This is a genomic window from Nitrospirillum iridis (genome assembly GCF_014205765.1).
Lineage (GTDB): Bacteria > Pseudomonadota > Alphaproteobacteria > Azospirillales > Azospirillaceae > Nitrospirillum > Nitrospirillum iridis.
In genome coordinates this window covers 1-57,671 of record NZ_JACIIZ010000016.1, presented here as the reverse complement: position 1 = coordinate 57,671, position 57,671 = coordinate 1, and the positions used below count along the sequence as shown (strand labels likewise).

44 protein-coding genes, 1 tRNA gene and 2 rRNA genes (1 of these 47 running past the window's edge) are annotated in these 57,671 nt (G+C 69.7%); 21 read left to right on the top strand and 26 right to left on the bottom strand.

What is annotated here, in order from left to right:
- Nucleotides 1-1,242, bottom strand: partial view of a S10 family peptidase gene (locus FHS74_RS23905; RefSeq protein WP_184806379.1) — the 5' portion only. It extends 264 nt beyond the left edge of the window; only the first 1,242 of its 1,506 coding nucleotides appear in the window; it begins with the start codon at nt 1,240-1,242; its stop codon lies off the left edge, out of view.
- Nucleotides 1,243-1,603: 361 nt separating this feature from the next.
- On the opposite strand from FHS74_RS23905, the gene FHS74_RS23900 reads away from it, so the two are divergent.
- Both FHS74_RS23900 and FHS74_RS23895 read left to right on the top strand, forming a co-directional pair.
- Nucleotides 1,604-3,235 (top strand): tyrosinase family protein, encoded by a 1,632-nt coding sequence (locus tag FHS74_RS23900; RefSeq protein ID WP_211106519.1) that lies wholly within the window; start codon nt 1,604-1,606, stop codon nt 3,233-3,235.
- An 11-nt stretch (nt 3,236-3,246) separates the two neighbouring features.
- Entirely contained in the window at nt 3,247-3,663 is a 417-nt protein-coding gene (locus FHS74_RS23895) for a hypothetical protein (protein WP_184806377.1), read from the top strand.
- Nucleotides 3,664-3,679: 16 nt separating this feature from the next.
- Here the strand turns inward: FHS74_RS23895 and FHS74_RS23890 are convergent, their stop codons facing one another.
- On the bottom strand, nt 3,680-4,939 hold the full coding sequence (locus FHS74_RS23890) for a hypothetical protein (RefSeq protein WP_184806374.1): 1,260 nt from the start codon (nt 4,937-4,939) through the stop codon (nt 3,680-3,682).
- Nucleotides 4,940-5,232: 293 nt separating this feature from the next.
- On the opposite strand from FHS74_RS23890, the gene FHS74_RS23885 reads away from it, so the two are divergent.
- The gene (locus FHS74_RS23885) at nt 5,233-6,351 is read left to right on the top strand and encodes a carbohydrate kinase (protein WP_184806371.1); all 1,119 of its coding nucleotides are present in this window, start codon (nt 5,233-5,235) and stop codon (nt 6,349-6,351) included.
- Between the two features lie 14 nt (nt 6,352-6,365).
- On the top strand, nt 6,366-7,295 hold the full coding sequence (locus FHS74_RS23880; protein WP_184806369.1) for a pseudouridine-5'-phosphate glycosidase: 930 nt from the start codon (nt 6,366-6,368) through the stop codon (nt 7,293-7,295).
- A 48-nt stretch (nt 7,296-7,343) separates the two neighbouring features.
- Here FHS74_RS23880 and FHS74_RS23875 read toward each other — a convergent pair whose 3' ends face one another.
- Nucleotides 7,344-8,216 carry an SDR family oxidoreductase gene (locus FHS74_RS23875; protein WP_184806367.1) on the bottom strand — a complete coding sequence of 291 codons (873 nt, stop codon included), beginning with the start codon at nt 8,214-8,216 and terminating at the stop codon, nt 7,344-7,346.
- Between the two features lie 83 nt (nt 8,217-8,299).
- On the opposite strand from FHS74_RS23875, the gene FHS74_RS23870 reads away from it, so the two are divergent.
- From FHS74_RS23870 to FHS74_RS23860, 3 genes are all read left to right on the top strand, one after another.
- Nucleotides 8,300-8,749 (top strand): winged helix-turn-helix transcriptional regulator, encoded by a 450-nt coding sequence (locus FHS74_RS23870; protein ID WP_184806365.1) that lies wholly within the window; start codon nt 8,300-8,302, stop codon nt 8,747-8,749.
- A gap of 230 nt (nt 8,750-8,979) precedes the next feature.
- Nucleotides 8,980-9,465 (top strand): helix-turn-helix transcriptional regulator, encoded by a 486-nt coding sequence (locus FHS74_RS23865; RefSeq protein ID WP_184806363.1) that lies wholly within the window; start codon nt 8,980-8,982, stop codon nt 9,463-9,465.
- A 135-nt stretch (nt 9,466-9,600) separates the two neighbouring features.
- Nucleotides 9,601-10,149 (top strand): DUF4199 domain-containing protein, encoded by a 549-nt coding sequence (locus tag FHS74_RS23860; protein ID WP_184806361.1) that lies wholly within the window; start codon nt 9,601-9,603, stop codon nt 10,147-10,149.
- Here FHS74_RS23860 and FHS74_RS23855 read toward each other — a convergent pair whose 3' ends face one another.
- On the bottom strand, nt 10,150-10,830 hold the full coding sequence (locus tag FHS74_RS23855; protein ID WP_211106518.1) for a cupin domain-containing protein: 681 nt from the start codon (nt 10,828-10,830) through the stop codon (nt 10,150-10,152).
- A 33-nt stretch (nt 10,831-10,863) separates the two neighbouring features.
- On the bottom strand, nt 10,864-13,356 hold the full coding sequence (locus FHS74_RS23850) for a zinc-dependent metalloprotease (protein WP_211106517.1): 2,493 nt from the start codon (nt 13,354-13,356) through the stop codon (nt 10,864-10,866).
- A 249-nt stretch (nt 13,357-13,605) separates the two neighbouring features.
- Between FHS74_RS23850 and FHS74_RS23845 the strand changes: the two genes are divergently transcribed.
- From FHS74_RS23845 to FHS74_RS23825, 5 genes are all read left to right on the top strand, one after another.
- Nucleotides 13,606-16,710: a ligand-binding sensor domain-containing protein gene (locus tag FHS74_RS23845; RefSeq protein WP_211106516.1), complete on the top strand. Its 3,105-nt coding sequence runs from the start codon at nt 13,606-13,608 to the stop codon at nt 16,708-16,710.
- Nucleotides 16,711-16,891: 181 nt separating this feature from the next.
- Nucleotides 16,892-18,586 (top strand): carboxylesterase/lipase family protein, encoded by a 1,695-nt coding sequence (locus FHS74_RS23840; protein WP_184806359.1) that lies wholly within the window; start codon nt 16,892-16,894, stop codon nt 18,584-18,586.
- Nucleotides 18,587-18,723: 137 nt separating this feature from the next.
- Nucleotides 18,724-19,143 (top strand): c-type cytochrome, encoded by a 420-nt coding sequence (locus tag FHS74_RS23835; protein WP_211106515.1) that lies wholly within the window; start codon nt 18,724-18,726, stop codon nt 19,141-19,143.
- Nucleotides 19,140-20,357 carry a DmsE family decaheme c-type cytochrome gene (locus tag FHS74_RS23830; protein ID WP_211106514.1) on the top strand — a complete coding sequence of 406 codons (1,218 nt, stop codon included), beginning with the start codon at nt 19,140-19,142 and terminating at the stop codon, nt 20,355-20,357. Before FHS74_RS23835 ends, FHS74_RS23830 begins: the two co-directional genes overlap by 4 nt.
- Nucleotides 20,354-22,894 (top strand): MtrB/PioB family outer membrane beta-barrel protein, encoded by a 2,541-nt coding sequence (locus tag FHS74_RS23825; RefSeq protein ID WP_184806356.1) that lies wholly within the window; start codon nt 20,354-20,356, stop codon nt 22,892-22,894. Before FHS74_RS23830 ends, FHS74_RS23825 begins: the two co-directional genes overlap by 4 nt.
- A 1-nt stretch (nt 22,895) precedes the next feature.
- On the opposite strand, the gene FHS74_RS23820 is transcribed toward FHS74_RS23825, so the two are convergent.
- Entirely contained in the window at nt 22,896-23,579 is a 684-nt protein-coding gene (locus FHS74_RS23820) for a class I SAM-dependent methyltransferase (protein ID WP_184806353.1), read from the bottom strand.
- Between the two features lie 77 nt (nt 23,580-23,656).
- Here FHS74_RS23820 and FHS74_RS23815 point away from each other — a divergent pair, with 77 nt between their 5' ends.
- Nucleotides 23,657-24,439 carry a YdcF family protein gene (locus FHS74_RS23815; protein ID WP_184806350.1) on the top strand — a complete coding sequence of 261 codons (783 nt, stop codon included), beginning with the start codon at nt 23,657-23,659 and terminating at the stop codon, nt 24,437-24,439.
- Entirely contained in the window at nt 24,439-25,482 is a 1,044-nt protein-coding gene (locus tag FHS74_RS23810; RefSeq protein WP_184806347.1) for an amidohydrolase family protein, read from the top strand. The genes FHS74_RS23815 and FHS74_RS23810 overlap by 1 nt, the downstream gene beginning before the upstream one ends.
- Here FHS74_RS23810 and FHS74_RS23805 read toward each other — a convergent pair.
- The 9 genes from FHS74_RS23805 to FHS74_RS23765 all read right to left on the bottom strand — a co-directional run bounded on the left by FHS74_RS23805 (nt 25,431) and on the right by FHS74_RS23765 (nt 37,415).
- Nucleotides 25,431-26,174, bottom strand: coding sequence for a methyltransferase (locus FHS74_RS23805; protein WP_184806344.1), 744 nt, complete (start codon nt 26,172-26,174; stop codon nt 25,431-25,433). The two genes, FHS74_RS23810 and FHS74_RS23805, sit on opposite strands and share 52 nt — an antisense overlap.
- Nucleotides 26,175-26,182: 8 nt before the next feature.
- Nucleotides 26,183-27,193: a radical SAM protein gene (locus tag FHS74_RS23800; protein WP_184806341.1), complete on the bottom strand. Its 1,011-nt coding sequence runs from the start codon at nt 27,191-27,193 to the stop codon at nt 26,183-26,185.
- Between the two features lie 4 nt (nt 27,194-27,197).
- Complete coding sequence (locus FHS74_RS23795; protein WP_184806339.1) at nt 27,198-28,670, bottom strand: B12-binding domain-containing radical SAM protein; 1,473 nt, start codon at nt 28,668-28,670, stop codon at nt 27,198-27,200.
- Between the two features lie 15 nt (nt 28,671-28,685).
- On the bottom strand, nt 28,686-29,489 hold the full coding sequence (locus tag FHS74_RS23790; protein ID WP_184806335.1) for a class I SAM-dependent methyltransferase: 804 nt from the start codon (nt 29,487-29,489) through the stop codon (nt 28,686-28,688).
- Nucleotides 29,482-30,882, bottom strand: coding sequence for a B12-binding domain-containing radical SAM protein (locus tag FHS74_RS23785; RefSeq protein WP_184806332.1), 1,401 nt, complete (start codon nt 30,880-30,882; stop codon nt 29,482-29,484). Before FHS74_RS23785 ends, FHS74_RS23790 begins: the two co-directional genes overlap by 8 nt.
- Nucleotides 30,879-32,369, bottom strand: a complete 1,491-nt coding sequence (locus FHS74_RS23780; protein ID WP_184806330.1) for a B12-binding domain-containing radical SAM protein — start codon at nt 32,367-32,369, stop codon at nt 30,879-30,881. The genes FHS74_RS23785 and FHS74_RS23780 overlap by 4 nt, the downstream gene beginning before the upstream one ends.
- 99 nt (nt 32,370-32,468) lie before the next feature.
- Nucleotides 32,469-35,456, bottom strand: coding sequence for an SLBB domain-containing protein (locus FHS74_RS23775; RefSeq protein ID WP_211106513.1), 2,988 nt, complete (start codon nt 35,454-35,456; stop codon nt 32,469-32,471).
- A gap of 28 nt (nt 35,457-35,484) precedes the next feature.
- Nucleotides 35,485-36,426: a glycosyltransferase family 2 protein gene (locus FHS74_RS23770; RefSeq protein WP_184806324.1), complete on the bottom strand. Its 942-nt coding sequence runs from the start codon at nt 36,424-36,426 to the stop codon at nt 35,485-35,487.
- A 5-nt stretch (nt 36,427-36,431) separates the two neighbouring features.
- On the bottom strand, nt 36,432-37,415 hold the full coding sequence (locus FHS74_RS23765; RefSeq protein ID WP_184806321.1) for a GumC domain-containing protein: 984 nt from the start codon (nt 37,413-37,415) through the stop codon (nt 36,432-36,434).
- 172 nt (nt 37,416-37,587) lie between these two features.
- On the opposite strand from FHS74_RS23765, the gene FHS74_RS23760 reads away from it, so the two are divergent.
- From FHS74_RS23760 to FHS74_RS23750, 3 genes are all read left to right on the top strand, one after another.
- Nucleotides 37,588-38,820, top strand: coding sequence for an MATE family efflux transporter (locus FHS74_RS23760; protein WP_184806318.1), 1,233 nt, complete (start codon nt 37,588-37,590; stop codon nt 38,818-38,820).
- Nucleotides 38,817-40,262 (top strand): hypothetical protein, encoded by a 1,446-nt coding sequence (locus tag FHS74_RS23755; RefSeq protein ID WP_184806315.1) that lies wholly within the window; start codon nt 38,817-38,819, stop codon nt 40,260-40,262. The genes FHS74_RS23760 and FHS74_RS23755 overlap by 4 nt, the downstream gene beginning before the upstream one ends.
- A 61-nt stretch (nt 40,263-40,323) precedes the next feature.
- Nucleotides 40,324-41,628 carry a glycosyltransferase gene (locus tag FHS74_RS23750; RefSeq protein WP_184806312.1) on the top strand — a complete coding sequence of 435 codons (1,305 nt, stop codon included), beginning with the start codon at nt 40,324-40,326 and terminating at the stop codon, nt 41,626-41,628.
- Here FHS74_RS23750 and FHS74_RS23745 read toward each other — a convergent pair.
- A complete protein-coding gene (locus FHS74_RS23745) occupies nt 41,620-43,056 on the bottom strand; it encodes a B12-binding domain-containing radical SAM protein (RefSeq protein ID WP_184806308.1) in 1,437 nt (478 codons plus the stop codon). The two genes, FHS74_RS23750 and FHS74_RS23745, sit on opposite strands and share 9 nt — an antisense overlap.
- A gap of 125 nt (nt 43,057-43,181) precedes the next feature.
- On the opposite strand from FHS74_RS23745, the gene FHS74_RS23740 reads away from it, so the two are divergent.
- Both FHS74_RS23740 and FHS74_RS23735 read left to right on the top strand, forming a co-directional pair.
- Nucleotides 43,182-44,081: a nucleotidyltransferase domain-containing protein gene (locus FHS74_RS23740; RefSeq protein WP_184806305.1), complete on the top strand. Its 900-nt coding sequence runs from the start codon at nt 43,182-43,184 to the stop codon at nt 44,079-44,081.
- 6 nt (nt 44,082-44,087) lie between these two features.
- Nucleotides 44,088-45,569 carry a hypothetical protein gene (locus FHS74_RS23735; protein WP_184806302.1) on the top strand — a complete coding sequence of 494 codons (1,482 nt, stop codon included), beginning with the start codon at nt 44,088-44,090 and terminating at the stop codon, nt 45,567-45,569.
- On the opposite strand, the gene FHS74_RS23730 is transcribed toward FHS74_RS23735, so the two are convergent.
- Entirely contained in the window at nt 45,542-47,329 is a 1,788-nt protein-coding gene (locus FHS74_RS23730) for an ATP-binding cassette domain-containing protein (RefSeq protein ID WP_184806299.1), read from the bottom strand. The genes FHS74_RS23735 and FHS74_RS23730 overlap by 28 nt on opposite strands.
- A gap of 118 nt (nt 47,330-47,447) precedes the next feature.
- On the opposite strand from FHS74_RS23730, the gene FHS74_RS23725 reads away from it, so the two are divergent.
- Complete coding sequence (locus FHS74_RS23725) at nt 47,448-49,496, top strand: NAD(P)-dependent oxidoreductase (RefSeq protein WP_184806296.1); 2,049 nt, start codon at nt 47,448-47,450, stop codon at nt 49,494-49,496.
- A gap of 2 nt (nt 49,497-49,498) precedes the next feature.
- Here the strand turns inward: FHS74_RS23725 and FHS74_RS23720 are convergent, their stop codons facing one another.
- Nucleotides 49,499-51,136 (bottom strand): DUF1302 domain-containing protein, encoded by a 1,638-nt coding sequence (locus FHS74_RS23720; protein ID WP_343067026.1) that lies wholly within the window; start codon nt 51,134-51,136, stop codon nt 49,499-49,501.
- Between the two features lie 165 nt (nt 51,137-51,301).
- Here FHS74_RS23720 and FHS74_RS23715 point away from each other — a divergent pair, with 165 nt between their 5' ends.
- Complete coding sequence (locus FHS74_RS23715; protein WP_184806289.1) at nt 51,302-52,672, top strand: DUF1329 domain-containing protein; 1,371 nt, start codon at nt 51,302-51,304, stop codon at nt 52,670-52,672.
- A gap of 3 nt (nt 52,673-52,675) precedes the next feature.
- On the opposite strand, the gene FHS74_RS23710 is transcribed toward FHS74_RS23715, so the two are convergent.
- The 8 genes from FHS74_RS23710 to FHS74_RS23675 form a co-directional block, all read right to left on the bottom strand.
- A complete protein-coding gene (locus tag FHS74_RS23710; protein WP_184806286.1) occupies nt 52,676-53,410 on the bottom strand; it encodes an anti-sigma factor family protein in 735 nt (244 codons plus the stop codon).
- Entirely contained in the window at nt 53,407-53,943 is a 537-nt protein-coding gene (locus tag FHS74_RS23705; protein WP_343067019.1) for an RNA polymerase sigma factor, read from the bottom strand. Before FHS74_RS23705 ends, FHS74_RS23710 begins: the two co-directional genes overlap by 4 nt.
- Before the next feature lie 203 nt (nt 53,944-54,146).
- Nucleotides 54,147-54,818 (bottom strand): exopolysaccharide biosynthesis polyprenyl glycosylphosphotransferase, encoded by a 672-nt coding sequence (locus tag FHS74_RS23700; RefSeq protein ID WP_184806638.1) that lies wholly within the window; start codon nt 54,816-54,818, stop codon nt 54,147-54,149.
- Nucleotides 54,819-54,820: 2 nt separating this feature from the next.
- Nucleotides 54,821-55,432, bottom strand: a complete 612-nt coding sequence (locus FHS74_RS23695) for a TetR/AcrR family transcriptional regulator (RefSeq protein ID WP_184806283.1) — start codon at nt 55,430-55,432, stop codon at nt 54,821-54,823.
- Between the two features lie 110 nt (nt 55,433-55,542).
- Nucleotides 55,543-57,009: a capsule assembly Wzi family protein gene (locus tag FHS74_RS23690; RefSeq protein ID WP_211106512.1), complete on the bottom strand. Its 1,467-nt coding sequence runs from the start codon at nt 57,007-57,009 to the stop codon at nt 55,543-55,545.
- Nucleotides 57,010-57,192: 183 nt separating this feature from the next.
- Nucleotides 57,193-57,269, bottom strand: a tRNA-Met gene (locus tag FHS74_RS23685).
- A gap of 80 nt (nt 57,270-57,349) precedes the next feature.
- A 5S ribosomal RNA gene (gene rrf, locus FHS74_RS23680) occupies nt 57,350-57,465 on the bottom strand.
- A 107-nt stretch (nt 57,466-57,572) separates the two neighbouring features.
- Nucleotides 57,573-57,671 (bottom strand): 23S ribosomal RNA (locus tag FHS74_RS23675); the annotation flags it as partial.

The following is a 57,671-nucleotide window of genomic DNA, read 5'->3' as shown; positions in this document are numbered from 1 at the left end:
GTCCCACAGCTTGTTGACCTCATAGGACAGGGCGTTGTAGCGAGCCTCCACCTTCCAGCCCACCTGGTTGGTGACGAAGTCGGCCATGGCCGAGGTGGTCGGGGCGATCAGGCCGTCCAGCAACGGGTCGTTGTAGCGGGCTTCGGCGCTGGACGGGAACGGGTCGTAGGCGGTGACGTTGCTGTCGTAGACGCTGCCCACCTTGCCATCGGCGCGGTGGATTTCCCGCAGATAGGTGCCGATGTCGACGCGGCCGTTCATGCGGCGCACCAGCTTGGGGTCCAGGCCGGTCAGCTCCGCCACCTTGGCGGACAGGCGGTCGGTGGCGGCCTTGTCGCGCGGGCCCGCCATCAAGTCCTGCATGAATTCGGTGCGGTCATACTTCTCGACCGCGCCCATGGTGGTCTCGTTCAGGGGCTTGCCCTGGCGTTCAAAGTTGCCGGCGGCCATGGCCGTCAGGTTGATCATCCACGGCAGGGGCGACAGGGCGTCCGCCTCGCCGATGGCCGGCGGGTCCAGGTAGGGCGACACCAGGGTCATGCCCGACACGCCCACGCCGATACGGCTTTGCAGGTAGTAGGCCAGGCGCGGCAAGCGGTAGCCGCCATAGCTTTCACCCACCAGGTACTTCTTGCTGGTCAGGCGGTTGTTGGTCAGCAGCCAGTCATAGATGATGCGGCTGAGGTAATGGATGTCGGAATCGGCGGTGTAGAAGGTCTTCTTGGCCTGGTCCTCATCCACCCTGGCGCGGGAGAAGCCGGTGCCGATGGGGTCGATGAACACCAGGTCGGTGAAGTCCAGCCAGCTGTTGGCGTTGTCCTTCAGCACCGCCAGGTCGGACGGGCTGTCGCCGGCCTTGCCGAAGGCCACCTGCTTCGGCCCGATGGCGCCCAGGTTCAGATAGACGGAGGACGCGCCAGGGCCGCCATTGAAGGCGAAGGTCACGGGGCGCGGGCTGCCGCCGGAATTGGCGACGGTGTAGGCGGTGTACACCACCTCGCCGATGGTCTTGCCCTTCTCATCCTTCACCGGCAGGGCGCCGACGGTCGCCGTGTATTCCACCCGCTTGCCGGCGATGGTGGCGGTCTGCTTGACCGACTTCGGCGCCGGGAACGGCGCCAGCTCGCCGTCATCCTTAGGCGCCTCCTTGGCCGGCTTGTCGGTGGGCTTGTCGGCGGCGTAGGTGGGCGCGCCCATGGCCATCAGCAGGGCGAAACAGGAAACGAAGGTGGTGATGCGCATGAAGGATGGTCCCCCTGATCGGTCGGCATCTCTGTGCCTCATGGGCTCAACTTAGACCATGGGCCCCGCGAGCCCCGCAAGCCCGGGGCGCCGGCCGCGGCATCAGGGAGCCACTTGGGCCGGACCCCCGGTTGATGAATGGCCCTAAAGGCGGCCCGGCCACAACCCAGGGGGCCGACGGCGCACCGCCTGGCGGATATAATATGCGATCTTGCGCGGAGACTCGCGGGCGCCATCGCCTCACCACCCGCGGGACGGGAGGAATGCGCTTTAATGAGTTAATAAATACCCATTTTGAATACTTGTGGTTGTATTTCAGAGGCCGCATTGTGCGCCCGAAATCAATCGAAGGGGGCCCCCCGTGCGCTCAACCAACCCTGCCCATTTCTCCCGCCGCACCTTCCTGGCGACCACCGCCGCCGCCGCCGGCCTATCGGCGCTGCCCACGGCACCCGCCCACGCGGCCGCCAAGTACCGGCGCTACAATGTCACCAGCGCGGAGGGGCAGAAGGCCTTGGCAAGCTACGCCAAGGCCGTGGAGATCATGATCAAGCTGCCGCCGAGCGATCCGCGCAACTGGTTCCGCAACGCCTTCATCCACATGATGGACTGCCCGCACGGCAACTGGTGGTTCTTCATCTGGCACCGGGGCTACCTGGGTTATTTCGAACAGACCATCCGCGCGTTGAGCGGCGACGACACCTTCGCCATCCCCTATTGGGATTGGACGGAACTGCCCCGAATCCCCAAGGAGATGTTCGACGGTCCGCTGGATCCCACCCACCACATGTATGAGCCGTATACCCACAATCTTGCCGTCTTCACCGCTTATATCCAGCCGACGCTGAAGTCCTACTGGGCGACGCTGACGCCGGCGCAGCAGGCGCAGTTGAACGCGCGGGGCTACCAGACCTTCGGCGACATGTGGAACGACGTCACCGCCTACGTCCCCTCCATGCAGACGGGCGTCACTGGCAACGTCGCCTTCGCCCCCACCTGCGGCGCGCGCTACCTGTCGCCCGACAACCCCAAGCTGGACGCCCGCACCACCAAGGCCGTGTCGGCGCCCACGGTTGGCGCCGGCCTGAAGCCGACGCTGTTCTACGACGCAGACATCACCAAGAGCTTCACCAGCAGCAAGACGCCATCGCACAACACCGCCCCCAGCGGGTCCACCAAGTTCAGCATCCTGGAGGGCCAGCCCCATAACCTGACCCACAACTGCATCGGCGGCGTCGGCGCGCTGGACCCCGGCCCCTATGGCAACATGACCAACAACCTGTCGCCGGTGGACCCCATCTTCTTCCTGCACCATTCCAACATGGATCGGCTGTGGGAAGTTTGGACCAACAAGCAGAAGCGCCTGAAGCTGCCCTATCTGCCCACCGGCCCGGACCTGGTGACCTTGGGCCAGGAGCCCTTCCTGTTCTACGTCAACGCCGAGGGGCAGTATGTGGGCACCACCACGGCCAAGGACTTCTTCAGCACCGACCGCTTCGACTATGACTACCAGCCGGGCTTCGGCGACCAGTTGGACCTGCCCGCCCCCCGCACCGCCGTCGCGGCGGCGGCCGCGTCCAGCTTCAAGGGCACGCTGAAGGGCAAGGCGGCCACCATGACCGTGTCACGCACGGCGGCGGCCAGCCACCAGGCTGCCGCCGTGCCGGAACTGGCGCTGGAGATCACCCTGCCGCATCCCAGCGGCGGCACCGGCGGACGGGCCTTCGACGTGTTGGTCAACGCCCCGCCCGGCACGACGGAGGTGACACCCGACAGCCCTTATTACGCCGGCACCATTTCCTTCTTCGGCTCCCTGATGCCGGGGATGAAGATGTCCGCCGATGCCACCTTCGTCATCCCCCTGCCCACCACGCTGACGGCGCTGCAGTCACCCGGGGCCAACGGCGCGGCGCTGACCGTGCAACTGGTGCCGGTGGACGGCCATGCGGAGGAAACACCCGCCATCAAGGAGGCGTCGGTCAAGACGCTGTAACGAGGTGATGCATGCGGGCCGCCGCCCTGCCCCTTCTGTTCCTGTTTCCGTTCCTGGTCCTGGCCTGCCCCGCAGGCGCGTTAACGGAACAGATTCAGGGCCAGCCGGCGGCCCGCGTCATCACCCTGGACCTGCCGCACCCGCTGATGGCCGGGGAGTCGGCCTGGATCATCGTCCGTGTCGGGCCCATAGGCCATGCCCAGGTGGACGTCAGCGACGCCGCCGGCCATCTGCTGGGCAGTGTCTCCCTCTTCGCCCCGCACTACGGCGAGGAGGGGGGCAGCCATGTCATACCCCTGCCGGCCAAGGCCACGCAGGGCAAGCGCGTCACCCTGCGCCTGACCATCACCCACCCCAGCGCCCCGTCCCGCGCGCCCACGGACGGGGAGGTGCGGGACGTGGCGGTGACGGTTGAGCCGACGCGCTGACCGCCCGGCGACGGCCTCACATCATCACCGTGCCGGGAACCCCCAGCGGCAGTTCCAGCGCATTCGCGCACAGCCAGAAGGCGGTGGGATAGGCCAGGAACGGATCCAAGGCGGAATTCACATAGCCGTCCGGGGCGCTGGGACTGACGGTGCTGTCCCATTTCCCGCCGCCGTTCGAATACAGCGTCAGAGTCCGGCCGGCCTTGTCGGTCGCCGTCAGCGTCACCGTCCCCGGCGTGAATTCGCTGGCCACCAGTTGGCTGCCGGCATGCAGCGTCACCTGCGGACAGCCGGTGTCCATGGTGAAGGTGGTCGCCAGCGGAGGGGGCTTGCTGCTGTTGTCGACGATCAGCGTGCCGGCTATCTGCTGTTCGGTGGCCACGACGAAATCGGTCTGCGACGCCGTCGTCCCGTCCGGGGAATAGAAGCTGCCGCCGGCGTTCGGGAGCAGCGGGAAGATGTGCTGGAACCCCTCCACCAGGGCGGCCGAGCCACCGATGATCAGGCGCCCCACGGCCGTGACGCTGGTGGCGGCGTCGCCGGCGGGCTTGGGCGGGTTGCCATCCCAGACGGCGCTGGCGTCGGTATTGGCCAAGTCGATGATGAAATAAGGATTGGCGATGGCGGGCTGGAACTGCGACAGCGCGCCCAGGATCGCCCACTCATTGTAGCCGTCGAGGGAAGGGGCGCCATCGGGAAGCGGGTGGTTCAGCGCCACCGGCTGCTGGCTTGCCGGGACGATGGATGTCGCCGCCAGCGCCACGCCGAAGTCACCATAGAAATAGTCGTAGATGGGGAAGCTGGCCGGCTGCTCCTGCTCATCATTACCCCCACCTTTTTCCGCCACCCGGCCGCCATCGGCGACCGACGATTGCAGCTCATACAACTGCGACACTACGCCGACATAGAGGTCGGCGCTCATGGATGTCGGCGCCGTGTCGATCTGGACGCCGGCCAGCGTCACCTGCAAGCGGGTCGCCGTGCCCAGATAGGTGATGCCGCTGGTGTACTGGGTGACGATGGGGCCTGCGGTCTGCGCGCCGGTCAGGTCCAGGCCGGCGGCCGATGCCCAGAAGCCCTTGCCCCCTGTATCGAACTCATAGAGGCGGGTCACGCTGCCGGCGCCACCCGGGACGCTGAGCGCCACCTCGATGCCGACCTTCCGCGTGCCGCCGCAGTTCATCAGGTACAGCGGCACGATCAACGCGCCGCCGGCCGCGGCTGTGGCGTTGCTGACGTAGTTTCCCTTGGGCATGAAGGCGCCATCTGCGGACATTGGGGCACTCTCCGATCGTGGATTGGGACAGACCCGCAGGGGAACCGCGGGCATGATTCAGGCGCACCCGACCTCGACGGCATGGCCGCGCCGGACTGGTTCTTGGGGTGTAAGGAAGCGTCGCGGGCGGTGGCGCATTCGGATGATATACACTTTATGAGGCATTTTCCCTTCATTCTATTCAATTCAGACAGGAATCTCAGGTGCCTCCATCCTGTTTTTCACCAACATGTGTTGATTAAATGAACAAACGTTGAGAAGGTCAGCGTCCTTTCCCGCCGCCGAGCCGCCCCATGACCACCCGCGTGACCGACCCCAGCGACCAGGAACGCGCCGTCCTCGACTGCGTCACCGCCAATCCCTTCGTCAGCCAACAGGACATGGCGGACAGCCTGGGGCTGGCCCGCTCCACCGTGGCGGCCCATGTCGCCAGCCTGACGCGGAAGGGCCTGCTGCTGGGCCGGGGCTATATCCTGCCGGCGGCCCGCCGGGTGGTGTGTCTGGGCGGCGCCGTGCTGGACCGCAAATACCAGGCGCTGGCTCCCCTGGTGCCCGCCACCTCCAACCCCGTGAGCGGGGTGCGCAGCCCCGGCGGCGTGGCCCGGAACGTGGCGGAGAATCTGGCGCGCCTGGCGGTCCCCACCGCCCTGATCTCCATCGTCGGGGAGGATGAGACGGGCCGCGAGATCCTGAACCACTTGCGCACCCTGGGCGTGGACGTCAGCCAGGTCGCGGTCACGGTCGACGCCCCCACGGCGGAATACGCGGCCATCCTGGGGCCGGACGGCGACCTGGCCGTGGCCGCCGCCGACATGCGCATCTTCGACCTGTACACCCCCGCCTTGCTGGACCGCGCCTGGCCTCACCTGGCGGCGGCCTGCTGGGTCTTCGCCGACTGCAACCTGCCGGCCGACACCCTGGCGGCGCTGGTGGCACGGCGGCGGGACGCCCGGTTCCAGCTAGCGCTCGACGCCGTCTCCATCCCCAAACTGGCGCGCCTGCCGGCGGACCTGAGCGGCATCGACCTGCTGTTCATGAATCTGGAGGAGGCCAACGCCCTATTGGGTACCAGTGGCGCGACGCTCGCCGACGCCCTGGTGGCGGCGCGGGGTCTGCGGTCCCGGGGCGTGGCGGGCGCGGTCGTCACCCTGGGCGCCCGGGGCACGGCCGTCGCCGGCGGCGACACGGCCGCGACCTTCGCCGCCGTGCCCGCCCTGCCCCTGGACACCACCGGCGCCGGCGACGCCATGATCGCCGGTGCCCTGTACCGACTGGTGGCCGGCGACGACCTGCCGACCGCCGCCAGGATGGGCGCCCTGGTGGGCGCGCTGACCACCGAAAGCAAAGCCAGCGTCCATCCCGGCCTGTCGCCCCAGTTGCTGGACGCCAACCTGCACCGCCTGACGATCTGAGGAAGCCTCCCCCCATGTCCCATCTGCAGCCAACGCTTCTGCAGCCCATCCTGAGCCCCGAGGTCGCCGACGCCCTGGCCACCGGCCGGCCCGTGGTGGCCCTGGAATCCACCATCATCACCCACGGCATGCCCTATCCCGCCAACCTGGAAACGGCGCTGGCGGTGGAGGATGTGGTGCGGGCCAATGGCGCGGTGCCCGCCACCATCGCCGTGGTGGCGGGCGCGGTGCGGGCCGGCCTGACGCGGGGTGAGCTGGACCGGCTGGCCCAGGCCCAGGGCGTGGTGAAAGCCTCCAGCCGCGACCTGGCGGCCGTCATGGTGCGCCGGGGTACGGCCGGCACCACCGTGTCGGCCACCATGCGCATCGCCGACTTGGCCGGCATCCCGATCTTCGCCACCGGCGGCGTCGGCGGGGTGCACCGGGGGGCGGAGACCACCTTCGACATCTCCGCCGACCTGACCGAACTGGGCCGCACGCCCACGGCCGTGGTCTGCGCCGGGGTGAAGTCCATCCTGGACATCGCCAAGACGCTGGAGTTCCTGGAGACCCAGCGCGTGCCCGTCATCGCCCACGGCACCGACGACTTCCCCGCCTTCTTCACCCGGTCCAGCGGTCACAAGGCGGATCACCGCCTGGACACGGCGGAAGAGATCGCGGCGGCCCTGCGCCTGCACCATGGGTTGGGCTGCGGCACCGGCCTGCTGATCGCCAACCCCATCCCGGAAGCCGACGCGCTGGCCCCCGCCTTCATCGACGGCACCATCGCGGACGCGGTGGCGGAGGCCGACGCCAAGGACATCAGCCGCAAGGACCTGACGCCCTTCCTGCTGGCGCGCATCAATGAGCTGTCGGGTGGCCGCAGCCTGACGGCCAACATCGCCCTGGTGCAGAACAACGCGGCCTTGGCCGCCCGCATCGCGGTGGCGTACGCGGCGGCGTGAGGCCCGATCCGGCCCCCTTGTCCGGATCGGGCATCCCCAAAAAAAGCCTCAGCCCTTCAGGGCGGCGGCCAGCGCGGTCTTCAACGGCGTCGTCGGCCGGCCGATGAGACGGCTTAGCGTGCGGCTGGCGTCGTACAGGCCGCCCTGGGCCGCGCCCACGTCGGATGACGACAGCAGGTCGGCCACCGGCGCCGGCAGCCCAATGTTGATCAACAGGGCCTTGTAGTCGGCCTCCGGCAGGTTGTTGTAAGCCACCACCTTGCCGGCCACCTCGGACAGGGCGGCAGCCCAGTCAGCCATGGTGAACCCGTCATCCCCGGCCAGTTCATAAATCTTGCCCGCATGTTCGGCACCCGCGGCCAGCACGGCCGCCGCCGCGTCGGCATAGTCGGCCCGGGCGGCGGCGGCGATGCGTCCCTCCCCCGCGCTGCCGAAGACGGCGCCATGTTCCAGCCCCGGCGCGATGAAGCCGTTGTAGTTTTCCAGGTACCAGCCATTGCGCAGAATGACGAAGGGTGCCCCGGAAGCGCGCAGGGCGGCCTCCGTCGCCACATGCTCCGCCTTCAACGGCAGGGGCGAGGCATCGCCGTGCAGCAGGCTGGTGTAGCCGATCAGCCCAACCCCGGCCCGGACGGCGGCGTCAATGGCGTTCCGGTGCTGCGGCACCCGGCGGCCGATCTCACTGGAAGAGATCAGCAAGAGACGGTCGATGCCCTGGAAGGCGGCGTCCAGCACCGCCGGCTGGTCATAATCCGCCTCGCGCACCTCCACCCCCAAGGCCTGCAGGTCGGTGGCCTTGGCCAGGGTGCGGACGGTGGCGACAATGCGCGCCGCCGGGACGGTCTTCAGCAAGGACTGGATGACCAGCCGACCCAGTTGGCCGCTGGCGCCGGTGACGAGAAGGCGGGGGGACGTGCTCATGTGCGTGTTCCTTTATGGTCTCAAATTGAGGACTGGTATATAAATGAGACCATTGAGCGCCGCTGTGAAGGAGGCAGTTTTTTATGTCCAGGTTACTTTCAGGGAACCCCCTTCCCCGGCCGGAGGCGGCGCCGGCCTCGGAAGAGCGGTCGGCGGAAAGCGCGTTGCAGAGGTGGCAAAAGTTGGGCTTCGATCCAAGCCGCTGTCCCGTGCGCGATGTCTTCGATCATGTCGGCAATAAATGGACCGCCTTGATCCTGATGACCCTGGCGGCCGGGCCCCAGCGCTTCAGCGCGCTGCACCGCGCCATTCCCGATATCTCGAAGCGCATGCTGACCCAGTCGCTGCGCGATCTGGAGCGTGACGGCCTGATCCACCGCCACGTCCACCCGACGAAACCGCCCAGCGTGGATTACCGCCTGGCGCCCCTGGGCCTATCCATCATAGGGCCCCTCGACACATTGGCCCGGTGGGCGGAGGTCAACCACCCTGAAATCCGCGATGCCCGCGCCCGCTTCGACGCGCAGGACTGACACCGCTGGTCCAGCACGGCCACCACCTCCGGTGTGGGGCCCAGGCGGCGCGCCAACGGCGCCATGGTGATGAGGGCGCGGGTGGCGACGCGATAGATTCAGCATTCTCTCAACTCGTAAAGCCGTTAACCTGACTTCAGAGCCTGGGGTGGCATGAGGCCGTCTTGACAGCCGGGCAGTCCAGACGGACGCTGCGGTGGGATATCCCGCCGTAGCCGTGAAGGGTGGTCATGCCTCTGTCCAGTCTCGCGTCCCCGGCCCGGTGGCGGGCGTCCCTGCGTCGCGCCCAGGTCTGGGCGCCGGTCCTCCGTCGGGTGGCGCTCTATGGGGGCGCCTTGGCGGCGGGCACCCTGGCCTTGCAGTGGCTGGACTACCGCCGCTTGGCGCGGACCCATTCGGATGACATCACCCTGTTCCTGATCGCGGCCGCCTTCCTCGCCCTGGGCGTGGCGGTGGGCGTGCACCTGATGCGACCGGCGCCGCCGCTGCCCCCGGAAGGCAATCCCCAGGCCCAGGCCGGCCTGGGCATCAGCGCGCGGGAGATGGCGGTGCTGCGCGAACTGGCGGCCGGCCGCTCCAACAAGGAAATCGCCCTCGCGCTCGATATCTCCCCCAACACGGTGAAGACCCACGTGGCCCGCGTGTTCGAGAAGCTGGACGCCCGCCGCCGCACCGACGCCGTGAACCGCGCCCGTGTGCTGGGTCTGGTACCCTAGAACGGCGTGTCGCCGGCCGTAGCTGCCTCGATTTGTGGGTGATTCCGTCAAAATCACCCCTTCGGGCGATTGCCGCCGACCGGATTTGCGGGGCACTGAGGGACACCGATCACACGGAACCAAAGGGGCGTTCGCATGCTGCGCAAAATCCTGACCCACGGCCTGGCGGCCGGCCTCATCTCCGGCCTGGCCATGGGGGTGCTGACCACCGTCCCGCACGGCCACCTGCCCATGGCCGTCGAAATGGCCCTGGGCTATGCCACCATGCTGGTGGCGCTCAGCACCGTCTTCCTGGCGGTGAAGCGCCACCGCGACACCGCCCTGGGCGGCGTCATCCGTTTCTGGCCCGCCCTGTTCCTGGGCCTGGGCATCAGCGTCGTCGGCGGGGTGATCTACGCCCTGGCGTGGGAGGTGACGCAGGCCCTGAACCACATGGACTATGTCAACGACTACGCCCAAGCCATGATCAGCCAGCAGAAGGCCAGCGGCGCCTCGGACGAGGCCCTAGCCGCCCTGACGGTGGAGATGGACAAGATGAGGGCGAAGTACGCCAACCCCCTCTACCGCCTGTCCTTGACCTTCAATGAGATCTTCCCCGTGGGCGTGCTGGTGTCGCTGGTTTCCGCCGGCCTGCTGCGCAACAGCCGCTTCTGGCCCGCCCGGCGCGCGCCGGTCCTGGCCTGATCAGAAAGCGCAGACATCGGGGTGCAGCAGCGGCCCGGCCTTCAACCAGACACGGGCGCCCTGCTCCCCGGTATGGACCATCAGGTCCTGGCCGGCGGGCAGGCGCAGCCAGGACTGGGAGTGGAACGCCTCACCCCCCTCGGTGAAGCCGCCGTCCACAACCAGCAGTTCCAGGCCCTGCGGATTGGCCACACGCACCTCGGCGTCCGGCCGCCAGTCCTCCAGCCGCACCTCCTCATGCCCGTCGGCGAACAGGCTCAGGGCGCGCTCAACACCGGGGCGGGCCGGCAGCGCCTCCCCCTCCCCGGGCCGGCGGACGATGCGCGCCTGGTCCTCCTCCCGGAACTGCCACAGCTTCACAAAGATGACGCAGCCGGGGACAGAACCGGGGGCATGGCCCGTGCCCGGCGGGTTGCGGACATAGGTGCCGGCCGGGAAATCGCCGGTCTCGTCCTGGAACACGCCGTCTAGCACCAGGAACTCCTCCCCACCCGGATGGCCGTGGGTGGGGAAGCGGCTGCCGGCGGCATAGCGGACGATGGAGGTGGCACGCGCCTTCTCATCCCCGATGCGCGACAGCATGCGGCGCTCCACGCCCGGCGACGGGCTGGGCACCCAATCCATGCCACCGGCATGCACCGCCGTGCGCACCGTCAGGTCGTCGTTCAACCGCATCATCATCCTGCTCCTCGTCCGCGCGGCATTTGGATCCCGTCAGGGCAAATCCATCCAGTCGCTCTCCCCGCCGATCGGGTCACCCGGCGGCACATCCACCGCGCGGGGCCGGTCGGCCAGCAGCTTGTCCGCCTGCTGGGGGTCCAGCAACTGGCGGGCCAGGCTGATGCCCCAGGCGCGTTCCTCCGCGTCACCCCGGCCACGGGCCAGTCCCTCCGCCACCTCATGCACCCGCTGGTCCAGCAAGGCCGCCACCTCCGGCGTGGTGCCGGGGCGGCGCGCCACCTGGGCCATGGTGACGAGGGCGCGATAGGCGACGCGGCGTGTGATGGCATCGGTCCTTTCGGGCAGCACGGCGGCCATCAGCCGCTCCAGCACCTCATTCACGCCCGGCGCCTGGGGGTCGGCCGCGTGCTGCGTCTCCAGCCGCGCCAGGCGGCTGGGCGCCAGCAGGGTGCTGAGCGTGACGGTGGACGCGACGTCGGCCGCCACCAGCGGATCGAACACCGGACCGCCGGCCGTGGCGAACAGCTCGATATCGAACTGGCGGTTGTCGCTGCCGTTGCGGGCGGCGGACAGCAGCGGCAACAGGCCGGCCGGCACCCGCAGCTGATCGGCCGACAGCGTGGCCAGCAGCACCGACAGGGCGGCGCGCTGGGTATCCGCCGGCACGGGGGCCGACGCCTCCCGCCCGTCCCCTTTCACCGAATAGGCGAAGGTGACGCCGCCAACCGACTTGGCGGCGGCGTTCACCTGATAGCGGTGCAGCAGCCAGATGGGGACGAAGCGCCGGCGCAATTCCGCCACCGCCTCGCCCGGCGCCAGCGCCTTCAGGCCGAACTGGTCGATGGCGGCGCGGCGCACGCCCATCAGGCGGGTCAGTTCCGCCACCGGGTCGGCGCCGTCATCCCACAGGCCGCCCCAGGGCTGCGCCGTGTCCGGCCGGCGGGCGTTGTCATCCTGGACATAGCGCAGGCCGGCGGCCACCGCCGCCGCGGCCTTGGCATCGGCCGCCGCCTGGTCGTCCTGGCCGCTGGGCGCCGCGCCGTACAGCCAGTCCACCGTCGCCAGGTCCCAGGCGCCCACCCCGGTGCCATAGGCGTCCGACAGGTCGGGATGGCCGTCCACCAGGCCGATGCGCGGGGCGGGATAGTCCATGACGGAGGCGCGGCCCTGGGTGCTGGCGGCGAAGTTGTGGGCGAAGCCCAGGGCGTGCCCCACCTCATGCGCGCCCAGCTGGCGCAGGCGTGCCAGCGCCACCTTGACGGGATCGTTGGCGCCGCCCGTGCCGATCTTGTCCGCCCCCACCAGGCCCTGGAAGATCAGGATGTCCTGCCGCACCCGTTCGGAGCCCAGGACCACCATGCCCTTGACGATCTCGCCCGTGCGCGGGTCCACGATCTCCTGACCATAGGACCAGCCGCGGGTGGCGCGGTCCACCCAGTTGACGACGTTGTAACGCGCGTCCAGCGGGTCGACGCCGTCCGGCAAGGGTTCGGCCTTGAAGGCATCGATGTACCCCGCCGCCTCGAAGGCCTGGGCCCACCAGGTGATGCCCTCCAGCAAGGCGGTGCGCATCGGCTCAGGCACCGTGCGGTCGAGATAAAAGATGATGGGCTTCTTGACGCGGGAGCGGGCGGCGGCCGGGTCCACCTTTTCCAGGCGGAAGCGGTTGGCCACGTCGTGCACCACGTCCTGGCCCAGGGGTCGGCCATAATCCACCGCCTGGGTGGAGAAACCGCCCATGCGCGGGTCGAAGGCGCGCGGGGTGAAGCCCGGCCCTGGCAGCCGCACGAAGCTGTGATGGACGGTGAAGCTGACCTGCCGGGCATCGGGCGCGATGTTTTCCACCTCCGCCCCCGGATGGTCGGAGGTGTAGGTCTGAAGGGCGTCCACCTCCAGATTGTCGGGAAACAGCTTCAGGGTGGTGGGGTCGGCGGCGCTCAAGGCCGCATCCAGGCGGAAGCCCTTGCCCGCCCCCTGCGGCGCGCCGCCGGTGCCGATGGCGTCGCCCTCCTGCCCCAGCGACTTGGCGATGCCCAGCGTGTCGGCCGCCAGGAATTTCGCGATGTCCACCGCCACCCGCCCATCGGGCAGCGGCACGGCGTCGCCCATCCACACCAGCGACGTGGCGAAATCGACGCTGGCGCCCGGCGCCGTCGGGTTGCGGAAACGGGGGTTTTCGAACTGGATGGCGACCTTGCCGCCCAGCAGGCGAAAGGCCAGCAGCTGGGTTTGGCCGATACGGCCCCGGTCCAGGAAAGTGGGGGCGGAGCCCAGGCCGGTGCGCAGCGCCGGCGTGTAAAGATAGCGCGCCATCACCCCGTCCGCGCCCGGCGCCGGCAAGGTCAGGAAGATCTTGCCCTGCCCCTTGTCCACGCGCACCGGCATCAACCCCTCCTGCACCGGCAGGGCCTGCACGGGGGACGGCGGCGACTGGGACGGGGGCGCCGCCGCCAGCGCGCACGGGGTCAGGGACGCGGTCGAGGAAAGCAGCGCCAAGCCCAGCGCCGCCGTTAAGAATTGCCGCACGGGATGCCCCCAAAAGGTCGTTGGTACCAAAGGTCGTTGGTAAAGGTGCGATGGCCAGCACCACGATGGGTCAAAGGGCGGGCGGCGCACAAGGGGCCGGCGGGATGCCACCTTGAAAAACCACCTGGGATTGGGAAGGCGGCATAGTATCCACCCTTAGGATTACTGACCGGAAGACAGCATCATGCACCGCGACGGCCGGGTGCCATGGCGGCCCATACCTGCTATGGTCCTGGGATTCAACGCGGTATGGGCAACATCTTGGGCGCGATGCGGTTTGGCGGACCCTTTTTCCCCGGCTTGAGGCTATGCGGCACCGTCCTGCTGCTCTGGCTCGCCGTGGTTTCGGCGTCACCCGCCGTGACAGCGGCGGAACGCTGGTCCGGCCTTGCGGAAACCGTTTTCCAAAACTACGGCCGCGACCAGGGCCTGCCGCATCCGGTTCCGACGGCGCTGGTCCAGGACCATGATGGTTTCCTCTGGGTCGGCACCCAGGGCGGCCTCGCCCGCTGGGATGGCTATCGCTTCAAAAACTACGCCGCCAGCCTGGACAAGCCGGGTAGCCTGCCCAACGACTTCATCAAAAGCCTGCATGTCGATCCCAAGGGCCGGCTCTGGGTCGGCGCCAACAGCCTGGCGCTCTATGACGCCGCCAACGACCGCTTCGAAACCATCCCGCTGGGCGCCATCAACGGCCGTCCCGACATCAACACCATCGTCGACGATGGCGGCGGGGGCCTGTGGGTCGGCACGGATGACGGCCTGCGCCATCTGGATCCCGGCAGCCGTGCCGTGTCGACCTTCCGCGCCGGCGACCCCGGCGCCACAGGTCTGCCCCGGAGCCGGGTGCAGGCGATACTGCGGGACAGGAGCGGCGGCTTGTGGGTCGGCACCGCCACCGGCCTGGCCCACCGGGCCAACGGTGACAGCGACCTGGCCGGCGTGCCGCTGGGCGACAGCGCGCAGGCCAACGTCTCCGTCCTCCACCAGGATGAGGAGGGCCGCGTCTGGGTCGGCACCATCCGATCCGGGCTGTTCGTCATCGACCAGCCGGGCGAACGGCCCCGGGCCCTGGCCCCGGGCGCCACGGAGCTGCTGGGCTGGATATCTGCCATTTCCCCGGCCGGACCGCATGAGATCTGGGTGGGGCTGCGCAACCGCGGCATCGTCGCCATCGACACCCGCACGGGGGCGCGGCGGACCATCCGCCATGACCGGACATTGCCCAATAGTCTGGCCCACGACGACATCTGGGCCATCACCCAGGACAGCGCCGGCTCCCTCTGGGTGGGGGGAACCGGCGGCCTCAGTTACCACCCGCACGACAGCGGCCTGATCTCCACCGTATCCGGCGGCGCCGGCGACCGGGCCGATGGCCTGAGCGCCAGCGACGTGTTCTCCGTCATGCCCGCCCGGGACGGCCGGGTGTGGCTGGGCTATTTCGACGGCGGCGTCGACGTGGTCGACCCCATGGGCGCCCGGGTGGCGGCGTTGCGGCCCGATCCCGCCCGGCCGCAGGCGGCCTTGCCCGCCGACATCGTCTTTTCCATGGTGGAGGACGCGGCGGGGCGGGTCTACATCGCCACCCGCCGCGGGCTCTATCGCGCCGACGCGGCGGCGACGACGGTGGAGCGGGTCACCCTGCCCGGCCGCGCCCCCGCCGCCCCCACCATATCGCTGCGCTTCCATGACGACCGCCTGTGGGTGGGTGGTGAGGCCGACGGTCTCAGAAGCTATGCCCTGGACGGCCCCGGCGGGACGCCCGGCCACCTCGCCGTCACCGGGCCGGAGGCGACGGACGCCATCCCCCTGTCCGACCCCTCGGTACGCGCCCTGCTGCCGGGCCCACCGCACGTCCTGTGGGTCGGCACGCGCAACGGCCTGAACCGCCTCGATCTCGCCACCGGCGCGGTGGAGCGCATTCCGCCGGCCCCTGGCGACCCGCAAGGCCTGCCCGATCCCTATGTCACCAGCCTGCTGTTCGACGCCAAGGGCCGGCTGTGGGTGGGCACTTTCGGTGGGGGCCTGGCGCTGATGACCGGCCGCGACGCCGATGGCCGGCCCCGGTTCCGGCATTTCGGCCTGGCCCAGGGCCTGCCGCATCCCAATGTCTGCAGCCTGCAGATGGACGGCGCCGGCATCATCTGGGCGGGCACCGACGACGGGCTGGCCCGCATCGATCCGGAAACGCTGGAGATTCGCGCCGTGCGCCGCGCCGACGGGTCCGCCCTGGTGGACTATTTCGTAGGCGCCAGCGCCACCACCCCGGCGGGTGAGACCCTGTTCGGTTCCAAGGGGGGGCTCACGGTGGTGCGCCCGGGCACCCTGCCCCCCTGGCGCTTTCCCGCCCCCGTGGTCGTCACCGACCTGCGGGTGGGGGGCCAGCCCGTCCCCGCCGGCCGGGCCAAAGGCGGTGACGGCCCCCTGGTGGTGACGCCGGAAGCCAACAGCCTGGCGGTGGAGTTCGCGGCGCTGGACTTCACCGCACCGTCCCGCAACCGCTACGCCTACCGCCTCGACGGCTACGACCACGGCTGGATCGAGGCGGACGTGAACCGCCGCCTGGCCGTCTACACCAACTTGCCGCCCGGCAACTACACCCTGCGCCTGCGGGGCAGCAACCGCGACGGCGTGTGGACGGAGCGTGACCTGGCGTTGGCCCTGCGCGTCCTGCCGGCCTGGTACCAGACGGCCTGGCTGCGCCTGCTGGTGGCGGGCGTGGTGGTGGTGGCGATGACCCTGCTGGTGCGCTGGCGCACCGGCTATTTGCGCCGCCGCCAGGCGGAGCTGGAACACCAGATCGCCGAGCGCACGGCCGACCTGCGCGCGGCCAACGACCGCCTGCTGCACCTGGCCACGACCGACCCGCTGACCGGCTGCGACAACCGCCGGCATTTCATGGAGCGGGCGCGCGAGATGATCGCCCTGGCCAACCGCCACCGGACGCCGCTGACCCTGGCCATCCTGGACCTGGACGATTTCAAGCACGTCAACGATACCCACGGCCACCCCGGCGGCGACGCCGTGCTGGCCCTGACCGGCCGCATCATCGCCGGGCACGTGCGCTCCACCGACGTGGTGGGCCGCATCGGGGGCGAGGAGTTCGCCCTGCTGATGCCGCACACCGCCGCCCCTGGCGCCCGCCTGCTGGCCGAACGCCTGCGCCAGGCCATTGGCGAGGGCCGTGTGGACATGGATGGCGGCGACGCCATCCGCGTCACCGCCAGCCTGGGACTGGCCGAACTGCGCCCCGGCGAGGATTTGGACGGGCTCTACGTCCGCGCCGACGCGGCGCTCTATCTGGCCAAGCAGGCCGGCCGCAACCGGGTGGAAATGGTGCATCCGGCGGGGTGAGGCCCCCTCGCGGACCTTAGCGCGGCCTGGCCTCATCCCCCAGCCGGACATCCCCATCCGCCCTCTCATTGCCCCTCCCGGTTTTTATGTTACCGTTATCAGAGACCCTGACGCCGACCGCCCCCTTTTCCATCGCGGACGTCACGCCGGGGTCGCCAAGAATAAAGCTGGTAGGAAAATCATGCCCCTGTCCCTCAATCGCCGCGCCTTGCTGCGGGCCGGTGCCGCCGCCGTCGCCGCTCCCTATTTCTGGGTTCCCGCCCGTGCCGGTGAGGGCGTCTGGTTCACGCGGACGGTGGGCCCCTTCGTGGAGGTGGAGACAACGGCCGGCCGAATCCGGGGCGGGCACGACCGGGGGGCGCTGGCCTTCAAGGGCATTCCCTATGCCGGTTCCGTCTCCGGCCGCAACCGTTTCAAGGCGCCGCCCAAGGTGACGCCGTGGGCGGGCGTGCGCGACGCCACGCGCCTGGGCCCACCCGCCATGCAGGGCCCCGGCACCACCTACGGCGAGCATGAGGCCGCCTATAGCGAAGACTGCCTGGTGCTGAACGTCTGGACCCCGGCGGTGACGGACGGGGCCAAGCGGCCGGTCATGGTCTATTGCCACGGCGGCGGCTTCACCACGGGCAGCGGCGGGCAGCGCATCCAGGACGGCGCCCGCCTGGCCGCCACCTATGACGTGGTGGTGGTGGCGACCAACCACCGGCTGGGCCTGTTGGGCTATCTCTACCTCGGCGACCTGGGCGGCGCCGACTACGCCACCTCCGGCAACCAGGGCATCCTGGACATCATCGCCGCCCTGGGCTGGGTGAAGGACAACATCGCCACCTTCGGCGGCGACCCCGGCAATGTCATGGTGTTCGGCGAATCCGGCGGCAGCGCCAAGACCTGCGCCATCATGGCGGCGCCGGCGGCCCAGGGCCTGTTTCATAAGGCCGGGATGCAGAGCGGCCCGCTGCTGCGCGCCCAGCCCAAGGACGTCGCCACCGAAACCACGCGCCGCGTGCTGGCCGCCTTCGACATCGCGCCCAAGGACCATGCCAGGCTGCTTGAGGTGCCGGCGGAGAAGTTCGTCGCCCTGCAACTGGCCGCGGAGAAGGGCCAGGGGCCCCTGACGGTGGCGACCCGGGAATGGCAGGCCAACCATCCAGCCCCCCCGCCCAGCGTGGCGGCCCTGCGCGCGCCCAAGCCCGGAAACTGGGGGCCCGTGGTGGACGGCACCGTCCTGCCCACCCATCCCTTCGACCCCGTGGCCCCCGCCCTGGTGGCGCATGTCCCGCTGCTGATCGGCGCCATGCGGGACGAGGCCGCCTTCTTCGAACGCGACCATCCCGACTTCTTCCATATGGACGCGGCGGCCCTGACCGCCCATGTCCAGCGCGCCTTCGGCGACGACGCCGGCCGCATCCTGGCCACCTACCGCCAGACCCGGCCGGACGCCACGCCGGTGGAACAGGGCATCGCCATCGAAACCGCCCTGTCCATGGGCAGCGGCACCGCCACCCTGGCCGACCGCAAGGCGGCGCAGCCGGCGCCCGTCTACCGCTACCGCAACGACTTCCAATCCAACATCGCCATCAAGGGCACGGACTGGACGCTGCGCGCCGGCCACGCCATCGACATCTCCATCACCTTCCTGAACACGGAAATGCCGGACCTGCAGGGCGACGGCCCCGGGCTGGTGGACACCGCCAAGGCCGTCAGCGGCTATTTCACCAGCTTCGCGCATACGGGCGTGCCCAGCGCCGCCGGCCAGCCGGCCTGGCCCAAATACGACACCAGGGACCGCGCCGTCATGCTGCTGAACAGCCAATGCCGGGTGGCCCAGGACCCGGACGGGGCGGAGCGGGAGATGTGGCAGGCGCTGGGGGCCTGAGGGCCATCCCGCCGGCGATGCCTCCCGCCCCTGGCCCAGGCGAAGAATTTTCCGCGCGCGTCATTTTCCCCTGAGCGATGGGGAATATCCCGCCGGTCCCACCCGTCTGAGGGGACAGGGACTGAGGGAGCCGACGCATGACGCCGAAACGATATCTGTTTTCCACCCTGCTGCTGCTGGCCGGGGCGCTGGGCGCGCCCTTGGCCGCGCATGCGGCGGGCGACGTGGCCGCCGGTGCCACCATCTTCAAGCGATGCGCCGCCTGCCATTCGGCGGAGCCGGGCGTGAACAAGGTCGGGCCCAGCCTGTTCGGCGTGGTCGGCCGCCCGGCGGGCGCCATCAGCGGCTACAGCTATTCCCCCGCCGTCCAGCAGGCCGCGGCCAAGGGCCTCGTGTGGTCGGAAGAGGGCATCGTGGCCTATCTGGCCAATCCGCACAAATATCTGGGCGATTTCGTCGGCGATCCCGCCGTCCCCAACAAGATGCCCTTCAGCCTCGCCGACGAGCAGCAGCGCCGGGATGTGGTGGCCTATCTCAAATCCCTGGCGCCGCAATGATCCGGCGGGCTCTCCTTGGTCTGTCGCTGGTCCTGGGCCTGGTCGGCGCCGCCCAGGCCCAAGGCGCGGATCCGTCCCCCGACCCGGCCGCCTGGCGGGCGGAGATGGCGCGCATCCACGCCGGCACGGTGGATGCCGAGGCCCTGGCCCGCATCGATACCGACCTCGCCCACACCCACCAGGGCGTGCTGACGGATGCCGGCGCGCCTTACCCCAGCCTGAAAGCCGCCCAGTTCACCGCCCCCGCCGCCGCCCCGGCGCCTGTGCCAGCCCCGGCCACGACGGCCAAATGGACACGCCTGGCCAGCTACGCCGAAGCGCCGAAGGCCGAGCCCGCCAAGCCGGAACCCGCCAAGCCAGAGCCCGCCAGGCCCCAGCGCACCTATGTCGGGCGGGAAACGTGCGAGACCTGCCACCAGCAGGAGGCGACCAATTGGGCGCACACCGTGCATGCCAAGGTCTTCCAGCAGAACCCGCGCACGGAGTTGCAGGCGCAGAACTGCGAAGCCTGCCACGGCCCGGGATCGGCGCATGTCGAGGATCCGTCGGACCTCACCACCATCATCAGCTTTTCCAAGAAAAGCAAAACGCCCATCGCGGAGCAGAACGGCCAGTGCCTGGGCTGCCATGCCGGCGGCCAGCGCATCTTCTGGCATGACAGCGTCCACGACAGCAACCAGCTGGGCTGCGCCGACTGTCACAACCCCATGACCACCTTCGGGTCGCGGGGCCTGACGGCGCGGGAAAGCATCAACGAGACCTGCTTCCAGTGCCACAAGGCCCAGCATGCGGAGTTCGCCCGCCGGTCGCACATGCCCCTGCTGGAAGGCAAGCTCAGCTGCACCGACTGCCACAACCCGCACGGGTCGACCACCGCCCCCCTGCTGAAGGCCGACAGCGTAAACGAGGTCTGCTTCACCTGCCATGCCGACAAGCGCGGCCCCTTCCTGTTCGAGCATGCGCCGGTGCGGGAAAGCTGCCTGAACTGCCATTCGCCGCACGGGTCGAACTTCGAGAACCTGTTGAACGCGCCCCGCCCGGTGCTGTGCCAGCAGTGCCATTCGCAGGACGGCCACCCCGGCAGCCTGCTGACGGCCGGCAACATGGCGCGGGGGCCCATGCCCGACCCCCGGCTGATCGCCACCAGTTGCCAGACCTGCCACGTGAACATCCACGGGTCCAACAGCCCCTCCGGCGCACGGTTCGAACGATGAGACAGCGTCAGAAAAACCCCACCCGGTGGCTGCCCACGCGGTACCTGGTCGCGGCCGCCATCGTCGAAATGGCCACCGCCCCCGTCGCGGTGACGGCGGCCCGCGCCGACAGCGGCACCACCGGCTATGGCGGCCCCGGCAACGTCCTGAACCCCACGGCCCAGGTGATGAATCGGGCGCGGGACGACGATGGCCTGTCCATCATCGACGACGTGACACGGACGCCCACGGGCCTGATGTACCCGGTGCCTTTCCGCACCCCGGACATGAAGCAGAGCCAGGGCGATCCCGACTGGTGGACCCAGGGCTGGTTCGAGGGCGGCATCATGGGCACCTTCGGCCAGGACAGCCGCTCGGCCGCGCTGAACGAATACGGCGACTGGAAGAACGGCTTCACCGTCACCAGCCTGGGCTTCCAGGCGGAGAACCGCAAGACCGCCCTGCACGTCTCCGCCTTCGGGCAGAACGTCGGGCGCACCGACCAGTATTACCAGGTGGATGTGGGGCGCTACGGCGTCTACGACCTGCAGGCCTATTTCGACAGCATTCCGCACACCTACTCCACCACCGCCAAGTCACTGTGGGATGGCGCCGGCACCGGCACCCTCACCTTGCGCGGCGGCCTGACGCCCGGCGGATCCACACCGGCGCAGGTGAACGCCGTGGCGGCGGCGGTGGGGCCCAGCACGCTGCGCATCCTGCGGGAAAAGGCCGGCAGTTCGCTGACCTACACGGCGGATGAACATACCGAGCTGTTCCTCAAGATCTCCGACGAGCGGCGCGACGGCACCCAGCCCATCAGCGCCACCTTCGGCTATCCGTTCCAGAACGGCGCCACCCAGCTGATCCAGCCCATCCACTACCAGACCGTCGATGTCAGCGGCGGCGTCCGCTACAAGGAACAGAACTTCCAGGCCAACCTGGCCTATGCCGGATCGTTCTTCCGCAACGACATCCTGGACCTGACCTGGCAGAATCCGGGGCTCACGTCCAACACCACGCCCGGCGCCTATATCCCCCAGACGGGCCGGCTGAGCCTGGCGCCCAACAACGACTATCACACCGTGAAGGGCGACCTGGCGGTGCAGCTGTCGCCGGCCTCGCGCTTCACCGCCAGCCTGTCCTACAGCCTGATGCGGCAGGATGACGAGCTGCAGGCCCCCACCACCGGCGGCGGCCTGATCACCAGCGGCGCCAACACCATCAACCTGAACCAGTGGAACAGCACGGCCGCCCTGAGCCAGCCCAGCGCCAACGCCGCCATCAACATCCTGAACGCGGTGGCGCAGTACCATTACGCCGTCAGCCCCGACCTGGGCCTGACGGTGGAAGTGCGTGACCGGGACGAGGCCAACCACACCAACTATGTCGCCTACAACCCGCAGACGGGACAATACGGCTATATCGCCATCGACGGCGGGCTGGCGCACTTCATCCCCAGCCTCAGCGGCATCTATCGGGCGAACACCCCGGGCAGCCTGGTCCAGATCCGCAACATGCCGTTCGCCAACAACAATCTGCAGGTGACGGCCAAGGCGGCCTATCGCCTGGACACCCATTGGAAGCTGGACCTGTCGTACGAGAACGACACCATCGACCACACGGTGCGTGAGATCGCGGACGCCCACGACAACATTGGCCGGGTGCAACTGAGCACCACGGGGTATGAATGGGGCACCGCCCGCCTGTCGTACGAGGTGGCGCGCCGCATCGGCAGCGACTACCAGTCCAATCCGTATACGCCCTACTATTCGTCCGCCCTGCCCGGCTACATCCCGGCGACGCCGGCGGGTGACCCGGCCTTCGCGCTGGCCGACCTGCGGAAATTCGACGTCGCCAACCGGACGGAACATGCGCTGCGCGGCCAGGCCAACTACATCCTGTCACCGCGCAGCGACCTGCAACTGACCGGCAGCCTCAAGGTGGACGATTACGACGCCGCCTACGGCCTGCGCTCCACCCACGCCTTCGACCTCACCACCGCCTACACCCACCAGCTGTCGGCGGCGACCACGCTCACCGGCTATTTCACCTATCAGAACCAGGACAGGGGCGTGGCCAACATCAACGCCACCGGTTCCGGCACCAGCACCACCGCCGGCGGTGCTGGCTATCCCCTGGCCAATGGCTGGACGGAAACGGTGGGGTCGGACAACTACACGCTGGGCCTGAACGCCCATCACAGCTGGGGTGCCGTCTCGCTGAACGCGGACTACACCTTCACCCGCGCCAGCACGGCCATCGACTACGCCTTCACCAGCACCGGCGCCTTTTTCAACACCCTCAGCGCGGCGCAGGCCGGGAACAGCTTCCCCGCGATCACCTATGACAGTCACGCGCTACAGACGGACGTGCGCTGGCAGATGTCGGAGGAGCTGTCCTATCGCCTGTACTATCGCTTCAATTACGAGCGGGTGGTGGATTTCCACTACACCGGCCTGACGGCCGGCGCGGTCAACAACAACACCTACCTGGGCGTCATTCCGGAGAACTATACGGTCCAGACCATAGGCCTGCTGGTCCAGTATGTGTTCTAGCTCAGCGCTTGACGAAGACCACCTCGGTGTAGCGCTCGCCCGGCATCAGGCGGTTGTCGGGCCCGAAGACCACGTCGGGCGCCAACCGGTCGGACGGAATGGTCAGCGCCACGTCGAAACCCGCCGCCACCCTGGTGTCGCGGAAGCGGAAGTTGGTGGTGACCAGGCACAGCAGGCCGCCCGGCTTCAGGCAGCGGGCGAAGTCCGCCACCATGGCTTCGAATGTCGCGAAGTGCAGGATGGGGTCGCAGCGCTGGGCGCCATCGACCGTCAGCCGGCCGTTGCACAGCACGGCCAGGCAGAGGATGGCGTCATACGCGCCATCCGGTTCCCCGGCGGTGCTGTCGCCCACGGCGAAGTCGACGCCGGCCAGCCCCAAGACACGGGCGCGGCGGCGGGCCACAGCGATGTTGCGCGGATCGATGTCGATGCCCTTCAGCCGCGCCTCGGGGAACAGGCGGCGCAGGCTGGCAACCTCCTCCCCCACGGAGCAGCCGAAGGACAGCAGGCGCCGGTCCGGCCCATCACCCAGCCGGTCACGCACGACGCTGAACAGCCAAGGATAGCGGTCGGGCGCCGTATAGCTGAACGGCTGGAAGCGCCGGGGGGAACGGCGCCAGGGGCCCAGGCCGCGCAGCAGGCGCAGCGGCGCCCTCATCAAGTCCGGTATCGTCCTGGTCGTCATGGTGGGCGCTCCAACGCGGTAAGCCGGAACTCTAAGAATATACGCTGTAAATTCAAATACTTGATTGTTGATATGCCATGGTGACGCCGCTGGAACTCTTCATCGTCTCCAAGCTCGGCTGGGCCTTGGTGGCCCCCAGCCACCTGCTGGCGTGGGCGGCGGTCGCCGCCGCCGGACTGGCGGTCCGCCGTCACCCGGCGGCGGCCCTGCCGGCGACGACCTGCGCCCTGTCGCTGCTGGTCCTGCTGCTCCTGCCGGTGGGCGACTGGGCGCTGCGGCCCCTAGAGGGCATGTATACACGGCCCGCGGTGGAGCCCGCCGCCATCGACGGGATCCTGGTGCTGGGCGAAGGACTGAGCGGCGAAGTGCTGCAAAGCCGTGGCGTCCCCGGCGTGGGGCCGGACGGCGGCACCCTGCTGGCGGCGGCCTCCCTCGCCCGCCGCCATCCGGAGGCGCGCCTGGTTTACAGCGGCGGCTCGGCGGCGTGGGGCAAGGCCGGCGTGCCGGAAGCGGTGGTGGCCCGCCATATCTTGGACGACCTGGGGCTGGCCGACAACCGGGTGAGCTACGAGGCACGGTCGCGCACCACGCTGGAGAACCTTGTCCTATCCAAGGAAATGGCACGGCCGGCCCCGGGCGGGACCTGGCTGCTGGTGGCTTCCGCCTACCACATGCCGCGGGCCATGCTGGCGGCGTCCCGGGTGGGCTGGCGGGTGATCCCCTGGCCATCGGACTATTTGACGACGGCGCAAGGGCCCGGGCCCCCGCTGTCACTGGCCACCAATCTAGCCCATCTGGACTTGGCGGCGCATGAGTCCCTGGGCCTGCTGGTGTACCGCCTCACCCACGGGAGCCCCTGATGTCGCCATGCTGGCTGGGCCCCACGGCGCCCCCCCCCGGCCTGGCGGAAATGGCCGCCACGTACGGCGCGCGGCTGGGCGATTGCATCGCCTTCCCCGGCCTGGTGAACTCCCACGACCATTTGGCCTTCAACTGCTATCCCCCCACCGGCACCCCGCCTTACGACGACTTCCTGGAATGGAGCCGGGACGTCCAGGCGGAGAAGGTGCTGGTCGACCGCATCGAGGCCGTTCCGGCGTCAGCACGCGTTCAGATCGGCCTGCTGAAGAACCTGCTGTGGGGCGTGACAGCCGTGGCCGATCATGGTGGCGCGGCCGGCCGGGGCCCCATCCAGGTCCTGGCGCCCTACCAGGATCTGCACTCCCCCGAACTGGCCCCGCCTTGGCGCTGGATGACCGGTCTGGGGCCGGCGGTGCTGCACCTGGCGGAGGGGGTGACCGCCGACAGCCGCCACCGCGCCTTGGCGTTTCTTAAGGGGAACCTGCTGCGCCGCCCGGTCGCCGGCGTGCATGGGGTGAGCCTGGCGGGCAACGACTTCCAGCGCCTGGCCGCCCTGGTGTGGTGCCCCGCCAGCAACCTGTTCCTGTTCGGCCGCACCACCGATGCCGCGGCGGCCCTGCGTCAGACCCAGCTGCTGTTCGGCACCGACGCCACCCTGTCCGCCCCCGGCACCCTGTGGGATCATCTGCGCCAGGTCCGGGGCCGCGTGGCCGACGCCGAGCTGTTCGCCTGCCTGACCTTCCGCGCCGCCCGCTTCTGGCGGCACACGGCACCCAATGATCTGGTCATCGCCCGGCGGACGGCATCGGACCCGTGGGACGCCTTCTTCGCCCTGACCCCGGCGGACCTCCTGCTGGTCGCCCGCGGTGGCCGGCCGGTGCTGGTCGATGACCGGCTGGAAGCGCCCCCCGGCTTCGGCGCGCTGCGCGTGGGCGGCACCCGCAAGCACCTGGCCCTGCCGGTGGCGGACCTGCTGGCCGCCGTCAGGCCTCAGGTGGAAACGACGGCCCTGCTTGACCGGTTCGGCAACGCCGCCGAATAGATCGCCAGCGTCTCCACCCCGAAATGCCGCCACAGCACCCGCTCCACCACCAGGCCGGATTGGGCCAGGCCGTTCAGCATGCCGGCGCAGTCGCCATGGCTGGTCAGCACGAAGTAGGCCTTGCCGCCGGGCTTCAACATGGCCGGCAGTTCCGCCGCCAGCCGGTCGATGACATCCGGGCTGCGCCACGACTGTTCGAACGTGGTGGTGGGGGTGCCCCGGAACTTGGGCAGGGAGAACAGCACCACGTCGAAGGCGCGGCCCGCCACCGGGGCGAACAGGTCGCCCTGGTGCAAATCCACCGCCACGCGGTTCAGGATGGCGTTGGCGCGGGCGCAGGATACCGCCTCCGGCACCACATCCACCGCCGTCACGCGATAGCCGCGCAGGGCCGCGAAGATGGCCAGGACACCACAGCCGGTGCCCATGTCCAGCGCCGTCGCCCCCTCCGCCGCCGGTTCCAGCAGGGGTGAGATGGCGATGAATTCCGCCAGGAATTGGCCGGTGCGGAAGACCACGGGGTTGAACACCCCCGGCCAGACGACGAAGGATCGGCCCCGGATCTTTTCGAACACCGCCCGGCCCAGGCGGCGGCGCAACACCGCGCGCTTGGCCACCGTCCACGGCGTCCACAGCAGGCGGGTGGTCGCGGAGACGGGCGGCGGCGGCGGGGCCGGCTGAAGAAGCGGCATGATGGAGCTCATAGCTTGAGGGTGCAGACGCAGCGCCGGCACGTGGGGTTGGTGTCCATGTCCAGACCAGCGCGGAAGGCGCGCGCCACCGGGCCGTTCAGGACCTCCGGCAAGGTCGCGTCGCGCAGGTTGCCGATGGGTTCATGGAAAAAGCATGGGCGCACGGTGCCGTCGGCCTCGACCACGGCGGAAACCCAGGGCGCGTTGCAGCGTACCGATGGCGGGGCGGCAACGCCGCGCGCCGCCCGGTACTGGGCGCTGATACGGCGCAGGCGGGCGGGGCTTTCCTGGATGAAGCGGCTGGCGAAGTCGCCGCCATGGCGGGCCGCCAGCGCATCGAGGATGGCGTCCAGCGCGTCGCAATCGGCGGGGTCCAATCCCACCTCTTCCATCCGTTCCCCTTCCCAGGCCTGCGGCCGATTGAAGGCGGTGGAGGCGAGGTCGGCGCCAAGGAAGGAGATGCTGTCCAGGCCCAGGGCCTTGGCAGAATCGACGGTGGCCGACATCTCCTGGAAATTCCCCCGCTGGACCACGCAACGGGCCGCCACAGGGTAGTCCGCCCGCTGTCGGCGCAGCGCGTCGACGCCGGCGGCCAACGAGGCATAGGCGTCCTTGATGCCCCGGATGCGATTATGCGTGGCTTCGGGCCCGTCCAGGGAGACGATGACCTCATCGCACCAGGTGACGATGGCGGCGGCGTGCCGCTCCAGCAGCAGGCCGCTGCTGAGCAGGGTGATCTTCAACGGCAGCTCCTTGAGCGCCGCGCACAGCGCCCACAGGTTGGGGTGCAGCAGCGCCTCGCCCCCCGACAGCACCACCCAGCGCACACCCAGCGCCCGGAGATCACCCACCAGCCGCTCGACCGCCGCCGGTTCCAGGCTGGTGCCGGCGCGGTTGGCTTTCCAGATGTCGCACATGATGCAGCGGCAGTTGCAGCGGCTGTGCGGCATCAGGGTGATCACCGGCACCCGGGACAGGCGCCGGCCCCGCCAGGCGCGCGTGAGGGCGAAAGCGGCCACGGCCTCAGAACCCCTGGATTTCGGGACGCTGATAGGGGAACACCTTGTCCAGCAGGCGCAGCTCCACCGGGAAGTCGTAGAACTGCGCCTTATAGCGCCAGGATGCCATGGTGCGCAGGGCGAAGCGGCCGGTGCGGGTCAGGCGGGTGTCGGTGATGGTGGGGTAGGCGGCGTGCAGCACACGCTGGAAATTGCCGATCTTGCGGCGGATGCGGTCGGTCATCCACGGCAGGTCGGACGACAGGTGCTGGGCGAACTTCTCCCATTTGGCATCGGTCCAGGTGGCGACGTCCTTGGGATATTCAAAGCCCGCGGCCTGCGCCTCCTGCAGCATGGCGCCCTCCACCGGCACCGGGCTGTAGATGTAGAACACCACCTCCGTCGCCGGATTGACCTTCTTCAGCAGCCGTATGAACTGGATGGTGTTCTCCGCGTCCTTCTCAGGATCGGGAGGGTTGCCGATGATGAACGACATCTCCGGCACCACGTCGTGGCGGCGCATCTTCTCGGCCACCGCCAGGATGGCGTTGCCATCCTGCTTGCCGCCCTTGTTCATGCGCTTCAGGGTCTCGATGTCACCGGACTCCGCCCCCATGAACACCATCTTCAGCCCGCTCTTGCGCATCTTGGCCCAGGTGGCGTCGCTGAACTTCAGCATGGTGTCGGCCCGGCCGAAGCCCCACCAGCCGATGTCCAGAGGGGTGATGCGCTCCGCGAACTCCGCGCAGCGGGCCTCATGGACGAAGAAGTTGCTGTCGTAGAATTCCACCGCCGTGGCGCCGTGCTCCCGCACCAGCTTCTCCACCACGGCGGCCGTCCGTTCCGCCGTCTGGGCCGAATAGCGACCGTTCACCTTGTGCACCACCGCGCAGAAATTGCACTGGAAGGGGCAACCGTAGCTGGCGTGGTGGGCGATGGTGCGGGAACCCAGGAAGGACGACCGCACATAGGCGTCCATGTCCACCCGGTGATAGGGGAAGTCCGGCAGGCTATTGATGTCCGGCACCGGCGGCTTCTGGTTCAAGTGGACGGTGCCCGCCGCGTCGCGCCAGCCCAGGCCGGGCAGGCCGGTCACATCCTCCCCCGCCCGCACCTTGCGCACGAAGTCGCCGAAGGCCAGTTCGCAATGGCCGCGGAAGACGTAGTCCACATACGGCTCCTGCATCACGATCTGGCCGTGCAGGGTGGGGAAATAGCCGCCCCAGATGATGGTGAGCTCCGGGAAGTCCGCCTTCAGCGCCCGGCAGAGGGGCGACGCGTTGGACAGCTGCGGCCCGGGCATCACCGTCACGCACAGGATATCGGCCTGGGTCTCGACGATGGCCTGGCGCAGGGCCGTCAGGCCATCGGGCACCAGGTTGCCGTCGATGATGCGGTAGTCCTCCCGACCTTCCAGCATGGCGCCCACGGCCATCAGCGACATGGGCAGGACCGGCTTCTTGGAGGCGGAACTGACGGGGTTGTAGAACAGGATCATGGGCCGGCGTTTCCCTTAAACATGCCGCAGCACGGTCAAATGATGGTCCGCCCCATGGGCCAGGGCGCGCGCCAGGCGGCCCCAGCGGGCGGCCCGCATCTCCCACCGCATCAGGCGGGTCAGGCGGCGGGGCTGGCGCTCCAGGCGCGCGAACAGGTCGGACGGCGGCAGGAACAGGCCCACCGGGTGGACGGACAGCACCTGGAACGACGGGGCGAAAGCCCGGGCGATGTCACCCGGCGTCCAGTAGCGGATGGGAATGGTGGTGCCGCCGATGTCGGCGGTGGAGCGGCCGGACCAGCGGCGCATGGCCGTGCGGTGGCGCCGCGCGCCGTACCACAGCGTCTCCCACGCGCAGAAACGGCCCATGACCACCAGGGCCACAACGCCGCCCGGCGCCACCGCGCGACTCAGGGCCTGGGCCAGGGGCGCCAGATCCATCGCGCAGTTCAGCGCGCCGAAATTGGACAGGACCACGTCATGGGGGCCCCCCAGGTCGCCGGGCGCGTTCAGGTCCAGGATCCGCGTGGTCACGCGATCGCTCATGCCAAGGCGCGCGGCCTTGTCCGCCGTCACCCGCACCATGGCGGGGGAGCCGTCCGCCGCCGTCACCCGGGCGCCGGCGTGGGCCAGCCACAGCGCGTCCTCCCCCGTGCCGCAGCCGATGTCCAGGGCGCGCATGCCCGGCCGGACATGCGCGCCGACCCGATGCCATACGGCGTGGCGGAGCCAGCGACCGGGAACGCTGTGGGCGAAGCCCGCGTCGTAATCCTCGGCGAAGCTGTCGAAGGCAGCCGCCCGCGGAAGGGCCTCAACCATGTTCCACCTCATGCCGGGTGGCGTACATGGCCAGACGGCTCAAGGCGGACGACGCGCGCGCCTTGGCCTGGCGCAACAGGTCGCGGCGGGGGGCCGCCTCCAGCCGCCCCAGGCGGCTTTCCGCCGCCAGCCAGTGCTGGGCGTGGCGATAGAAGCGGCGGGACTTGCGGCCCACCACGGTCAGGGCGCGGTCGCTGCTTTCATGCCAGGCGCCGCCACCGGCGATACGATCCGCCACCGTGTCGTAGTAGGGCGTGCCCTTGATGGGATAGCTGATGGTGGTCAGCACGTCGTCAGGGGCGGACAGGCGCAGGTGGCGCGCCGTCTCGTCAATGTCCTCCCACGTCTCGCCATCATAGCCCAGCATGATGAAGGTGCCGGCGCGGATGCCCCGGCTCTGCACCAGGGCGATCATCTCCCGCATGCGCAGGGCGTTGGTGCGCCGCTGCATGGCATCCAGGATACGCTGCGAGCCGCTCTCCGCCCCGATCCAGATGCGGTAGCAGCCCAGTTCGGCCAGCCGGTCGGCCACCCGCTCGTTCAAGCGGTCTTCACGGGTGATGGTCTCGAACGGATAGCGCAGGCCCCGGCGCTTCATTTCGACCGCGAACTGTTCCAGCCACTTCTGGTTGATGGTGAACACGTCGTCGGCGAACCACAGCTGGTCCGGCGCGTAGGTGTCGCGGATCAGCTCGATCTCATCGGCCACGTTCTGGGGCGAGCGCCGGCGGTGGCTGTGGCCGAAGACGGAATGGCTGCACCAGGTGCAGGTATAGGGGCAGCCCCGCGCGACGATGAGCGAGACGGAGCGCACACCGTGATGCGTCTTCCACGTCTGGAGATAGCGTTCCAGGTCGATGGCGCCCCGGTCGGGGAAAGGCTGGGCGTCCAGGTCGGCGATCTGCTTGCGGGCCGGCGTGCGGCGCACGCCGCCATCCTCGCCCCGGTAGGCGATGCCGTGGATCTGGTCCAACTCCGCCAGGCCATGGCGGGCCAGATGGGGGATCAGCTCGGCCAGGGTCAGCTCCCCCTCGCCCGACACGACGATGTCGCCGCCGCGCGCCAGGTATTCCTCGGCATAGTTGGCCGGCTCCGGCCCACCGAAGATGACAATGGCGCCCGCCGCCTGGGCGGCCGCCGCCAGGCGCAGGGCGTTCCCCCGGGTCATGAGGTTCACGTAGAGGCCGACCACCGGCGGCCGCTTCTCGGTGATGGTCGCGATGGCCGTGGCCATATCCAGGAAGGTGCTGTCCATCACCTCCACCGCGAAGCCCTGGGCCTTGAGGTGGGAGGAGATATAGAGCAGGCCCAGGGGCGGATAGGGCTTCATCACCGCCCGCTCCGCCGGATCCGCCATCAGGAAATAGCCATGGGTCAGCAGGATATCGGTCACGATGCCGTCCTGCGCGCGGTTGCCGGATGCGGCATCAGGCGCAGCAGCTGCAGCCGCGCCCAGGACAGGGGAATGGCGACGCCGCAATAGGCGACGAAAGCCAGCGCCCGCAGATGCCCACCCCCCTTCGCCCTGCCGGCCAAGGCGTCACGCAACTGCGCCACCGTCCGGCGCAGGCGGAAGTCACGGTGCACATAAGCGTGCAGGTGGCGGTAAAAGGCGGTGACGTACGGGCCCCGGTACAGCATGGCCATGTCGGACGACACATCCCAATGCCGCTTGTCCCGCAGCTGGCTTCGCACCCGGTCGTGGAACACCGTCCCCGGCAACGGGTAGGAGACGGAGATGCCCATCTCATCCGGCTGGGTGGCGCGCAGCATGGCCAGGGTCTGGCCGATCTCCGCCATGCCTTCGCCGGGATAGCCGAATTGCAGGAAATGGCCGACACGGATGCCGGCGGCCTTGAGCCTGGCGGTCGCTTCCGCGATTTCCCCGGTCGAGAGATCCTTGTCCATGGCGTCCAGGATCTTCTGGCTGCCGGATTCCGCCCCCAGCCAGACGATGTCGCAGCCGGCGCGCTTCAGGTCCTCCACCGCGCCCTCCCGCAGCACCAGATCGGCGCGGCTGAGGCATTTGAACGGCACCTTGACGCCCAGGTCATCGATGGCGGCGGCGAACTCCCCCCACCAGCGGGGCTTCAGCCCCATGATGTCGTCCATGAACCAGATGTAGTCGGGCGCCGCCAAGCACACCAGGCGAGCCAGTTCCTCCGCCACCGCGCGGGCGCCGCGAACGGCGTAGCCCTGGCCCCAGATGGGCTTCGCGCACCAATTGCAGGAATAGGGGCAGCCCCGCGAGGTGACGAGGTTGAGCGCGAAGAAGCCGTGGTGCCGCCGCCAGACCTGACGGTAGGTCGCCATGTCCACCAGGTCCCAGGCCGGTGGCGGCAACGCGTCCAGGTCGCGCAGCACCTCGCGCCGGGGATTGCGCACGGTCTCCGCCCCCTGGCGCCAGGCCAGCCCCTTGACGGCCGACAGGTCATCCGTGCCGGCGCGCCAGGCGGCCGCCAGTTCGGCCAGGGTCGCCTCCCCCTCGCCCACGATCACGGCGCCGGCGCCAGCGTCGAGGTACAGGTCCGGGTGGTCGGCAGCGTCGGCGCTGCAGATGGCGACGCGGGCGCCCTTGGCCCTGGCCGCGGCGATCATCTCCAGCGCCGCCTGCCGCATGGACGACAGGCACATCTTCGACAGGTAATTGAAATTGTCGTCGTAGAGGACGGCGATGTCCGGCCGCACCTCCGCCACCCGCGCGCGCCAGTCCGCCGCCGTGTCGGCGATCATGGCGTCGAAGAAATGCACCTCATGCCCCGCCGCCTGAAGCGTGCCGGCGGCATACAGGGTGCCCAGCGGTGGGAACGGCTGATGTTCCGCCCAGCGCGCCGGGTCCAGGCGCAGGAAATAGACACTGCCGACTAGTATGCGAGGCATCCGCCATCCCATCGCGGAGAAAGACCGGGAACAGGCCCCCGCCCGTCCCTCTGAACCAAGGACGGAAACCGGGAGCCCTTTATTCCCCAGGGGGAGGCGTTACTTGGAGATCACCGCCAGCGAAGCGCCGGTGATGGCCAGCTGGCTGGTGACCTGGATGATGTCCATCAGGATGGAATCCCAGGTGAAGTGGCGCAGTTTGCGCGGCACGACGATGACGGAGCCGGGCGCCAGCTTGGGCGCGGCGGACAGCCACCCCCCGCCATTCACCTGCACGGCGGAACCGTCGGGCTGGATCACGAAGACATGGTCATCGTCCGCGATTTCCGTCATGCCGCCGGCCATGGCGATATAGTCGTCCACGCCGCGGTCGCCGCGGAACTGGATGCCGCCCGGGGCCATGACCTCCCCCGAGACCACCACGGCGCTGGGCTGGCGCGGCACGACCAGCTGGTCGCCCGGTTCCATGACGATGTCCAGTTCCGGATGGGCGGCGATCTCACGCGGGTTCACATGCACGGCGACCCGGCCGCTGGCCGGACCGGCGCCCTGACGCAGGCGGCTGATCATCTGGGTGACGTAGGCGATCTCCCCATCGGTGACCTGCACCTTGCCGCTGGCGTTGCCGACGACGGCAACGATCTGGCGTTCCAGCGCGTCGGCCTCTTTCTGCAGGGTGTCGCGCTGGGCTTCGGCCACCGACTGGCGCAGGAAGACCACGCCGGCCGGATAGGCCGCGTCGGTGAAGCCGCCGGCCCGCGCCAGCAGGGACGACAGATGCTCCCCGCGCAGGATTTCATACCCGCCCGGGAATTTGACCTCGCCCGCCAGGGTGACGTCTCCGGTGTCACGGTCGGAGAAGACGGGGTTGAAGCGCACACGGTCGAACGGCTTCAGCGCCACCTGCGCGAACTGCGCCACCGGCAGGCCGTAGCTTTGCCGCACGGTGCGCGACAGGCCGGAGGCGTTGTCGATGTCGGCCGACGTCACCTCGAAGGCGTGCAGGTCCACCTTGGGCGTCAGGCCGCCCGCCGCCTGCACCACCTTGTCCAGCGTGGCGCCGGGCATGACCAGGAAATCGCCGGGACTGTTGACCTCGCCCACCACGGTGACATGGTAATTCACCAGCGTGCCGACCAGCAGGCGGCGGGTATCGTCGTCCAGGCCCACGAAAAGGCGCAAGGGCGGCCGCCGGGGATGCTGGGCCAGGGCTTGGCTGGCGCCCAGCTGGCTGGCGCCGAGGGCGCCGGCGCCGGCCGGAAGGCTGGTGGTCTGGTCCTGGTCGTCGTCCGCCCGGGTGGTGGTGCCGTCCTGGCTGGTGACAAGGTCGGGCGGCGCGACGATGCCGGGGTTCAGCCGCTCCTCCTCCGGCTTGGGCGGGCCCTGGTCCTGGGATGCCTGGGGCTGCTGCCCCAGCTGCCCAGCGGCGAAAGCGGCATAGGCGGGGTTCGCGGCGGCAAGCGACGCGCCCTGGCCCGTCGCGGCGGCGCCCTGGCCAGCGGGCATCTGCATGCCCTGGAGGGCCGCCAGCTGCGCCAGGCGGGGGTCGGCCGCCATGCCCGGCGGCAAGGCGGCCGCCTGGGCCTGAAGCGCCGCGGCGGTGGCATCGGGCACCGGCGGCGGCGCCACCGGGTCGAAATGGTCGCTCACCTTGCGTGCCGGCGTCCGCTGCAGATCGCCCGCCTTACGGGCGATGTAGCGCATCTCCGCCAGATTGGTGATGTAGACGATGTCGTTGGATTGCAGGGCGACGTCGGCCTTGCCCTCCAGGACATCGGAAGCCGAGAACGGGATGACCACGCGCTGCAGCGTCGCCGGGTCCAGGCGGATGACGGCGTCGGCCAACAGATAGGGCAAGGGCCGGCCCGCCGTGGGCGCGAACATGTCGCTGGACGCCAGCAGGCCGCGCAGGCTGCGCACCGTTTCCAGGGGATAGGCGCCGTTCAGCGTGGTGGCGCCGCGCAGTTCCACCTTGGCCAGGGAAACATCGGCGGTGGGCGCCACGAACACCACGTCGCCGTCGCGGACCGTGGCGCTGCCGCCAGCACCCACCTGCACCATCTCGCGCCGGCCATCCTCCCGCGTGCGCAGGATGGAATAGCGGTAGCTGCCCCGCACCTCCGTCCCGCCGGCCATGGCCATCAGGGTGGACAGGGGGGCCATGGCCTGGCCGGCCGGCAACTCATAGATGGCCGGGCGCTTCACCTGGCCGACGACGGCCACGGCGCTGGTCTGCAGGGGCACGACGATGCGGTCGCCCTCCGCCAGGGGAATATCGTGGCCGGAGGCGTCGCCCATCAACAGGCTGTAGAGATCCAGGCGGAAGCTGCGGCCGCCGCGCACCACCTGCACATCGCGCAGCGACCCTGTGTTCTTGACGCCACCCGCCAGGCTCAGCGCGTCCATGGCCGTGCCCAGGCCGGACAGGTTGAACAGGCCGGGGGCGTTGACCTCCCCCGTCACCCGCACGGCGATCTGGCGCACGGCGCCGACGGAGACCAGCACTTCCGTCCCGGTCAGGGCGCGACCCGCGGCATCCTCCATATCCTCGCGGAAGACGCCGAAGGAGCGGCCGGCGCCGGCGATGGGCGGCAAGCCCGGGAACACCACCCGGCCATCCCGATCCACCCGCGTGCGGTAGCTAGCGTTCTGCTGCCCGCGCAGGGTCAGCACGATCTCATCGCCCTCGCCCAGGACATAACCATCCTGCAAGGCCCCGCTCTGCCGCACCATCACGGGGCCGCCCCGGCCGAAAACCTCATAGCCATACTGGCGGATGGGCTGGCCGGCCCGGGCGCTCATCAGCCTTTCGATGGACGAGGGCGGGCCGTAGGCCTGGGCAGCCTGCGCCTGGGGGCCATAGCCGGGTGGGTTCTGCACCTGCGTATCCGGCTGCAGTGCTGGCACGGTGGACTGGCCGGTCAGGCGCTGTTGCACCGTGCGCAGCAGGTCGCCCGTCAGGTCGTTGCCGTTGCCGCCGCCCAGCAGCTGCGACAGGGCCTGCGCTTGCGCCAGGCCCGGCGTCGCGCCCGACGCCAGCGCCGCCACCAGCAGCGCGCGACGCGCCCATATGCGGCCAGACATCATCGTCGCCCCATTCCTTTTCATCATCGCTTCAGGCCTTCACGAGCCAGGGTGTCTTGTGGAACGCCTGCCGGAGCAGCAGGCGGAATAACCAGGTCCAGGAGGGGGACGCCGGCACCAGGGCGCCGGACCAGACCCAGGCCGCCCGCAGGTCGCCCCGGGTCAGCCAAGCGGCGCGCAGCAGCGTGCTGGCGCGGATCTTGGGATGGTCGGCCGCCACGCCGGCGACCAGACAGGCCTGTTCGATGACCCGAACGTCGCTGGCCAGCCGCCCCTGCGGTTCCATGCCGCTGTGGAAGCGGCCGGGCCGTGCCCGCCAGCGCGAGATGGGCCGGTCCAGATAGACGACACCGCCCCCGGCCGCGCAGGTGAAGACAGCCGTGGCCAGCTGGTCGGTATGGCTTTCGTCCGTGGGGTCGAAACGGAGGCGCGCGACGCCGCCCAGCCGGTAAAGGTTGGCGCCCAGGGGACCATGGAGCATGGCGCCGGTGGCCAGCGACTGGGCCAGGAAGTCCCGCGCGGACAGGCCACCCGCCCCCCGCCACAGGATGCGCCGGGCCACACGCCGGGGCCGCAGGGCCTCATCCACGATCTCATAGCTGGCGATGCCCAGGCAGGCGCCAGCCCCCACCATGCGGTCGCGCAAATCGATCAGGCCGGTGCCGCGCACCAGGTCGCCCACCATCAGGAACAGGGCGAAGCCGAAACCCATCGCCTCCGCCGTCTCGATGGCGCGGTTCCAATTGGCGACCCGTCCCAGATTCCGGGCATTGCGGTGGACGGTGACCACGGCCCCCTGGACATCCCGGCCCGGCAAGGCGTCAGCACTGCCGTCGGTGGAGGCGTTGTCGCACACCACGATTTCGTAGCTGCCGGGGGGCAGCCCCGCCTCGGCGGCCGACGCCACCGTCTCGGCCAGCAGGGTGCCACCGTTGTGGCTGGGAACCAGAATGGCGATCTTGGACGCGCGCATGATGATCAGCGGCTTTCCACCGCGCGCCCGCGCAGATGGACGGCGGCGGCGGCCAGCAGGGCGCCCAGGATGACGCCCAGCGCCAGGAACAGGGGCCGGTTGGGCCATACCCGCTCCCGCGCGTCGGGCACGGTGGGCGGGTCGATGATGCGGAAGGCGAATTCCGTCTGGCCGGTGGCGTACATATAGTTCTGCAACGTGCGCTCATACGCGCTGACCAGGGCGGCGTTCAGCGCGTTGCTGTTGCCCTCCTTCTGGGCGCTGGCCATGGCGGAGCGCAGATAGGCGAGGTTGCGGTTGGCGTCGGCCAGCGCGCGATCGCGCAGCTGGGCGTTGGTCAGCGCGACCAGGTCGCGCGCCCAGCGCACCGCCAGTTCCCGATCCTTCCAGGTGATGGCCAGGGTGACGATGCCGCTGCGCCGATCCAGGGTGATGTCCCGGATGCTGCGGTTGAACAGCTTGAAGCCGCGCCGCAGGGTCGGCACCTCATCCGCCGGCACCATCCATCGCTTCGCCCCCGCATCCCACTTGCTGGCGAACAGGACGGGCAGCAGGTTCTGCTGCGTGGCGTAGGTGTCGAACAGCTCGCGCGAGCCGAGGACGGCCATCGCCTCATCCTCGTTGGACGAGGACTTGCCCAGCAGGCCGGCCACCCCGCCCAATCCACCCAGCCCGCCGAGCATGCCCGACGCGCTGCCCAGGTCCAGGTTCCCGAAGCCGGCGCCACTCTTGGACACCGGCATCACCAGCACCTCCACCCGCCAGTAGGAGGGCAGTAGGAAGGCGAGCGCGATGGAGGTTGCGACGCTGGTGAACAGCAGGAACGCGGCCAGGACGCCATGGCGGCGCAGGCGGCGCAGGAACAGGCCGACGCCATCCCCGTCACGCGCCACCCAGGCGGTGTCGGATGCCGGCGCCTCGAAGCCGGCCCCCTCGAATGCGGCCCCCTCGAATGCGGGTTGGGGAACGGCGCGGCCGGCCCACGCCAAATCTGGAGTATCCACGCCCACTGTCATCGCCCCCAATCACCCAAGACCTGGCAGAACGACGGACGGCGGCGGGCCGATATTCCCCAATTCCGGAAAAATATAGTGCTTTCCAGCGACCCCTCGCCGGGACCACCCTGCCCCCGCTTCGAAGGCCATCGCGATGGGTGCGGCAGTGAAAAGGACGGGGCTGGGACTTGCCGGCGGGCTGGCCGATCAGGCCATGGTCAGCTTCGGCAACTTCGCGCTGAACGTGACGCTCGCCCGCGCCTTGCCGGCCGCGGACTACGGCGCCTATTCCGTCGTGCTGTCCTTCATCCTGGTGCTGAACACCCTGCACCAGGCGCTGATCACCTACCCCCTGTCGGTGCAGACGGCACCGTCCGGCAGGCCCCTGGCCGTGGCCCTGCTGCTGACGCCGCTGTGCGTCCTGGCCTTCCTGCCCCTGCTGGCCGGGGCCACCGCCAGCGTCGGCCAGCTGAACCTGCTGCCCGCCGCCGCCGCGGCACTGATCTGCTGGCAGATGCAGGAGGTGGTGCGGCGCGCCCTGCTGGCCGACAGCCGGCACGCGCCGCTGATCGCGCTGGACGCCCTGCGGTATCTGGGACCGCTGGCGGCGGTATGGGCCTTGCGCGCCCATCTGGACATCGCCGGCGTCTTCCTGGCCATCGCCGCGGCCTCGGCCCTGGCGGCCCTTCCCATGGCGGCGCGCCTGGGGCCGGCCTGGCGCACCGCCCTTCCGGGCCTGCGGTCGGAAATATTGGCCCATTGGCGCCTGGGCGCGCCGGTGCTGGGCGCCAACCTGCTGGCGGCACTGTCCACCCAATGGTTCCTGTGGCTGCTGGCATGGCGGGACGACGCGGCCGGCGCCGCCGCCCTGGTGGCGCTGGCCAACGTCGTGGCCGTGGCCAGCCCGGTCATCTTCGGGATGGAGAACATCCTGGTGCCGGAAGTCGCGCGTGCCCGCGACCGGTTGAGCTTCCCCGGCCTGCTGCACCTGGTGAGGCGGCGCGGGCTGATGGCGGCCGGCCTGGTGGGCCCCCTGTTCCTGGCCATTCTGGCGGCGCCCGGGTGGGCCGCGCGCCTGTTCTACGGCCACGACAGCGCCTATGCCGCCCATGCGGCGGAACTGCGCCTGCTGGCGTTCGCCTACGCCTGCTACCTGGCCGCCACCCTGTTCAGCGCCACGCTGCGGGGATATCGCGCCAGCGGCGCCGTCTTCCGCATGCAGTTGTACCCGGCCCTGTTCGGCCTGACCCTGGGCAGTTGGCTCACCTGGCGCTTCGGCCTCACCGGCGCCTGCGTCGCCTCCGCGGCGGCCGGCGCGCTTCGGGCCGGGGTGGGCCTGATCCATCTGCTGCGGCTGCGGCCCCTGACGGCGGGGCGGCCCGCCTTGGTGGCGCCATGACGACGGCCGCCCCCCTCGCCCGCGCCGAACGATGGCTGTGGCAAGCGCTGCTGCTGTGCGTGCCGGTCTCGGCCTCGCCGCTGCTGCCTTTCGGCAACGGCACGCTGGCCCGGCCCCTGGCCATCGTGCCGGCCGCCTTGCTGCTGATCCTGGCCGCCTACCGCCTGCTGGTGCTGGGCCAGCGGCCGCGCCTTGCCGCCGACGGCTTCGCCGCGCTCGGCCTGTTCACGCTTTACATCGTCATCAGCGGCCTGGGCGTGGTGATGGTCCAGCCGCCGGATGCCTTCAAGGGCCAGACCCCCCTGGAGAGTTTCATCCGCGCGCTGCTGACCTGGGGGGTGGGCCTGGCCTTCTATGTCACGGCCCGGCTGCACATCCGCACGGCCGCCGACATCCGCATGACCCTCCGCACCCTGTTCATCGGCATGGGCGCGTCCATCGCCCTCGCCGGGGTGCAGGTGGTGGCGATGGCGCAGCGCGGAGAGCTGCTGCGCGTGGTCCAGGCCGTCACCGACCTGATCGCGGTGCGGTATGACGGCCTGGTCAGTCGCGCCCAGGGCATGACGTTCGAACCGTCATGGTTGGCGACACAAATCATCGTGCTGCTGATCCCCGCCCTGATCGCCCGCGCCATGGCCCGGCAGGAGGGGGTGGGGCTGCCGGCCCTGCCCGGCCACGGCCCGCGCCTGGCGGGCGGTTTCGCCGTCGCCATCGGCGGCCTGCTGTTCTCCGGTTCCCGCTTCGGCCTCGCCTGCATCATCGCCATGTTGGGGCTCAGCGTCTTCCTGGCGGCCGTGCGCGGCCGCATACGGGCGGCGGCGACCTTCCTGGGTGTGCTGGTGGCGGGCGGGGGCGCCGTGGTCGCCATGAGCGGCCTGGGCGCCGGGGCCGGCGCCACCTATGTCATGGGGCCCGTCGCCTATCTGACCCAATCGGCCGACCTCGACACGATCGCGGGCGGCGATCTCGCCACCGGGGTGACGGACGCCCTGGCCCTGGCCGGCCGCTTCGCCGCGGCGGAGGCCGCCGGCCTGACCTGGCTGGACCACCCGGCCTTCGGCGTGTCGCTGGGCAACAACTACCGCTATTTCGGCGAGTACGCGCCCGACTGGGCCTTCAGCACCCAGCTGTTCACCCAGGGCGCCAAGGAGGGCATCGGCTGGCTGGACCCCAACTCCCCGGAAAAGGGCAACGCCAAGAATCTGTTCCTGCGGCTGCTGTCGGAAACCGGGGTGATCGGCTTCGCCCTGTTCATCGTCTTCTTCTGGCGCCAGCTGTTCCGGGGCCCGCCCCATGACGCCTTCCACGGCTATTTCCGCCTGGCCAGCGCCGCCTCCCTGGGCTTCAGCTTCCTGAACCAGGACACCTTCGTCGACGCGGGGCTGTGGATCCCGCTGGCGATCTGCTGCGCCATGAATCATTTGCCGCGCGCCGGGGAATAGACGGCGCCCGCCATCCGTCCTGGGAAAAGGTGCATGCGACGCACCCGCCTCAGGTAGACCCATGCACACCCACCTAGAACCCGGCTTGCGCATCGCCTTCGTGACCACCCGCGACCTGGCGCAGCGTAACGGCCGCACCCCCATCATGGGCCATATCCTGGCCGCCCTGCGCCGCCGGCATACGGTGGAGGTGCTGCCCCTGCGGTCCGTGCTGCAAGCCGGGGCGGCGGACCGTGCCGGCGCCGCCGGCACCTGGCTGGCTGGCCTGGCGGCCGGGCGGCCCCTGCCGCTGCAATGCCTGCTGTATGCCGGGCCGCGTGAGGTGAAGCGGGTGGCGGCGCGCATCGTGCAGGGCGGGTTCGATGCCGTCTACCTCGACACGGTGCGCTGCCAGACGCTGCTGCGCGCCCTGCGCCGCGCCCTGCCCGACCTGCACATCGTCACCGACTTCGATGACCTGATGTCGCGGCGCATGACCTATCTGCGCCATCACCGCATGCCGTTGCTGACCGGCCACGTCGGCACGCACTTTCCCCGCTGGGCCCGGCGCCTGGCGGAAGGACCGCTGTCCCGCCTGGTGACGGCCTATGAGGCCAGAACCCTGCCGGCGGCGGAGCGGGAGGTCATGCTGGCCTCCAGCGCCACGGTGCTGCTGTCACCGGTGGAGCGGCGGATGCTGTGCCAGCGGTTGCCAGCGGACGGACGGTCGACGGGCGCCCCACCGGTGGTGCGCTCCATCCCCCCCGGCGTGCCCTTGCAGGCGCAGCCTTGGGCGCACGCCGTGGTGCCCGACCCCCAGGGGTTCGGGCCCCCCCTGCGTTTCGTCTTCATCGGCAGCGACCGCCAGCTGCAGAACCGCACGGCCATTGATTTCCTGCTGGAGCGGTGGCGGCGGCTCACCCCCGCCACGCCGCTTCATATCCACGGGCGCCAGACCCGCCCCCTGGCGCAGGTGCGGGGCGTGCACTGGCACGGCTATGCCGACGACCTGGGCCAGGTCTACCGGCCGGGAAGCATCGCGCTGGTCCCGGCACTGGTGGCCGGCGGCATCAAGACCAAGGTGGCCGAGGCCTGGGCCTGGGGCTGCCCCGTGCTGGGCAACCGCGCCGCCATGGAAGGGCTGCGCGCGCCGGGATATCCCCTGACGGTGCCGGAGGATCAATGGGACCCCTATCTGACCCGGCCGGAAGCCTATGCCGACCTGTGGGCCGACGCGGCGGTCAAGGGCGCCGCCTTCGTCCGCAACACCCTGTCGCCGGCGGGGTTCGAACGCGCCTGGGAAATGGCGCTACGGCCCAAGCCCCGCCCTCAGGAGGCTGCGGCCAGCGCCTCCGCGATCAATGCCGCCGAGCAGGCTTCAGGATAGGGAGGGTTCGGGGCGCAGATGCTGGACCAGGAATTTCTCCACCGGGGCGGCGTAGACGTCATGGTCGATGCGCCAGCGCGCCGCACGGCGCAACAGGCGGCCGGGACCCCATCCCTTGGCGCTCTCACCGGTGGTCCCCGGGCCGGCGGCGTACTTGTTGTAGAACTTGAAACGCTCGATCCGGCGGTAGAGATGGGGCGGCACCCAGGTACCGGCCGGTCCCGCCACATAGTCGAACGTCGCCCAGTCATCCAGCGTCCGCGGCGTCTGGTCCGCCACGGCGGCGGCCAGGGCGGAGCCGGGATAGGGCTTGTAGTAGAACAGCGGGGTTTCGAACTTGGGGCTCATGGCCCGCAGGGTCTTGATCAGGCCCAGCGTCGCCTCGACCTGTTCCTCCGTTTCCTCAGGGAAGCCGACGATGAAGGAGAAGATGACGGCGAGGTCGTGCTGCCGGCACTTGGCCGCCGTCTCCAGGATGGCATCGATGGTCGTGTCCTTCCGGATGCGCCTCATCATCTCGTGCGAGCCGGTTTCCACCCCCACCAGCACCCGACGCAGACCGGAACGGACGCACAGGCGCCAAATCTCATCCGGCAGGCGCACGCCCTGGTCGGCGCGCATGGTGCCGGCCCAGGTGAAATCCAGACCCCGGCGCAGGAATTCCTCGCAGATGTCGGCCACCCGCTGGCGGTGGGTGAAGTAGGTCTCGTCCTGGAAGTTCAGGTCGGTGAACCGGTAGCGGCGCCACAGCGCCTCGATCTCCGCTCCCAGGCGGCTGGCGGACGTCGCCTTCCAGTCGCGGCCGTAGACGAAGGGGTCGGCGCAGAAAGCGCACCGGAAATTGCAGCCTATGGAACCGATATAGTCCAGCTGCCGCCGGCCCTTGAACTCGAAATACCGTTCCACCGGGATCAGCTCGAAGTTGGGCGGGGCGAAGACGTCCAGGCCCTCCAGCCGGCGCGCCGGGTTGCGCACCGCCTGGCCGGCGGCGCCGCGAAAGGTCACGCCGGCGATGCCGTCGACACCGGCGCCGTCGGCCAGACGGTCCATGATTTCCGCGAAGGTGCGCTCACCCTGCCCCGCCACGGTGATGTCGATGCTGGGTTCGTCCAGCGTCTCCACCGGGAACAGCGACGGATGCCAGCCGCCGGCGACGGTGGTCAGGGCGGGATTGGCCCGCTTCACCGCTCGCAGCATGGCCAGCGCGTCGCCCAGGGGACGACCGGTCAGCATGGTGACGCCGAAGCAAAGCGCCCCCTCCGCCGCCTTCAGCACCGCATCCAGGGGATCGGCCTCGATCCGCGCGTCGATGATGCGCACGTCGAACCGCGCGGGATCAAGGTTGGAACCGATGGCCAGCAGACCCAGCGGCATGGTGTGAAAGACAGCTGCCGGGTTGTAAAGGACGACCTTATGCCTGACAGCCATGATCCACCAAAAATGAAACATCGATGGCGCAGCATATCCGGAACCTTAAAAATAAACAATGCGCCGTTCAAAATAAATAATGGCTATTTATCAACGCATATACTGTATTTGCGTCAGGGGATTTCATGACTGTCGCCCATGCGATGAATAAACTTGAAACGGCGATTTACTCCACGATCGCCTATCGGGATATCTTCCATTTCCCCGTATCGGTGTTTGAAATCCACCGTTACCTGCATGGCATCCGCTGCACACTGGGCGATGTCCAGCATGCCTTGGCCGGCCCCATCCTGGGACACCATCTGGAGAGCGACGGCACCTATCATGCCCTTCGCGGCAGGGCGGACCTGTTCGCCATCCGCCGCACGCGGGCGGAGCTGTCGCGCCGCCAATGGCCCACCGCGCGCCGCCACGCCCGCTTCCTGGCCAGCCTGCCGAACGTGCGCATGGTGGCGATGACCGGCTCACTGGCCGCCGGCAACTTTCCGCCGGACGGCGATATCGACTTCCTGCTGGTGACCGATGCCGGGACGATGTGGCGCACCCGCGCCTTCTGCCGTCTGCTGGCCCTGGCGGACACCAAGCTGGCGCGGGGGCTGTTTTGTCCCAACACCTTCCTGTCGCTGGCGGCCTTGCCCCTGGCGCGCCGCAGCCTCTACGACGCGCAGGAGCTGTGCCAGATGATCCCGCTGCATGGCCTGGACACCTACGACGCGGTGCGGGAGGCCAACGCCTGGACGGCGGAGTGGCTGCCCAACGCCATGGGCGCCCCTTTGGGCGGCCTGGATTGCCGCCCCTATGCCCCCAGGGTGAAACGCGCCGGCGAATGGCTGCTGGACAGCCCCATGGGGCGGATGCTGGAGGGGCTGGAGGCCCGGCGCAAAATCCACCGCTTCAACGAGACCGACCGGCTGAAGGGCGCCTGGACCCGTTCCACCAAGGAATCCCACAGCCTGTGGGATGAGATGCGCCTGAAGATCGAGGCGGCCTGGCAGGCGCGCATGGATGAGCTGGCGGACGGATAGGACATCATGGCCACCCCCTTCCATGCCCGATACCTGGCCTTGGCGGCGGAGATCGAGACACGCTTCGCCGTGGCGGGCTGGACCTGCGGCGACGCCCACCTCTGGCCGCTGGCGCGCATGGACCTTTACCTGGATCTCTACCGCCACCATGTGGGCGAACCCCAGGCCGGCCGGCCCTCACGGGTCGGGCGCGCGGTTCGGTCCCTGGCCCAGCCGCTGGCGACCTTGCAGCGGCGGGACAACCTCATCCTGCGCCCCCACCGGGCCGACGTCCTGTTCCTGGGCGACGGCGTGTCCGTGGAGCGCATCGACGGCGCGTGGGAGGACCGCTACGGCGAACCGCTGATGGCCTTGCTGACCGAGCGTGGCACGCGCTGCCTGCACCTGCAGCCCGGCCGCCGCGCCCCCTGGCGCCGGCCCACCCTGGCCGTCGACCCGCTCGCCACCCTGGCCCGGGCGCTGGCCCCGCTGGTCCACGCGCCCCTGGACCTGCCGGACCATGGGGCGGTCCTGGAGTTCCTGGCGCACCGGGGCGTGCCGGCGCCGTCGCTCGGCCGGCCGCACCTGACACGGCGGGCCCGGGGCCTGCGCGCCACCGCCCAGGCCCTGGGCTGGGTGCTGGACATCGCCCGGCCGCGCCTGGCCTTGACCAGCACCTGGTACGCCGGCCTGGGATCCGCCCTGGCGCTCGCCTGCCGCCGGCGCGGCATCCTGTCGGTGGACGTTCAGCATTGCCCCCAGGGCGGGCGGCACAAGGCCTACGGCTGGGCGGCCATGGGCCCCCAGGGCTACACCACGCTGCCGGCCCTGTTCTGGACGTGGGACGCGGCGGACGCCGCCCATATCAACGCCTGGGCGGACGGGCGGTGGCACCAGGCCCTGCCGGGCGGCCATCCCCGCCTGGGCCCCTTCCTGGATGATGCCGACCCACGCACCCATGCCTGGGATGACCGTTTCCAATTGGCCGCCGGCGGGCCGGCGGAACGCGACATCCTGGTGGCGCTGCAGACCACCGGCGCGGCGGAAATCTGGGACGCCCTGGCCAACAGCATCGCCACCGCCCCACCCGGCTGGCGCTGGTGGATCCGTCGCCATTCGGCGGCAGGTCCCCAGGACGACCGGCGCCATGCCCGCCTGCTGTCCCTGCGCGGTCCCAACATCCGTGTCGCTCCCGCCGCCGCCCTGTCGCTGCCGGCCCTGTTGCGCCACATGGACGCGGTGGTGTCGCTGGCCTCCGGCGTGGCGGCGGAGGCGGTCCCCTTCGGCGTGCCGGCCCTGTTCCTCAGCGCCGACGCGGCCGGATCCTTCGGCTATCTGGCGGAGGCGGGCCACGCCAGGGTGGTGACGAATCCCGGGGACCTGATTCCAGCCCTGACGGCGTTACCCAGGGTGCGGCGGCGCGCGCGCGACTTGCCCGACCTGGCGGCGGGCCTGCGGCGCCTGGACGGGCTGGCGGCGGATTACCGCGCCCTGTGCGCCGAGGCCTGAGCCTCCGCCCGCTCCATGCGGCGGTCGGCGACGATGCGCCCTTCGGCGAATTCAAGCACGCGGTCGCACAGCGCCAGACTCTCCCGCCGGTGGGCGATCAACAGGATGGTGGGGCGCCATGGCAGGGCCGCCAAGCTGGCCAGCAAGACCTGTTCGCCCGCGATGTCGACGGCGCTGGTGCTTTCGTCCAGCACCAGCAGCGGCGGCCGGCGCATCAGCGCGCGAGCGAGCGCCAGGCGCTGGCGTTCGCCCCCCGACAGCAGGCCGCCCTGGGCCCCCACCACGGTGTCCAACCCGCTGGCCAGCCTGTCCATCAGGGCCGACGCGCCGGCCAAGCCCAGGGCGGCGCGCATGTCGGCCTCGGTGGCCTGGGGGTTGGCCCAGGACAGGTTGGCGCGGATGCTGTCGTGGAACAGGAAGGTCTCCTGCGGGGCGTAGGCGATGGCGGCGGCCCAGCGCCGCCGCAGGCCGCCAACCAACGGATGGCCACCCACCATGATGGTGCCGACGTCCGGGACCGTCAGCCCGACGGCCAAGTCGGCGAAGGTGGTCTTGCCGGCGCCCGACGCCCCCATCACGCCCACGAAGCTGCCGGGCTCCAGGGTCAGGTCCAGGCCCGACACCCCCCGGTCGCCACCGGGGTGGCGGTAGCCGACTTGGTGGAAACGAAGGGGCGGCGGACCCGGCCAGGCAGGGCCGTCCGTGGTCGCGTCCACCTCGGGCGGGTCCTGCGCCAGCTCGGCCTCCAGCGCGCGGATCTTCTCATAGGACGGCAGGAAGTTGGCGAACTGTTGCGCGCCCTGCTGCAGTTGGGCGGCCGGCGCGCTCATCCGCGCCAACAGCAGGACGAAGACGATAAGAACCGCCGGCGGCACGTCCAGCGTCCAGACACCCACGACGATGGCGGCGGCACCGGCCAGGGACGCGAGCGTGGTGAACGCCAGCTGCGATTTGCTCTGTTCCCGCACCAGGGTCACCTGCTGCCCCATCAGCCGGCGCAGGGTCCCGTTGAATTCATCGGCGAAGCGGTGCTGCACATTCTGGCTGAGCGCCAATTTGAGCCCGCCCAAGAACTGGGCGCCGCTGGTGGCCAAATGCAGGTTGGCGTCCGCCACGTCGCGCCCCAACCGGCGGGAGCGGGCCAGTTGCGGCACCAGCGCCAGGCTGGCCCCTGCCAGCAGCACACCGGTGACGGCCGCCAGCGGAAGGGAGAACACGCAGGCCAGCGCCCATTGCACCAGCAACAGGAAAAGGGAGGTGGCGCCCTGCACCATGAAATGGGCGCAGGCGCCGGTCAGGATGATGTCGCTGCTGAGCAGATGGTTCACCCCGGCGTGCGGCAGGGCCGACAGTCGCGTCCACGGGGCGGCGATCAGCCGGGACACCAGGCGGCCGCGCTGTTCCTCGACAAAGCCGATGCGCAATCGCGCCAGCAGCACGTCGCGATGCCACAGCACCACCGCCCGCAAGACGACAAGTAGGGCGAAGCAGGCCAACAGGGGCGCCAGGCGGGCCGCCGGGGCGGCGCCGAGCCAAGGCAGGCGACCAGCCGAGGCCATCATGGCCCAGCCGGTACGGCCGTCACCGATCACCAGGCCCAGCAAGGGCACCAGCAGCAGCAGGCCCACGCCCTCCGCCCCCGCACCCAGGACGATCAGGATGGCGGCCCGCACGCCATCGCCCCGGGCGTGGGCACAGAAATCCAGGAAGAAATCCCGGGATGAGCGGAGCAGTTCCCGCCCCGCGCGGTCCTTGTCCATGAGGTGAGAAATCCTAGGGTTACCTGCGGATTCCTTGGCACAAGTCGGGACCCGACACCGCAACTATATATTTCCGGATTCGGGGAATAAGCCGACGCCCGCGTCCGTCTCAGGGGTGATGTCCGAGCCGATCCCCACCCCCGCCTTTCCGCTGAAGATCCTGGTCATCGGCGCCGGCCCGATGGCCACCCATGTGCACCTGCCGGTGCTGGCGGGGCTGCGCGACCGTGGCCGGGTGGACCTGGCCCTGCTCTGCGACCTGGACCGGAGCCGGGCGGGGACGGCGGCGGCGGCCTTTGGCTTCCGCGCCAGCACCGGCGACGCGCACGCGGCGATGGCGCGCGACGACATAGACGCGGTGTACATTTTCGCCAGCGCCCAGCTTCACTACGAATATGGAATGCTTGCCTTGGGCCAGGGCAAGCATCTGTTCGTGGAAAAGCCGGTGGCCCCCAGCGCCGCGCAGGCCCAGGCCCTGGCCGACTTGGCGCGCGACCGGGGCTTGGTGGCGGTCGGCGGCCACAACCGCCGCTTCTACCCAAGCCTGCGCGCCACCCGGGAACGCGCCGGCCGGGCCGGCTGGCGCCAGGCGGAAGCGGTGTTCCACAAGCCCATGGCGGGCCAGCCGCCCGGCTTCGGCGCCGCCAGCTGGCTGAGCGGCAACGGCATCCACGCCCTGGACGCCCTGCTGTGGATGATGGACGGCCCGCCAGAGCATCTGGCGGCCCACGCCTCGGACCAGACGTTCAGCGCCCTGATGCGCTGGCCTGGGGATCGGCAGGCCGTTTTCCTGTGCGACAATGCCGCCGGCACCCGGCGGGAGGACTATGCCTTCAACGCGGCGGGCGAAAGCTGCGCCGTCACCGAGGCCAGCCTGACGGTGCAGACGGACGGGCGGCCCGCCACCACAGCCTTCCCGAGCGGCATGACCAGCTTCATCCTGGAACACGACGCCTTCCTGGACGCCGTCCGCACCGGCCGCCCGGCGCCTCATGACCTGACGGCGCTGGTGCCCGCCCTCCACCTGTGTGAATTGATCGAGCGTGGCCATGTCGGCCCGGTGGCCCCACCCGTGGCGACGCCCCCGCCCGCCCCTGCCCAGCCAACCCAGGGCACCATCCTGGTGGCGGGCCAGTGGGGGGCGGCCCTGGCACCCTTGCTGCCCGGCTATCGCCTGGCCGCCTTGGACGACATCACAGCGGTACGGCCCGATGTCGTGGCCGCCCTGCTGGGCCGGGGTGCCACCGCCCTGGACCCGGCACGGCTGGACCATCTGCCCAACCTCGCGGTGGTGGGTGTCGCCGGCCTGTCGGTGGCCCGGTTCGGCGCCGCCGACCTGCTGGCCCGGGGTGTCGCGCTGGTCAACGCCAGCGCCGCCCACGCCGACAGCGTGGCGGAATTCGCCTTGGCCTTGGCCATCCTGGGCCGCCGCCGCGCCTTTCACGGCCATGCCGTGATGCGGGCCGGCGGCTGGGGCGTCATACCCGGTCCGCAAGGACTGCGCGGCCTCGCGATGCGGCTGAAGCCCGTCCTGCGCCGCCTGGGCCTGCTGCCGCTGGCGCAGCGGGTGAAGGACCGCATGGCCAGCGGCGGGGCGCCCCGCCCCGCCCAATCCCGCGACCTGGCCGGCGCCACGGTGGGCCTGGTCGGCTGGGGGGACAATGCCAGGGCCTTCGCCCGACGACTGGCCACCTGCGACGCGCGGGTGCTGGTGTGGTCCCGGAACGGAAGCGACGGCGACATCCGCCAGGCGGGCGCCCAACCTGCGGCCCTGGACCAGGTGCTGGCGGCCGACATCGTATCGCTCCACCGGGGGCTGACGCCGGCCACCCGCCACACCTTGGGCGCCGCCGAACTGGCCCGCCTGCGTCCTGGCGCCGTGCTGATCAATGTGGCGCGCGGCGGCCTGATCGAGCCCGCCGCCCTGCTGGACCGCCTGCGCCGGGGGGACGTCTTCGCCTGCCTGGACACCTATGAGGAGGAGCCGCTGCCGCCCCGCCACCCCCTGCGGCGGCTGCCCAACGTCTTCCTGACGCCCCACATCGCCGGCGGCAGCGTCGACATGCAGGCCGCCGCGACGGCCGAGGTGGTGGCCAAGGTCTGCCGCCTGCTGGAGGGCGGATCAGCCGACACGCTGACGGCCGCGCGCCTGCGCGGCATGAGCTGAAGCTAAAACGTCCGCTCCACCCCCAAGGCGATGAAATCCCGGTCGGCCAGCAGCTGCTGACTGGGGGCGCCGATGTAGTGGGTCAGCGTCAGATTGGCCTTCCACACACTGCGATAGGTGGCCGTCACCCCCAGGGTCAGGTCACCGGCACCGGCGTTCTGGGCATAGTAGCTGAAGCTATGTCCGGTGATGTTGTAGCCCAGCCCCATTGGCACCGTCAGGTCGAGGTTGGGAAGGATCTGGAAGTAGCGCGGCTCGAACAGCACGCGGGCCTTGGTGGCCGGCTGGCGCCATTGGCTGCCGTCATCGTCGCCCCGGACGGCAAGCACGCCGTCCACCACGGCCTCGGCGTTCACGTCGGCGCTGTCCCAAAGTCTGGATCGCCCCAGCGCCGTCGTCAGGGACACCTGGCCATGCATGGTGTCGCCTCGGACGAAGGCGGCATACGGTGAGGTCACCGGCCCGCTTCCGCTGAGGGACGGCAGCGCCAAGGGCATGCCGCGTCGGGCGGAAACCTCCCCCGTCACCGTGCTGTCGCCCACCGACGCGCTGACGCTGGCGCCGTAGAGTTGAATACCGCCGGGATAGATCAGACGGTAATAGCCGTCAGCGCCCCGAACGGGGGTATCGCTGTCCGGCGACAACGCGTATTGCGGTTCGGTCGCATTGTATCTCAGGGCGTACAGGCCGTAATCCACCCCGTCCAGGGTGACATGGAGGGCAAGGCCGAACTGGCCGCCGGCACCGGGCGTTTGGTCCCGCTGGCGGGCGGCATATCGGACGCCATCGATGTAGAGGCGGTCAGCCCCGGCGCCCATATAATCCATGTAGCTGAAATAGCTGCCGGCGCCGGCCTGACGGGCGGGGCGCCATTCGAACTGATCATAGAAGGAGAGGGCGACGTCGGGCCAAGGCTGGACCGTCAGCGCCGCCTGCCCCACCGGGCGATAAATGTCGCTGGCATAGGCGCTGGGCCCGCCCACCGTGCGCGTGTAGTCGGCGGGCGCCATCGCGGCGGCGATGGAGTTTGGATCGTAGAACAGGCTCTCGCCCCATACCAGGGCCTGCCGTCCCACGCGCAGCGACACGGGCATGCCGGCCAGGGTGAAGGCGCCGTGGGCGAACGCCTCGCGCACCTCGGCATGGTGGCCCTGCAGGTCACGGACCGCCGGGGCGAAATGGCCGGGCACGGCGGCGGAGGCGTTGGGGGCACGCGGGTCCGCATCATCCGTTCGGCCCTGATAAACGGTGTCGTACCAGGCGGCGGCGCTGGCGTGCAGGCCCCATTCACCCCAGCCCAGGTCCAGGGCCGACAGCAGGTCCAGCCGGTTGGACACCACCCCGGGCGCGAAATTGCGGTCACCATCGTCCCAATTGAGGTTGGTGAGCAGCGCGCCTGTGCGGGGGCTGAGGCGATTGGCCAGGGTGTAGCGCACCGTGTTGTCCCAGCGCAGATCGATACCGTCGCCGGAATAGAGATCGGCCCCCGACGCGGCGGCCCCAGTCAAGCACCAGACGGTCAAGCACCAGACGGCCAAGCACCAAGTGGCCAGGCGACACGCGGAGAGTCCGCGCGCCCACGGACGGGCCCACGAGCGGGCACGCAAGCGGGCGAGGCGGTGAAGACGGCGGGATGCCATGGCGCTCTGGTTCGTCCCGTCAAAGGCTTGATGCATCGACACTACCTTACTCCGCGACAGGATGCGCGGGCGCGACATGCCGCTTGTGTCGATGGGGTCCGCGCGCCATGATCCCGGCATCCATCGCCGTCGCCGGCGAAAACCAGGCCCCCTGTACGCGAGCCCATGCGCCCCACCGCCGTCCTGTCCGCCGCGCTGCTGGCAACCATGGCCCTGGCCTGCCTTCCCACCAGCCTTCACGCCCAGGTGACCGAGCAGGAGGCGGCCCAGCTGACGTCGCGCCTGACCCCGGTGGGGGCGGAGCGCGCGGGCAACGCCGATGGCGGCATTCCACCGTGGACAGGCGGCATGGTGACGCCCGGCGCGGCGGCGCATGGCGGCCCGCGCCCGGACCCCTTCGCCGGGGAAAAGCCCCTGTTCTCCATCACGTCCAAAAATTTCCGCGACCATGCCGACCGGCTGCCGGAAGGCGCGAAGCGCCTGTTCGAGCGCGATGCGGACTATCGCATGGACATCTACCCCAGCCACCGCACCGCGGCGGCGCCGGACTGGGTCTACGACAACATCCAGCGCAACGCCACCCGCGCCCGGCCCGCGCCGGAAGGCATCGCCCATGGGGTGGAGGGGGCCGTGGGCGGCATCCCCTTCCCCCTGCCCAAGGACGGGTTCCAGGCCATGTGGAACCATCTGCTGGCCTACTGGGGACCCGCGCGCGAGGTGACGGTCAGCACCTACGTCGTGCCGGCTGACGGGGTGGTGGAAAAGGCCAGCGGCTACAAGGAGGTCGCGGACTTCCCCTATTACTACCGGGACGCCACACCGGACAGTTACGGCGGCTATTACTTCAAGACCCTGCACCTGGCGGTGGCCCCGGCCTCGCGCGTGGGGGAAGGCTACCTCAACTGGCAACCCATCAACATCAAGCGGCACGACTTCGCCGCCTGGCGCCTGCTGCCGGGGGAGCACCGCGTGCGCAAGGCGCCCGCCATCTCCTACGATGTCCCCGACACCGACGCCGCCGGCTACATGAGCGAGGACGAGTACTACATTTTCTTCGGCGGCCTGGACCATTACGACTTCAAGCTGGTGGGCAAGGCGGAAATGTATGTGCCCTATAACAACAACCGCCTCTACGCCACACCGGTGACGGCGGTGTTGGGCGGCACCCATCCCAACCCCGACGTCCTGCGGTACGAATTGCACCGTGTCTGGGTGGTCGACGGCACCCTGGCCCCTGGCGCGCATGACGTGGTCCCGCATCGGCGGCTCTACCTCGACGAAGACACTTGGATGGCGGTTTACGGGGATTCCTGGGACGAGGACGGCAGGCTGTGGAAATTCGGCCAAGCCACCATGTACCTCATGCCCGACGTGCCGGCCGTGGTGATCGGCAGCCAGTTCATCCACGATTTCGAACTGGGCGGCTATGCCTACACCTTCGCCTTCAATGGCGAGGCGACGCCCTACACCGTCACGCCGCCCCATCCCGCCACCCTGTTCAGCCCGGAAAGCCTCTCGGCACGGTCCGTTCGATAATCCTCACGCCGTCAGGCCGACATAGGCCATGCTGGCCAGCTTCTGCATCACGGCGGCCGACATCTCACCCGCCATGACCATGCTCAACTGATCGTCCTGCCAGACGCAGACCCGCAGGTTGTCGCGCTTGAACTGGTCGAACCGCACCGTCCCGTCGGAGTGGCGCAGGTAAATGGTGAAAAGCCGGTCATGGCCGTCGCGATAAGCCACGGTGGCGGCGCTGCCCTCCACCTTCACCCCGGCCAGGCGGTAGCCCGCCCGGGTCAGGTCCGGCACCTTGATATTCAGGGCGACGATACGGCTGAGCGCGGCGTTATAGGAACTGAGGTCGTCCGGGACCGAGGCGGGAACCTCCCGCGCCGCCAGCGCCATCTGCACCACGTCGCCAGCGGGACGGCCACCCAGATAGACCCAACCGCCCCCCACCAGCAGCAGCACGACGGCCGCCACCGCCCCCAGTTTGCGCCAGTCGGCCCAGGGACGGACCGCCGGCTCGTCCACCGCGGACTGGGCGAGGTCGATAAGGTGCTGCGGCACCGGCCGCTCGATCAACGGGCTGTACAGCCGCTTCATCATGGCCTTGTCGGCCTGGTAGCCGGCCAGACGCTCCGCCAGGGCGGGGTCGGCCAGGAGGGCGGCCTCCACGACGCGGGCGCGGTCTTCCGGCAACTCGCCATCCAGGAAGGCGTGCAGCTCGACCTCCGCGATCGGGGGGTGGTTGGGGGTCTGGTCGCTCACTTTCGGTCTTTCGATCCCAGGGGCAGCGGGATGATTTCCGCGCCCTCACCTTGCATCACGCTACGCAGCCGCTCACGGGCCCGCGCCAGGCGGGACATCACGGTACCGACCGGAATGTCCAGTTCCTCCGCGATCTCGCGATAGTTCAACTCCTCGACACTGGACAGCAGCAGGATTTCCCGATGCTCCGGCGTCAGCCGGCTGACCGCCTTCACGAAGTCCCGCGCGGCCCCGACGTCGGTCGGTGGCGCGCTCAGTTCCACATGGTCGGCCAGTTCGGTGATGTCCTGCTCCTCCCCCCGGCTGTTGCCGCGGCGAATCTCGTCAGTGTAGAGATTCTTCAAAATTCGCCTCAGCCAACCGGAAATGCGGGGCAATTCCCGCAGTTGCGCTGATTGGCGCAGCGCGCGTTCCACGCAATCCTGGACCAGATCATCCGCCAGGGCGGCATTGCCCACCAGCGCCAAGGCATATCGCCGCAGCGCCGGCAGTTGCATGACCAGGGCATTCGCGAACTGTTGAGGACGGGTCACGGCCTAGGGTTCTCCGACGCGGGCTTGTCGAACCAATGGGGAACTCCGCGCCCGAACCTTCGCCGCATCAACTTACGTCCATCCTCGCCGGCATCCCAGGGGCCAATTCCCGATGGATGCACCGCCCTCTCATCCTTAAGACGGATGGGTGTCCGGGTTTATTCCGTCACCCACGCATCGACCTTCGAAATAGGGGGGCGGGCTCAGCAGGCCTTGCGACGGCTGACCACCACCAGCGGCGTGCGGGCCAGGATCCGCAGGTCCAGGGCCAGGCTGGCATGGTCGACGTACCAGGCGTCCAGGTCGACCCGCGCCTGCATGTCCGCCACCTGCGGCGTCGCCCCCCGGGCGCCATTCACCTGGGCCCAGCCGGTTATGCCGGGGCGCACGTTCTGACGGGAAAGATAGTTGGGGATGCGGGCGCGGTAGTAATCGTCATGGGCGGCGGCATGGGGCCGCGGCCCCACCAGCGACATCTCCCCCGACAGGACGTTCAGCAGCTGGGGCAATTCATCCAGGCTGCTGACCCGCAGGATGCTCCCCATCCGGGTGACGCGGGGGTCCCCCTCCCGCGCCTGCACCACCTCCGGACCGTCTTCCAGCACATGCATGGTGCGGAACTTGATGATGTTGAAGGGCTGGCCCGCCAGGCCGATGCGCTGCTGACGGAACAGCACGGGGCCACGGCTGTCCAGGCGGATCAGCAGGGCGATCAGGGCCAGCGCCGGCAGGCAAGCCAGCAGCAGCAGCAGGCTGAGCGACAGGTCCAGCATGCGCTTGGCCGTCAGGCGAGGCCGGATAGCCGGGGGCGACGGGGCCGTGTCCGGCTCCGCCCGGGGCGGCTCGGGGATCCGGAACGGCTGCTGTGCCGCCATGGTCACGCGGCGGTCCCGGCACAGGCGGTGGTCAGCGCGCGGGCGGCGTGACAGAGGGCGGCGCTCAAATCCGTCCGGTGCAGTTGGCCGCCCAGATGCAGGACGGCGACGCCGTGTAACGTGGACCACAGCAGGCGGCCCAGGATGGCGTGATCAGCGCGCGCCAGGCCCGCCGCCGCCAAGTCACCGGCATGGGCGGCGAAGGCCTCCTCCACCCGCCGTTCCTGGCGCCGCACCTCGGCCACTCCCGGCGACTGGGCCGGCGACTGGGCCGGCGCCGAACCGAACATGAGGCGATAGCGGGCAGGCTGCGCGATCGCGAAGGCGCCATAGGCCGTGGCCACCGCGGCCACCCTTTCCTCCAACGGCCCCCCGCACCGCGCCGCATCCAGCGCATCGGCCAGGCAGGCGAAACCATGGGCCCGCACGCAGGCGAGGATGGCCTCCTTGTTCTCGAAATAGCGGTAGGGCGTCATGACGCTGACCCCCAGGCGCGCCGCCAGATCGCGCATCTTGAACCCGTCCAGGCCCCGGTCGGCGAACAGGCCGGCGGCGACGTCGCGCACGCGGTCGCGCGGGGGCGTACTCTTGGCACAAGGGACGATGGATGGCATGGCACCTCCGGCAGGCTGACGCGGGGCCGGCACTGCGATCCGCCGACACCCTTTCCTCCATGACGGATGGACGGGGCGGGATTATTCCCCGCGCCCCGCCATTTTTCCGGTCAAAGCGCGATGCGCACCGCCGCCTCCACCGCCGGCAGGAAGCCGTGCTCCGGCCGGGCCTGGTCATCCTGGACGCTGCCGCGCAGGTCCAGGATGAAGCGGCGGAACGGCAGGCTGAGCCGCCCTTCCAGGATGTTCACCTTGACGGGCAGCGGGCTGACGCTGTTGGAACCGGCCGACCGCGCCGTGCCGATGACGGCGTGGTGCAGCGTCACCTCGTACGTCCAGCCGTCGGCGTCGCTCCAGCTGCCTTGCAGCGACAGCAGGCGGGAATCGTCGTCCAGGCTGAAACCGATGGTGCGGCCGCGATAGCGCATGCCGTCCGGATAGCCGCCGTTGGTGTAGGAGAAGCCATAGATGCGGCTGGCGAAGCTGAAGATGTCGGTGGTCGAGATGCTGTCGGCGTATTCCGCCGTCAGCCGCAGCGGCCGGCCGGCCAGGGGCACGAAGGCGGTGGCGCCGACCAGATGGCTGGTGCCGGAATGGGTGATGGGCGAGGTGTCCTCATTCATCAGCTGCGCATAGATTTGCGCGGGCACGCCCCACACGTCCCGGCTGTACTTGATGTCCACCACCCCTTCGTCGTTGGTCTTGTTGACGTCGGTGGGCGAGTTGTTGAGTTGAAAGTATTCCGCCGGGTCGCAAGGGTGCCCCTGGCCACAGATCTCTCCCGTGCGGGCAAGGCCGATCTCCAGCCCCGGCGCCGGGTTGACGGTGACGCGCAAGGCATCGAACACCGTGTTCCTCTGCAGGCGCGGACCATCCAGCCAGCCCAGGGAAAACTCCGCCTGCCAGGGCCCCAGCCATTCCAGCACCGGCCAGGTCGACGGCGCCGTGTCCAGGCGCTGGATACCCACCTGCGGCATGGGCCGGGCGTTGTTGGACAGGGTCAGCGCCGATATCCAGCCGGGGCCCCACCAATGGGTCAGCCAGCCACCGTAGACCACGGCGTCGCCGGCCTTCACCGCCAGATAGCTGTCGTCCAGCACCAGCTTGCTGGCACCGATATGGAGGTCCCGGGTGACGCTCCCCACGGCCAGGCGGGCGGCCACGGTGCTCGAACCATAGGACAGCGCCACTTGCGTCTGCCCTTCCCCCCGGCCCAGGCTGTCGAAGCCGCGGACCAATGCCGGGGCGTTGGTCAGATCCAGGCTGGCGGTCGTGCTGAATCCCGGCCGGTTCTCCCGCGTGGCGCGGCCCAGCACGCGCATCGCCGCCGCCTGCACGGCGTCCGGCTGCGCGTCCAGATCGGCCGCCTTCAGCGCCCGGACCAGCGCCGTCCAGGGCAAGGGCCACTGGGTGGTGACACCGTCGACGAGCCCGGCGGCAGCCAGCATCTCGATATCGCCGCGCAGCTGAGTGTCGCCCACCTCGCCCCACGGCGAGGCGCCGGCCAACCCGGTCGAGCACATCAGCAAAATCAGCGCCCCGGCCAGCCGCCGGCCCATCGCCCCGGTCCGCATCATGGATTCCATATAGCCAGGCCCGGCCCCGCCGTTGGGGCCGGGCGCAGCTTAAAACCAAGGCTGAAACACCGGATAGGACGTAACTTCGTATAGGGCGCCGGCAGCGGAAACGTCGCGCCCCCGCCCTGGCGTGCGAACAACAAAACCCCCGCCAGCTTGGAAGCGGGCGGGGGTTTTGTACGTTGGTTGCGGGGACAGGATTTGAACCTGTGACCTTCAGGTTATGAGCCTGACGAGCTACCGGGCTGCTCCACCCCGCGGATATGGCATGTGGGAGTGGCGAGCATTGTGATGAGGGTCTGTGGCGGCAGCGTTGAGCGTTGGGATGTGCGTCTGATGGACCTGGCGGCGACCTACTCTCCCACGTCTTAAGACGCAGTACCATTGGCGCTGGGGGATTTCACGGCCGAGTTCGGGATGGGATCGGGTGTATTGACCCCCGCTATGACCACCAGATCGATCAGGCGCACATGCTGTGCTGTTCGCTGCCTAGTGTAACCCGTGCATTTGAAGTTTGGTTGATGCCGCTGGGCAATGGGTTTGCCGCTGCGCGGGGGAGGCGGTGTTTCAAGCCGGACGAGCGATTAGTATGGCTTAGCTTCACGCGTTGCCGCGCTTCCACATGCCACCTATTGACGTGCTGGTCTAGCACGGCTCTTCAG

Bases quoted from the DNA above. Each gene is read 5' to 3' on its own strand.
- FHS74_RS23895 (WP_184806377.1), top strand. From the start codon at position 3,247: ATGCGGGCCGCCGCCCTGCCCCTTCTGTTCCTGTTTCCGTTCCTGGTC.
- FHS74_RS23890 (WP_184806374.1), bottom strand. From the start codon at position 4,939: ATGTCCGCAGATGGCGCCTTCATGCCCAAGGGAAACTACGTCAGCAAC.
- FHS74_RS23885 (WP_184806371.1), top strand. From the start codon at position 5,233: ATGACCACCCGCGTGACCGACCCCAGCGACCAGGAACGCGCCGTCCTC.
- FHS74_RS23880 (WP_184806369.1), top strand. From the start codon at position 6,366: ATGTCCCATCTGCAGCCAACGCTTCTGCAGCCCATCCTGAGCCCCGAG.
- FHS74_RS23875 (WP_184806367.1), bottom strand. From the start codon at position 8,216: ATGAGCACGTCCCCCCGCCTTCTCGTCACCGGCGCCAGCGGCCAACTG.
- FHS74_RS23870 (WP_184806365.1), top strand. From the start codon at position 8,300: ATGTCCAGGTTACTTTCAGGGAACCCCCTTCCCCGGCCGGAGGCGGCG.
- FHS74_RS23865 (WP_184806363.1), top strand. From the start codon at position 8,980: ATGCCTCTGTCCAGTCTCGCGTCCCCGGCCCGGTGGCGGGCGTCCCTG.
- FHS74_RS23860 (WP_184806361.1), top strand. From the start codon at position 9,601: ATGCTGCGCAAAATCCTGACCCACGGCCTGGCGGCCGGCCTCATCTCC.
- FHS74_RS23855 (WP_211106518.1), bottom strand. From the start codon at position 10,830: ATGATGATGCGGTTGAACGACGACCTGACGGTGCGCACGGCGGTGCAT.
- FHS74_RS23845 (WP_211106516.1), top strand. From the start codon at position 13,606: ATGGGCAACATCTTGGGCGCGATGCGGTTTGGCGGACCCTTTTTCCCC.
- FHS74_RS23840 (WP_184806359.1), top strand. From the start codon at position 16,892: ATGCCCCTGTCCCTCAATCGCCGCGCCTTGCTGCGGGCCGGTGCCGCC.
- FHS74_RS23835 (WP_211106515.1), top strand. From the start codon at position 18,724: ATGACGCCGAAACGATATCTGTTTTCCACCCTGCTGCTGCTGGCCGGG.
- FHS74_RS23830 (WP_211106514.1), top strand. From the start codon at position 19,140: ATGATCCGGCGGGCTCTCCTTGGTCTGTCGCTGGTCCTGGGCCTGGTC.
- FHS74_RS23825 (WP_184806356.1), top strand. From the start codon at position 20,354: ATGAGACAGCGTCAGAAAAACCCCACCCGGTGGCTGCCCACGCGGTAC.
- FHS74_RS23820 (WP_184806353.1), bottom strand. From the start codon at position 23,579: ATGACGACCAGGACGATACCGGACTTGATGAGGGCGCCGCTGCGCCTG.
- FHS74_RS23815 (WP_184806350.1), top strand. From the start codon at position 23,657: ATGGTGACGCCGCTGGAACTCTTCATCGTCTCCAAGCTCGGCTGGGCC.
- FHS74_RS23810 (WP_184806347.1), top strand. From the start codon at position 24,439: ATGTCGCCATGCTGGCTGGGCCCCACGGCGCCCCCCCCCGGCCTGGCG.
- FHS74_RS23805 (WP_184806344.1), bottom strand. From the start codon at position 26,174: ATGCCGCTTCTTCAGCCGGCCCCGCCGCCGCCGCCCGTCTCCGCGACC.
- FHS74_RS23795 (WP_184806339.1), bottom strand. From the start codon at position 28,670: ATGATCCTGTTCTACAACCCCGTCAGTTCCGCCTCCAAGAAGCCGGTC.
- FHS74_RS23790 (WP_184806335.1), bottom strand. From the start codon at position 29,489: ATGGTTGAGGCCCTTCCGCGGGCGGCTGCCTTCGACAGCTTCGCCGAG.
- FHS74_RS23780 (WP_184806330.1), bottom strand. From the start codon at position 32,369: ATGCCTCGCATACTAGTCGGCAGTGTCTATTTCCTGCGCCTGGACCCG.
- FHS74_RS23775 (WP_211106513.1), bottom strand. From the start codon at position 35,456: ATGATGTCTGGCCGCATATGGGCGCGTCGCGCGCTGCTGGTGGCGGCG.
- FHS74_RS23770 (WP_184806324.1), bottom strand. From the start codon at position 36,426: ATGCGCGCGTCCAAGATCGCCATTCTGGTTCCCAGCCACAACGGTGGC.
- FHS74_RS23755 (WP_184806315.1), top strand. From the start codon at position 38,817: ATGACGACGGCCGCCCCCCTCGCCCGCGCCGAACGATGGCTGTGGCAA.
- FHS74_RS23750 (WP_184806312.1), top strand. From the start codon at position 40,324: ATGCACACCCACCTAGAACCCGGCTTGCGCATCGCCTTCGTGACCACC.
- FHS74_RS23745 (WP_184806308.1), bottom strand. From the start codon at position 43,056: ATGGCTGTCAGGCATAAGGTCGTCCTTTACAACCCGGCAGCTGTCTTT.
- FHS74_RS23740 (WP_184806305.1), top strand. From the start codon at position 43,182: ATGACTGTCGCCCATGCGATGAATAAACTTGAAACGGCGATTTACTCC.
- FHS74_RS23735 (WP_184806302.1), top strand. From the start codon at position 44,088: ATGGCCACCCCCTTCCATGCCCGATACCTGGCCTTGGCGGCGGAGATC.
- FHS74_RS23730 (WP_184806299.1), bottom strand. From the start codon at position 47,329: ATGGACAAGGACCGCGCGGGGCGGGAACTGCTCCGCTCATCCCGGGAT.
- FHS74_RS23725 (WP_184806296.1), top strand. From the start codon at position 47,448: ATGTCCGAGCCGATCCCCACCCCCGCCTTTCCGCTGAAGATCCTGGTC.
- FHS74_RS23720 (WP_343067026.1), bottom strand. From the start codon at position 51,136: ATGGCATCCCGCCGTCTTCACCGCCTCGCCCGCTTGCGTGCCCGCTCG.
- FHS74_RS23715 (WP_184806289.1), top strand. From the start codon at position 51,302: ATGCGCCCCACCGCCGTCCTGTCCGCCGCGCTGCTGGCAACCATGGCC.
- FHS74_RS23700 (WP_184806638.1), bottom strand. From the start codon at position 54,818: ATGGCGGCACAGCAGCCGTTCCGGATCCCCGAGCCGCCCCGGGCGGAG.
- FHS74_RS23695 (WP_184806283.1), bottom strand. From the start codon at position 55,432: ATGCCATCCATCGTCCCTTGTGCCAAGAGTACGCCCCCGCGCGACCGC.
- FHS74_RS23690 (WP_211106512.1), bottom strand. From the start codon at position 57,009: ATGATGCGGACCGGGGCGATGGGCCGGCGGCTGGCCGGGGCGCTGATT.